At 70.3% G+C, this 55,596-nt stretch carries 52 protein-coding genes and 4 pseudogenes (2 of these 56 cut by a window edge); 27 read left to right on the top strand and 29 right to left on the bottom strand.

The annotated features are described in order from the left end of the window. Nucleotides 1-770: the 3' portion of a DUF5925 domain-containing protein gene (locus ACLZN2_RS22385; protein ID WP_416980758.1), read on the top strand. It extends 325 nt beyond the left edge of the window; 770 of the gene's 1,095 nt are visible here — the last part of the coding sequence; its start codon lies beyond the left edge, outside the window; its stop codon occupies nt 768-770. Nucleotides 771-799: 29 nt separating this feature from the next. Continuing rightward, nucleotides 800-1,576 (top strand): DUF72 domain-containing protein, encoded by a 777-nt coding sequence (locus tag ACLZN2_RS22380; protein WP_416980757.1) that lies wholly within the window; start codon nt 800-802, stop codon nt 1,574-1,576. 53 nt (nt 1,577-1,629) lie between these two features. Here the strand turns inward: ACLZN2_RS22380 and ACLZN2_RS22375 are convergent, their stop codons facing one another. Continuing rightward, nucleotides 1,630-1,998, bottom strand: coding sequence for a GntR family transcriptional regulator (locus ACLZN2_RS22375; protein ID WP_416980756.1), 369 nt, complete (start codon nt 1,996-1,998; stop codon nt 1,630-1,632). A gap of 71 nt (nt 1,999-2,069) precedes the next feature. On the opposite strand from ACLZN2_RS22375, the gene ACLZN2_RS22370 reads away from it, so the two are divergent. Continuing rightward, a complete protein-coding gene (locus tag ACLZN2_RS22370; protein WP_416980755.1) occupies nt 2,070-2,999 on the top strand; it encodes a GNAT family N-acetyltransferase in 930 nt (309 codons plus the stop codon). After that, on the top strand, nt 2,980-3,489 hold the full coding sequence (locus ACLZN2_RS22365) for a DUF402 domain-containing protein (RefSeq protein WP_416980754.1): 510 nt from the start codon (nt 2,980-2,982) through the stop codon (nt 3,487-3,489). The genes ACLZN2_RS22370 and ACLZN2_RS22365 overlap by 20 nt, the downstream gene beginning before the upstream one ends. Nucleotides 3,490-3,495: 6 nt before the next feature. Here ACLZN2_RS22365 and ACLZN2_RS22360 read toward each other — a convergent pair whose 3' ends face one another. Further along, nucleotides 3,496-4,089, bottom strand: coding sequence for a class I SAM-dependent methyltransferase (locus ACLZN2_RS22360; protein ID WP_416980753.1), 594 nt, complete (start codon nt 4,087-4,089; stop codon nt 3,496-3,498). 169 nt (nt 4,090-4,258) lie between these two features. Between ACLZN2_RS22360 and ACLZN2_RS22355 the strand changes: the two genes are divergently transcribed. Next, nucleotides 4,259-4,393, top strand: a complete 135-nt coding sequence (locus tag ACLZN2_RS22355; RefSeq protein WP_416980752.1) for a hypothetical protein — start codon at nt 4,259-4,261, stop codon at nt 4,391-4,393. Nucleotides 4,394-4,411: 18 nt separating this feature from the next. Here ACLZN2_RS22355 and ACLZN2_RS22350 read toward each other — a convergent pair whose 3' ends face one another. From ACLZN2_RS22350 to ACLZN2_RS22340, 3 genes are all read right to left on the bottom strand, one after another. After that, the gene (locus ACLZN2_RS22350; RefSeq protein ID WP_416980751.1) at nt 4,412-4,861 is read right to left on the bottom strand and encodes a GNAT family N-acetyltransferase; all 450 of its coding nucleotides are present in this window, start codon (nt 4,859-4,861) and stop codon (nt 4,412-4,414) included. A gap of 174 nt (nt 4,862-5,035) precedes the next feature. Continuing rightward, the gene (locus tag ACLZN2_RS22345) at nt 5,036-5,893 is read right to left on the bottom strand and encodes an esterase/lipase family protein (protein WP_416980750.1); all 858 of its coding nucleotides are present in this window, start codon (nt 5,891-5,893) and stop codon (nt 5,036-5,038) included. A gap of 171 nt (nt 5,894-6,064) precedes the next feature. Then, a complete protein-coding gene (locus ACLZN2_RS22340; RefSeq protein WP_416980749.1) occupies nt 6,065-6,511 on the bottom strand; it encodes a MarR family winged helix-turn-helix transcriptional regulator in 447 nt (148 codons plus the stop codon). A gap of 107 nt (nt 6,512-6,618) precedes the next feature. Here ACLZN2_RS22340 and ACLZN2_RS22335 point away from each other — a divergent pair, with 107 nt between their 5' ends. Beyond that, nucleotides 6,619-6,993, top strand: a complete 375-nt coding sequence (locus ACLZN2_RS22335) for a cupin domain-containing protein (RefSeq protein WP_416980748.1) — start codon at nt 6,619-6,621, stop codon at nt 6,991-6,993. 61 nt (nt 6,994-7,054) lie between these two features. Here the strand turns inward: ACLZN2_RS22335 and ACLZN2_RS22330 are convergent. Both ACLZN2_RS22330 and ACLZN2_RS22325 read right to left on the bottom strand, forming a co-directional pair. Continuing rightward, nucleotides 7,055-7,930: pseudogene (locus ACLZN2_RS22330) on the bottom strand (DNA polymerase Y family protein); the annotation flags it as partial. A 209-nt stretch (nt 7,931-8,139) separates the two neighbouring features. Further along, complete coding sequence (locus ACLZN2_RS22325) at nt 8,140-8,625, bottom strand: Lrp/AsnC family transcriptional regulator (RefSeq protein ID WP_416980747.1); 486 nt, start codon at nt 8,623-8,625, stop codon at nt 8,140-8,142. 81 nt (nt 8,626-8,706) lie between these two features. On the opposite strand from ACLZN2_RS22325, the gene ACLZN2_RS22320 reads away from it, so the two are divergent. The 3 genes from ACLZN2_RS22320 (at nt 8,707) to ACLZN2_RS22310 (ending at nt 12,302) form a co-directional block, all read left to right on the top strand. Beyond that, a complete protein-coding gene (locus ACLZN2_RS22320) occupies nt 8,707-9,957 on the top strand; it encodes a MalY/PatB family protein (RefSeq protein ID WP_416980746.1) in 1,251 nt (416 codons plus the stop codon). A gap of 42 nt (nt 9,958-9,999) precedes the next feature. After that, nucleotides 10,000-10,464 carry a RidA family protein gene (locus ACLZN2_RS22315; RefSeq protein WP_416980745.1) on the top strand — a complete coding sequence of 155 codons (465 nt, stop codon included), beginning with the start codon at nt 10,000-10,002 and terminating at the stop codon, nt 10,462-10,464. A 407-nt stretch (nt 10,465-10,871) separates the two neighbouring features. After that, nucleotides 10,872-12,302, top strand: a complete 1,431-nt coding sequence (locus ACLZN2_RS22310) for an amino acid permease (protein ID WP_416980744.1) — start codon at nt 10,872-10,874, stop codon at nt 12,300-12,302. 62 nt (nt 12,303-12,364) lie between these two features. Here the strand turns inward: ACLZN2_RS22310 and ACLZN2_RS22305 are convergent, their stop codons facing one another. The 5 genes from ACLZN2_RS22305 to ACLZN2_RS22285 all read right to left on the bottom strand — a co-directional run bounded on the left by ACLZN2_RS22305 (nt 12,365) and on the right by ACLZN2_RS22285 (nt 16,776). After that, complete coding sequence (locus ACLZN2_RS22305) at nt 12,365-12,664, bottom strand: sulfurtransferase TusA family protein (protein WP_416980743.1); 300 nt, start codon at nt 12,662-12,664, stop codon at nt 12,365-12,367. Then, the gene (locus ACLZN2_RS22300; RefSeq protein ID WP_416980742.1) at nt 12,661-13,905 is read right to left on the bottom strand and encodes an MFS transporter; all 1,245 of its coding nucleotides are present in this window, start codon (nt 13,903-13,905) and stop codon (nt 12,661-12,663) included. The genes ACLZN2_RS22305 and ACLZN2_RS22300 overlap by 4 nt, the downstream gene beginning before the upstream one ends. A gap of 109 nt (nt 13,906-14,014) precedes the next feature. Continuing rightward, nucleotides 14,015-14,566, bottom strand: a complete 552-nt coding sequence (locus tag ACLZN2_RS22295; protein WP_416980741.1) for a DinB family protein — start codon at nt 14,564-14,566, stop codon at nt 14,015-14,017. A 32-nt stretch (nt 14,567-14,598) separates the two neighbouring features. After that, nucleotides 14,599-15,681: a flavin monoamine oxidase family protein gene (locus ACLZN2_RS22290; RefSeq protein ID WP_416980739.1), complete on the bottom strand. Its 1,083-nt coding sequence runs from the start codon at nt 15,679-15,681 to the stop codon at nt 14,599-14,601. A 60-nt stretch (nt 15,682-15,741) separates the two neighbouring features. Next, entirely contained in the window at nt 15,742-16,776 is a 1,035-nt protein-coding gene (locus ACLZN2_RS22285) for an alcohol dehydrogenase catalytic domain-containing protein (RefSeq protein WP_416980737.1), read from the bottom strand. A 302-nt stretch (nt 16,777-17,078) separates the two neighbouring features. On the opposite strand from ACLZN2_RS22285, the gene ACLZN2_RS22280 reads away from it, so the two are divergent. Together ACLZN2_RS22280 and ACLZN2_RS22275 are read left to right on the top strand one after the other, a co-directional pair. After that, nucleotides 17,079-17,969, top strand: a complete 891-nt coding sequence (locus tag ACLZN2_RS22280) for a LysR family transcriptional regulator (RefSeq protein WP_416980735.1) — start codon at nt 17,079-17,081, stop codon at nt 17,967-17,969. Between the two features lie 130 nt (nt 17,970-18,099). Further along, the gene (locus tag ACLZN2_RS22275; RefSeq protein ID WP_416980733.1) at nt 18,100-18,381 is read left to right on the top strand and encodes a hypothetical protein; all 282 of its coding nucleotides are present in this window, start codon (nt 18,100-18,102) and stop codon (nt 18,379-18,381) included. A 524-nt stretch (nt 18,382-18,905) separates the two neighbouring features. Here the strand turns inward: ACLZN2_RS22275 and ACLZN2_RS22270 are convergent. Beyond that, entirely contained in the window at nt 18,906-19,598 is a 693-nt protein-coding gene (locus ACLZN2_RS22270) for a TetR/AcrR family transcriptional regulator (RefSeq protein ID WP_416980731.1), read from the bottom strand. A 132-nt stretch (nt 19,599-19,730) separates the two neighbouring features. On the opposite strand from ACLZN2_RS22270, the gene ACLZN2_RS22265 reads away from it, so the two are divergent. Continuing rightward, the gene (locus ACLZN2_RS22265) at nt 19,731-20,501 is read left to right on the top strand and encodes an SDR family NAD(P)-dependent oxidoreductase (RefSeq protein ID WP_416980729.1); all 771 of its coding nucleotides are present in this window, start codon (nt 19,731-19,733) and stop codon (nt 20,499-20,501) included. A gap of 246 nt (nt 20,502-20,747) precedes the next feature. Then, nucleotides 20,748-21,685: pseudogene (locus ACLZN2_RS22260) on the top strand (aldo/keto reductase). A 15-nt stretch (nt 21,686-21,700) separates the two neighbouring features. Here ACLZN2_RS22260 and ACLZN2_RS22255 read toward each other — a convergent pair. Together ACLZN2_RS22255 and ACLZN2_RS22250 are read right to left on the bottom strand one after the other, a co-directional pair. Further along, a complete protein-coding gene (locus ACLZN2_RS22255; protein ID WP_416980727.1) occupies nt 21,701-22,444 on the bottom strand; it encodes a response regulator in 744 nt (247 codons plus the stop codon). Next, nucleotides 22,441-23,658 (bottom strand): sensor histidine kinase, encoded by a 1,218-nt coding sequence (locus tag ACLZN2_RS22250; protein WP_416980725.1) that lies wholly within the window; start codon nt 23,656-23,658, stop codon nt 22,441-22,443. The genes ACLZN2_RS22255 and ACLZN2_RS22250 overlap by 4 nt, the downstream gene beginning before the upstream one ends. 196 nt (nt 23,659-23,854) lie before the next feature. Here ACLZN2_RS22250 and ACLZN2_RS22245 point away from each other — a divergent pair, with 196 nt between their 5' ends. From ACLZN2_RS22245 to ACLZN2_RS22230, 4 genes are read left to right on the top strand one after another with little or no spacing between them, the layout of a single operon-like run. Next, nucleotides 23,855-25,507 carry a hypothetical protein gene (locus tag ACLZN2_RS22245; protein ID WP_416980723.1) on the top strand — a complete coding sequence of 551 codons (1,653 nt, stop codon included), beginning with the start codon at nt 23,855-23,857 and terminating at the stop codon, nt 25,505-25,507. Next, the gene (locus ACLZN2_RS22240; protein ID WP_416980721.1) at nt 25,507-25,947 is read left to right on the top strand and encodes a hypothetical protein; all 441 of its coding nucleotides are present in this window, start codon (nt 25,507-25,509) and stop codon (nt 25,945-25,947) included. Before ACLZN2_RS22245 ends, ACLZN2_RS22240 begins: the two co-directional genes overlap by 1 nt. 60 nt (nt 25,948-26,007) lie before the next feature. Next, entirely contained in the window at nt 26,008-27,210 is a 1,203-nt protein-coding gene (locus ACLZN2_RS22235; RefSeq protein WP_416980719.1) for a hypothetical protein, read from the top strand. 4 nt (nt 27,211-27,214) lie between these two features. Continuing rightward, the gene (locus ACLZN2_RS22230) at nt 27,215-27,796 is read left to right on the top strand and encodes a hypothetical protein (protein WP_416980717.1); all 582 of its coding nucleotides are present in this window, start codon (nt 27,215-27,217) and stop codon (nt 27,794-27,796) included. A gap of 7 nt (nt 27,797-27,803) precedes the next feature. On the opposite strand, the gene ACLZN2_RS22225 is transcribed toward ACLZN2_RS22230, so the two are convergent. Together ACLZN2_RS22225 and ACLZN2_RS22220 are read right to left on the bottom strand one after the other, a co-directional pair. After that, nucleotides 27,804-29,921 (bottom strand): GDSL-type esterase/lipase family protein, encoded by a 2,118-nt coding sequence (locus tag ACLZN2_RS22225; protein WP_416980715.1) that lies wholly within the window; start codon nt 29,919-29,921, stop codon nt 27,804-27,806. Between the two features lie 456 nt (nt 29,922-30,377). Then, complete coding sequence (locus tag ACLZN2_RS22220; RefSeq protein WP_416980713.1) at nt 30,378-30,776, bottom strand: winged helix-turn-helix transcriptional regulator; 399 nt, start codon at nt 30,774-30,776, stop codon at nt 30,378-30,380. Nucleotides 30,777-30,895: 119 nt separating this feature from the next. On the opposite strand from ACLZN2_RS22220, the gene ACLZN2_RS22215 reads away from it, so the two are divergent. The 5 genes and pseudogenes from ACLZN2_RS22215 to ACLZN2_RS22195 form a co-directional block, all read left to right on the top strand. After that, entirely contained in the window at nt 30,896-31,609 is a 714-nt protein-coding gene (locus tag ACLZN2_RS22215) for a DsbA family oxidoreductase (protein WP_416980711.1), read from the top strand. Nucleotides 31,610-31,668: 59 nt separating this feature from the next. Beyond that, on the top strand, nt 31,669-32,310 hold the full coding sequence (locus ACLZN2_RS22210; RefSeq protein ID WP_416980709.1) for an FMN-dependent NADH-azoreductase: 642 nt from the start codon (nt 31,669-31,671) through the stop codon (nt 32,308-32,310). Nucleotides 32,311-32,385: 75 nt separating this feature from the next. After that, entirely contained in the window at nt 32,386-33,048 is a 663-nt protein-coding gene (locus ACLZN2_RS22205) for an NAD(P)-dependent oxidoreductase (RefSeq protein ID WP_416980707.1), read from the top strand. Nucleotides 33,049-33,124: 76 nt separating this feature from the next. Next, entirely contained in the window at nt 33,125-34,054 is a 930-nt protein-coding gene (locus ACLZN2_RS22200) for a VOC family protein (protein WP_416980705.1), read from the top strand. Nucleotides 34,055-34,058: 4 nt separating this feature from the next. Further along, a pseudogene (locus ACLZN2_RS22195) lies at nt 34,059-34,274 on the top strand (RICIN domain-containing protein); the annotation flags it as partial. A gap of 299 nt (nt 34,275-34,573) precedes the next feature. Here ACLZN2_RS22195 and ACLZN2_RS22190 read toward each other — a convergent pair. Next, nucleotides 34,574-36,784, bottom strand: a complete 2,211-nt coding sequence (locus ACLZN2_RS22190; protein ID WP_416980703.1) for an MMPL family transporter — start codon at nt 36,782-36,784, stop codon at nt 34,574-34,576. Nucleotides 36,785-36,852: 68 nt separating this feature from the next. After that, on the bottom strand, nt 36,853-37,818 hold the full coding sequence (locus ACLZN2_RS22185) for an aldo/keto reductase (RefSeq protein WP_416980701.1): 966 nt from the start codon (nt 37,816-37,818) through the stop codon (nt 36,853-36,855). Nucleotides 37,819-37,900: 82 nt separating this feature from the next. Between ACLZN2_RS22185 and ACLZN2_RS22180 the strand changes: the two genes are divergently transcribed. Next, nucleotides 37,901-38,449, top strand: a complete 549-nt coding sequence (locus tag ACLZN2_RS22180) for a TetR/AcrR family transcriptional regulator (protein WP_416980699.1) — start codon at nt 37,901-37,903, stop codon at nt 38,447-38,449. On the opposite strand, the gene ACLZN2_RS22175 is transcribed toward ACLZN2_RS22180, so the two are convergent. The 7 genes and pseudogenes from ACLZN2_RS22175 to ACLZN2_RS22145 form a co-directional block, all read right to left on the bottom strand. After that, a complete protein-coding gene (locus ACLZN2_RS22175; protein WP_416980697.1) occupies nt 38,412-39,551 on the bottom strand; it encodes a DNA polymerase Y family protein in 1,140 nt (379 codons plus the stop codon). The two genes, ACLZN2_RS22180 and ACLZN2_RS22175, sit on opposite strands and share 38 nt — an antisense overlap. Further along, nucleotides 39,548-43,000 carry a DNA polymerase III subunit alpha gene (locus ACLZN2_RS22170; protein WP_416980695.1) on the bottom strand — a complete coding sequence of 1,151 codons (3,453 nt, stop codon included), beginning with the start codon at nt 42,998-43,000 and terminating at the stop codon, nt 39,548-39,550. Before ACLZN2_RS22170 ends, ACLZN2_RS22175 begins: the two co-directional genes overlap by 4 nt. A 390-nt stretch (nt 43,001-43,390) precedes the next feature. Further along, nucleotides 43,391-44,287 carry a slipin family protein gene (locus ACLZN2_RS22165; RefSeq protein WP_416980693.1) on the bottom strand — a complete coding sequence of 299 codons (897 nt, stop codon included), beginning with the start codon at nt 44,285-44,287 and terminating at the stop codon, nt 43,391-43,393. A 131-nt stretch (nt 44,288-44,418) separates the two neighbouring features. Next, a complete protein-coding gene (locus ACLZN2_RS22160; protein WP_416980691.1) occupies nt 44,419-45,324 on the bottom strand; it encodes a S1 family peptidase in 906 nt (301 codons plus the stop codon). A 226-nt stretch (nt 45,325-45,550) separates the two neighbouring features. Further along, nucleotides 45,551-46,227: pseudogene (locus tag ACLZN2_RS22155) on the bottom strand (DUF1684 domain-containing protein). 36 nt (nt 46,228-46,263) lie between these two features. Continuing rightward, a complete protein-coding gene (locus tag ACLZN2_RS22150; RefSeq protein WP_416980689.1) occupies nt 46,264-46,860 on the bottom strand; it encodes a GTP-binding protein in 597 nt (198 codons plus the stop codon). Between the two features lie 112 nt (nt 46,861-46,972). Continuing rightward, on the bottom strand, nt 46,973-48,139 hold the full coding sequence (locus ACLZN2_RS22145; protein ID WP_416980687.1) for a DUF5685 family protein: 1,167 nt from the start codon (nt 48,137-48,139) through the stop codon (nt 46,973-46,975). Between the two features lie 347 nt (nt 48,140-48,486). Here ACLZN2_RS22145 and ACLZN2_RS22140 point away from each other — a divergent pair, with 347 nt between their 5' ends. Next, on the top strand, nt 48,487-48,924 hold the full coding sequence (locus tag ACLZN2_RS22140) for a cell division protein SepF (RefSeq protein ID WP_133913590.1): 438 nt from the start codon (nt 48,487-48,489) through the stop codon (nt 48,922-48,924). 44 nt (nt 48,925-48,968) lie between these two features. Here ACLZN2_RS22140 and ACLZN2_RS22135 read toward each other — a convergent pair whose 3' ends face one another. Together ACLZN2_RS22135 and ACLZN2_RS22130 are read right to left on the bottom strand one after the other, a co-directional pair. Then, a complete protein-coding gene (locus ACLZN2_RS22135) occupies nt 48,969-50,159 on the bottom strand; it encodes an acyl-CoA dehydrogenase family protein (protein WP_416980685.1) in 1,191 nt (396 codons plus the stop codon). Nucleotides 50,160-50,283: 124 nt separating this feature from the next. After that, entirely contained in the window at nt 50,284-51,897 is a 1,614-nt protein-coding gene (locus ACLZN2_RS22130) for an MFS transporter (protein ID WP_416980683.1), read from the bottom strand. Nucleotides 51,898-52,146: 249 nt separating this feature from the next. On the opposite strand from ACLZN2_RS22130, the gene ACLZN2_RS22125 reads away from it, so the two are divergent. Together ACLZN2_RS22125 and ACLZN2_RS22120 are read left to right on the top strand one after the other, a co-directional pair. Next, on the top strand, nt 52,147-53,421 hold the full coding sequence (locus ACLZN2_RS22125) for a mannosyltransferase family protein (RefSeq protein ID WP_416980681.1): 1,275 nt from the start codon (nt 52,147-52,149) through the stop codon (nt 53,419-53,421). Nucleotides 53,422-53,616: 195 nt separating this feature from the next. After that, nucleotides 53,617-54,645 carry a phosphatase PAP2 family protein gene (locus ACLZN2_RS22120; protein ID WP_416980679.1) on the top strand — a complete coding sequence of 343 codons (1,029 nt, stop codon included), beginning with the start codon at nt 53,617-53,619 and terminating at the stop codon, nt 54,643-54,645. Between the two features lie 110 nt (nt 54,646-54,755). On the opposite strand, the gene ACLZN2_RS22115 is transcribed toward ACLZN2_RS22120, so the two are convergent. After that, a complete protein-coding gene (locus ACLZN2_RS22115; RefSeq protein ID WP_416980677.1) occupies nt 54,756-54,956 on the bottom strand; it encodes an I78 family peptidase inhibitor in 201 nt (66 codons plus the stop codon). Between the two features lie 379 nt (nt 54,957-55,335). Between ACLZN2_RS22115 and ctaD the strand changes: the two genes are divergently transcribed. After that, a protein-coding gene (gene ctaD, locus ACLZN2_RS22110) for a cytochrome c oxidase subunit I (RefSeq protein WP_416980675.1) crosses the window boundary here: on the top strand, nt 55,336-55,596 show its 5' end (the start). Its footprint extends 1,404 nt past the window's final position; 261 of the gene's 1,665 nt are visible here — the first part of the coding sequence; its start codon is at nt 55,336-55,338; its stop codon lies off the right edge, out of view.

Raw genomic sequence — 55,596 nt, 5'->3', positions numbered from 1 at the left:
ACGAGGCGACGGAGGGCGCGGCCGACGAGCCCGAACCCCAGCCGGAGAACGTGACGATGGGCTTCTGGTACGTCTCCCCGAGGCGCGGCCCGCACCGCACCACCCGCCAGATCTCCGCCGGTACGTGGGACGAGATCCGCCCCAACTACACGGCCCCCGTGGCCGAGGCGATGGACCGGCTGATGGCGACCACCCCGGAGGACATCGCCGGTCGGCTGCTCCTGCTGCACGGCCCGCCCGGCACCGGCAAGACCTCGGCGCTGCGCACGCTGGCCCGGTCCTGGCGGGACTGGTGCCAGGTGGACTGCGTCCTGGACCCCGAGCGGCTCTTCTCCGACGTGGGCTATCTGATGGACATCGCGATCGGCGAGGAGGACGCCGCGGGCAAGGGCCGCTGGCGGCTGCTGCTCCTGGAGGACTGCGACGAACTGATCCGCGGCGAGGCCAAGCACACGGCGGGCCAGGCGCTGTCCCGTCTGCTCAACCTGACCGACGGCCTGCTCGGCCAGGGGCGCAACGTCCTGGTCGGCGTCACGACGAACGAGGACCTGGAGCGCCTCCACCCGGCGGTGGTCCGCCCGGGCCGCTGTCTCGCCCGCATCGAGGTCGGCCCGCTGACCCGCGCGGAGGCGGTCGGCTGGCTGGGCACCGAGGAGGGCGTCGGCCGCGAGGGTGCGACCCTGGCGGAGCTGTACGCGCTGCGGCGGGGCACGTCCCCGACGTCACTGCCGGAGCCGAGGGGCCGCTCGGACGCGGGGCTGTATCTGTAGAGGCGCGTCCCAGGTGCTTTGATGGAGGTATGACCCTGTACGTCGGCACCTCCGGCTGGCAGTACAAGGACTGGCGTGAGGTCCTGTACCCGCCCGACGTGCCCGTGCGGCGCTGGCTGGAGGAGTACGCCGAGCATTTCGCCACCGTCGAGATCAACAACGCCTTCTACCGGCTGCCGTCCCGGGACACCTTCGAGTCCTGGGCCGAGCGCGTCCCGTCGGACTTCGTGGTCGCGGTCAAGGCGAGCCGCTATCTGACCCACATCAAGCGGCTGCGCGACCCCGCGGAGCCGGTGCACCGTCTGATGGACCACGCGGCAGGCCTCGGCGCCCGGCTGGGCCCCGTCCTGCTCCAGCTCCCGCCGACCCTGCGCGCCGACCCCGAACTGCTGGACACCTGCCTGTCCCGCTTCCCCTCCTCCACCCGGGTCGCGGTCGAACCACGCCACCCGTCCTGGTGGATCCCGCCGGTCCGCGAAGTCCTGCGGGCCCGGGGCGCGGCCCTGTGCTGGGCCGACGTCGAGTCCCGCCCGGCGACCCCGCTGTGGCGGACCGCCGACTGGGGCTACGTCCGCTTCCACGAGGGCCGCGCCAGCCCCTGGCCGCGCTACGGCCAGCGCGCCCTGGAGACCTGGATCGACCGCATCGCGACGACCTGGTCCGCCGGCGACGACGTGTACGCCTACTTCAACAACGACCCCGGCGGCGCGGCCGTGGGCGACGCGGCGCTGTTCGGCAGAACGGCCCGGCGAGCGGGCCTGACGGTGACCCGCACCCCACGGGCGTTGGCGACGCGTTCCCGATGACGCTCCCGCGAGAGGCCTCCTGGTCTCCCGGCGCCGCGCTGATCAGGCCTCTCCTATCCCTCATAAGCCGCCCGCAGGGCATCCCGCACCGCAGCCGACGCCTGCTCCTCGCTCAACCCGAGCCGCACCACCCTCTCGGCATAAGCCTGCGCGGCAACCGCGGCCTCGCGCTCCGCCGCCGACCCCGCCGCCGCCACGAACGTCCCGTTGCGCCCCCGGGTCTCGATCACCCCGTCCGTCTCCAGCGCCCGGTACGCCTTGGCCACGGTGTTCGCCGCGAGCCCCAGCGACTCGGCGAGCCCCCGCACTGTCGGCAGCCGGTACCCCACGGGCAGCGCCCCGGACCGGGCCTGTTCGGCGATCTGCGCCCGCACCTGCTCGTACGGCGCGGCCCCGTCATCGATATGGATCTTCAAAGTCACGGCCCGATTGTCCCCCACCCAGTGGAAAATGAGAGGCACGAGCGCGCCACCCGCCCGTAGCGTGCGGTGACATGACCGTCATCGTGCGCGATCTGCGCCCCGACGCAACCCCCGAGATCGAGGGCTTCATCCGGGTCCGGCACGCGGCTCTGCCGTACATCTTCTTCAGCCCGGAGTCCGTACGTCACGCCCTCTCGCTGCCCCACCTCCGCGACCATCTGCGCATGCTGGTCGCCGAGGAGGACGGCGAGATCATCGGTACGGCCCAGGTGTCCCTCGCCCAGGACAGCCCGGAGCCCGGCCAGGGCCACCTCAACGTCTACGTGCACCCGACGCGCACCGGCCGGGGCGCGGGCGCACTGCTGGTGCGCGCCGCCGAGGAGCACCTGGCAGCGCACGGGGCGACACACCTGTACGCCTGGGTCCCGGACGAGCCCGGCAACCGCGCCTTCGCCGAACGCCACGGCTACCGCCCCAGCCGCTCCGCGCACTTCCTCGTACTGGACCTGGCGCGCGCCGAACTGCCGCCGCTCCAGGCTCCCCCGCCGGGTGTCGAGCTGCGCACGGCCGCCGACTTCGCGGACGACCCGCGGCCGCTGTTCGCCCTGGACGCGGAGGCGGGCTCCGACGAACCCAGCGACATCGAGACCGAGTTCACGGACTACGACGCGTGGGTCGCGGAGTACTGGACCCACCCCCACCTGGACCTGGAGCTGACCTCGGTCGCCGTGGCCGACGGCCGCCCCGTCGCCTTCAGCGTCGCCCACACGAACGGCGCCGGCCGCTACGGCACCGGCATGACCGGCACCGCCCGGGCCTACCGCGGCCGGGGCCTGGCCAAGCTCGTCAAGAACGACTCCCTGCACCGCGCCCACGCCGCGGGGTACACGGAGGCGTACACCGGCAACGACTCGGACAACGGGCCGATGCTGGCGATCAACAAGTGGTTCGGCTACGAGATCCGCGCGACGGAGGTGCGCCATGTCCGCGTCCTCGGCTGACCCGGCCCGCCCGGTGGACGTCGTCCTGGTCAAGGGCGGCCGTACGAAGATCCGTTACACGGCGGAGCTGCTGTCGGACGACGGCACGCGCATCGCCGTACGCGCCCCGTGGGCCGGTGACGGTGTGCGCGACTTCGGCTTCGTACGGTTCGAGACGGGTGATGTCTTCACCGAGTACTACTGGCGGGACCGGTGGTACGCCGTGAAGGAGGTCAGGTCCGCGACGGGCGTGCTGAAGGGCTGGTACTGCGACGTCACCCGCCCGGCCGTGTTCTCCGGAGGCGAGGGGGGCGAGCTGGTGGTGGAGGATCTCGACCTGGACCTGTGGCGCTCCGCCGACGGCACGGACGTACGGCGGCTGGACGAGGACGAGTTCGCGCAGAGCGGTCTGGCCGGGACCGACCCCGAGGCCGCGGCGGCGGCCGTGGCCGCCCTCGACGAGCTGGAGGCACTGGCACACGAGGGCGACTTCACGGCACTGCTGAGCTGAGGGCCCTCAGACCGTCGCCACCACCGCGTACCGTTCGTCGTCCACCGGTCCGCCCCACAGGCGTGGGTCGTCCGAGAGCCGCTCCAGGCGGGTGTGGCCGGCGAGCGGGGTGAGGAGGGTGGTGAGACGGTCCGCCGGTATGCCGACCGGGGTGACCGTGCCCCAGACCCCCTCCACCAGGACGATCCGCCCCCCGGGTCGCAGCAGGCCCGCCCAGTGCCGCAGGACGCGGGCGGGGTCGGGCAGGGTCCACAGCACATGCCGGACGAGCACGGCGTCGAAGCGCTGTTCGCCGACCGGGGGCGCCGCCGCGTCACCGAGGAGGAACACCGCGTCACGCCCGGCGAGTTTGGCGCGGGCCAGCTCGATCATGGGCGGGGACAGATCCACCCCGGTGACGCGGTGCCCCTGTTCGGCGGCGAGGAGCGAGAGGCTGCCGGTGCCGCAGCCGAGGTCGAGGACGTCACAGGGGCGCTCCGGGAGCCAGCTCAGCAGCCGCTCCGCCCAGGCGGCCCGGACCTCGGGGTCGCGCAGTCCGTGATCCGGTTCCTCGTCGAAGCCCTCCGCCTCCGCGTCCCAGTCGACACGCACCGAAGTCATTTCGTCACCTTTCATCGCCTTACGCCCCAGAGTGACACCTGCCACTGACACTCGAATCGTGACACCCGCCACTGACAACGCGAGGTTCGATGAGGAACCCTCCCGGAAAGGGTCTACCTGCGTGGGATCACCAAACCCGCGGAGCTCGGTAACCCTGAAGGAGGCAGTCATGCGCCGCACTACTGTGCAGAAGCCCCTGAAGAAGACGGACTCCCGCCGGATCCGCGAAGAGGCGGACGAGCGCCCCTCCGGGCGCCCCGAGGTGCGAAAGGACATCGCGCGCACCTGGTGGCCGGACGGGTGAGATGCCCCGCTGCCCCGGTCAGTCGAGCCGCTTGCGGTAGTGGAGACGGTCGTAGCCGCCGTCGTCACGCCGCCCCACCAGCTCGTAGCCGTACCGAGGGTAGATCTTCTGGTTCTCGGACATCAGCACGTTCGTGCAGAGCCTGACCTCGGGCAGGCCGAGCGCGCGCGCGTGGGCGTCCACGAAGTGCAGCAGCCGCCGCCCCACGCCCGTGCCGTGGGCGTCGGGGTGGACGGCGATGCTGTCGAGGAACAGATGGTCGGGGAACTCCTCGACCACGACCAGGCCCACGACGGGATCCCCGGTCACGAACACCTTCCCCGCGGCCACGTCCGCCGCGTGGTCCGCGCGCATGGGCAGCGGCGCGGCCCCGATGCGCTCGACGTAGGGCGTGTACGCCGCGTCGGTGACCGCCTTCACGGCCGCCACGTCTGCCGCCGTGGCGGGCCGGATCTCCTCGCTCGTCATACGGGACACGGTAGCTACCTGAGCTGCGGCTCAGCGCTGCCTTAAGGCAGCCCTAAAGATCGTTCCGACCCTCGCTCAGCAGGCGCTTTCCAGGGTTTCCTGGTTCCGGCCCCCATCGACACGGGGCCTGACCGGCGGCTCAGGCCGGACAGGCCCCGACGGCGGACCTCGGGGTCAGCTCAGCGCGGACGCGCAGGTGGTGGGGGTGGCGCGGGCCGGGTCGAGCGCGTTGGCCACCTCGTGGAAGGCGATCCGGTCGAACAGGCCGATCGCCACGTGCTCGGAGAGGTCGAGCGGGCACAGGTCCTGCAGCAGGATGTTGTCGACGTCGGATCCGCTGAGGTACTGGCTGCGCCAGGGGGTCGCCACCTCGTCGTACTTGGTGGCGATGACCGTGTAGTGGACACCGGGGACGGTGTCGCCGCCGGCGTTGAGCTTGGTGAGGAAGGCCGATCCGGGGATCTGGTCGGCGAGGCCGGGGGTGGCGGCCGAGATGAGGTCCTCGGCGCCCGGGAAGAAGGGCAGCAGGTTGGTGAGGCCGCTCAGTGTGGCGCCGTGGTTGTCGGGGGCGAGACCGACGAGGGCGTTCACCTTGGCGGCTCCGCCGAGGAACCTCAGGTAGTAGCGGGGCATCATGCCGCCCTGCGAGTGGCCGACGAGGTCGGCCTTGGCGGCGCCGGTCGCGGTGAGCACCTTGTCGACGAAGGCGGAGAGTTGTTCGGCCGACCTGTCGATGGGGCCGAGGCCGTAGAACAGCGGGACGCCCGGCAGTTGGCCGTAGTCGAGGGAGTAGACGCAGTAGCCCCGGTCCTCGAGGTAGGGGGCGAGGGACAGCCAGTTGTCGATCGAGTTCCCGAGGGTGCCGTGGACCAGGACGACGGGGCGGGGGTGGGCGGCGGAGGGCTTGCAGCTGTAGTCGTTCCAGCCGCTCGACGGGGCGGCGGCCTGGGCGGCGGAGGCGGGGACGGTGGCGGCCGCGGCCGCCAGCAGCAGTGCGGTGAGGGGTCTGAGCAGGCGCTTCCAGGGCAGCATCGGGTGATCTCCTTGCGGCTCAAGGGAGGTGCGATGGCCTTACGCCCTGTGATCCGGATCACCAGGATGCTGTTCACTCATCAAGTTACGAACGAGTAGCACAAGTGTGAAGTTACGCGTCAGTAAAAACTTCCAGTGGTAGTAAGCGGCGGCCGGGCGGCCGACAATCCGTCACCAGGCGGGCCTGATGGGGCCGTAGGGCGCGATGCGCCGCAACTGATCACCCAGCACGCGCACTTCCCGCTCCCCCAGCACGCCCAGCCACCCCCGCACGACCTCGGCGGCCGCCTCCTCCGCCGCCCGGGTGCACTCCCACCCCCGCTCGGTGAGCACGACCAGCCGGGCCCGGGCGTCACCGGGATGCGCCCGCCGCTCGACGTACCCCTTCCGCACGAGTTCGTCGACGAGTTGACTGGCCGCCTGCTTGGTGACCCCGAGATGGACGGCGAGGTCGGTGACCGTGGCGCCCGCCGGGGCCAGCCGGGTGAAGGCGAAGCCATGGGCGGGCCGCACCCCCTCGAAGCCGCGCGCGACGACCCCCTCGTTTATGCGCCGGGTCAGCTCACCGGCTGCGGCGAGAAGGGCTGCGGACAGGGCCATGGCCTCGGAGTTCTGCACGGAGGCATTGAAACACCCTTGACCGAACGGTCAAGCAGCTTGACCATATACAAAGCAGTAGTCAAGCAGCTTGACCATATTGAAGGACCTCGTCGAAGGAGGCACCCATGCCCGTCGTCCGCCCGTCCGACGCCGTGACCCACGAGATCCACGGCGTCCGTTTCATCTCGTACGCCTCTCCCCTGACCGGCAGCAAGGAGCTCTGCGCCTGGCGCGGTGAGATCCCGGCGGGGACGAAGGCTCCCGCGCACACCGTCAACCGGGAGGAGATCTTCCATCTGCTCATCGGCGAGCTGCTCATCACGCTCGACGGGCACACCGAGCGGATCACGGCCGGGGACACGGTGATCATCAACCCGGGGACGACCCTGGCGGTCGAGAACCCGACCGCCCACACGGCACTCTCGTGGGTCACCACGTCCATCGGTCTGGAGGCGGAACTGGCCGACGGTACGCGGATCACTCCGCCGTGGGCCAACTGACCCGCTCGGCGCGGATGTCACCTCACGCCACGAGCGCCCCCGCAATGCGCGCCGCCAGCGGGGTGAGCTGGTAGGAGGCCTGGTCGGCGGGGCCGAGGGCCTCGGCGCGCAGGACGATCGCCCGGACCCGGGCGCGCTGCAGCCCGAGCGCCTCGTACAGGGAGTACGCCGTCCTCGTCAGGGCCGCCGAGTGCGCGGTCGGCTCCTTGAGGGTGCGGCTGCGGGTGGTGGTGGAGCGGTCGGCGTAGCGCACGGTGAGGGTCAGGGTGCGGCAGACCTTCTCCAGGGCGCGCAGCCGGGCGCCCAGCTCCCCGGCGGCGGACAGCAGTGCCCTGCGGTGCCGGTCGGGATCCAACTCGTCGCGGTCGAAGGGCCGTTCGGCGGCCAGGGAACGGGAGACGGCGTTCGGGACGACCCGGCCGCGGTCGATCCCGTTCGCCTTCTCCCGCAGTTCGCGGCCCGCCCTCGGGCCGACCAGGCGCTGAAGGGTGGACAGGGGCGCGGCGGCGACCCGGCCGAGGGTGTCGAGGCCCTCCTCGCACAGCGTGCGGGCGGTGGCCGTACCGACGCCGGGCAGCGCGGCGACCGGCTTCCCGGCGAGGAACTCCCGCACCCGGTCCGTGTCCTCCGGGACCGTACGGGTCAGCCCCGGCCGGGCGTCCCGCAACGCCACCCGGGCCAGCATCGGGCCGGGACCGGCGCCGATGACGCAGTCGACGCCGTACAGCGCGAGGGCGCGGACCCGGATCACCGACGCCAGCTCCACCGCGCTGCGCCCGAAGTACCGTTCGGCGCCCCGCAGATCGGCCAGCGCCCCGTCGGGCGGCAGCGCCTCGACGACCGGCGTGAACTCCTCGAGCAGCCCGAGCAGCCCCGGCAGGGCCGCCTCGGCCTCGTACCGCGCAGGCAGCTGAAAACGTACGCAGAGGATGGTCATGCCGCACTCCCCGGACTCTGGTGCCACAACTTCCGTACCGTCGAAGGCCCTTGAGAGGCCTCTTGTCCCGCGGGCCGCAGATCGGCCCACGGATGGAGTTCGTATCCGGTGGGCAGATGGATTCGCCTGCCCCCTGTCGAATCGCCGGCCAGGAGGGACGGCGCAGGCGCAGCGCCAGGTCCGCATCGGATGCGATCCGGAAGCCGTCGTCACACGGCGGTGCCCTTGGGCGAGCGCTCACGCGGCGGTCGGCCGGGGAACGGGCGAGGGCTGACCACGTTCTTCATGACGATGGTCGAGTTGAGACCGCGCACGCCGGGGAGGCGGATGAGCACGGTCTCGTAGAGGTGCTGGTAGGACGGCAGGTCGGCGCTGACCACGCGGATCAGGTAGTCCGGTTCGCCGAACAGCCGCTGTGCCTCGATGACCTCGGGAACCTCCGCCAGCGCGGCGTCGAATTCGTCCACCGCGTCGGGGCGGCTGAGCGTGGCGAAGAGCAGGACCTCGAAGCCGTACCCAAGGGTCGCGCCGTCGATGAGCGCGCTGTATCCGCGGATGACGCCGTCCGCCTCCAGCTCCCTGACACGGCGCTGGCACCTGGAGACGCTGAGCCGGACCCGGTCGGCCAGATCTGTGAGTGTGATGCGCCCCTCCGCCTGGAGGATGGCAACAATCTGGCGGTCTACGGCATCCATAGCTCAGATCTTAGCTTCGCAAGTCCGATTTCAGGCAAAGTTCGCGAACTTTTTGCCACACATTGTGGCTAGCATCCCGCCATGGCATGCGAAATCACCCTTCTCAACACGAATCAAGCGGACCCCGCCGACAGCGGCCCGCAGGGTTCGGTCTTCGACGAGGCCGTCGACCGGACGGGCTCGAACTCCATGAAGTGGTCCTTCGCCAAGGACTTCCTCACCCCGGACGAGATCGCGGCCGATCCGCTGCCGATGTGGGTCGCCGACACCGACTTCAAGGCGCCCCAGGCCGTGCTCGACGCCCTCCACGAAGCCGTGGACCACGGTGTCTTCGGATATCCCGGGGGCGCGACCGACAGCTATCTCGACGCCGTGACCGGCTGGCAGGCACGCCGGTTCGGCTGGGAGATACCGCGGGAGTGGGTGCTGCAGACCGCCGGCATCATCACCTCGCTCAAGACCGCGGTCCAGGCGTTCTCCGCGCCCGGTGACTCGGTCCTGATCCAGCCGCCCGTGTACGCGCACTTCCACAACGACGTCCTGCTCAACGGGCGCCATCTCGCCTTCGCTCCCCTGGAGCGCACCGAGGACGGCTACCGGTTCGACGCCCGGACCTTCGAGGCCGCCATCCGGCCGGACACCAGGCTGTTCATCCTGAGCCACCCCCACAACCCGACCGGGAACGTCTGGTCCGAGGACGAGCTGAGGACGATGGGCGAGATCTGCGCCCGGCACGGCGTCCTGGTGATCTCCGACGAGATCCACCAGGACCTGATCATCAACCCGGGCAAGAAGCATGTCCCGTTCGCCTCCCTCGGCGAGGAGTTCGCGCGGAACAGCATCACCTGCACGGCCCCCAGCAAGACGTTCAACCTCCCGGGACTGCAGAGCGCGAATCTCTTCGTCCCCGATCCCAGGCTGCGGGCGGAACTGGCCCGCCAGTACGAGCGCAATCTGTTCCCCCTGGTCAACGTGCTGGGGATGGTCGCGGCCGAGGCCGCCTACACCCACGGTGAGCCGTGGCTCGAAGAGCAACTCGCCTACCTGCGCGGCAACCACACGCACTTCGCGCAGGCGGTCAACAGCGCCACGTCGAAGGTGCGGGTGCTGCCGGCCGACTCCCTCTACCTGACGTGGCTGGACTGCCGGGGCCTCGGGATGGACGCGGAGCGCCTGGACAAGTTCATGCTCACCAAGGCGCGTCTGTGGCTGGACAAGGGCCAGAAGTTCGGGATCGAAGGGCACGGCTACATGCGTGTGAACCTGGGCTGCCCGCGCTCCACGGTCGACGAGGCGATCCGGCGGCTGGTCACGGCCGTCGAGGGTCTGTGAACGAGTGAAGAGCCGAGTCAAGAGCTGAGTGGAGACACCGTCATGACATCCGCCGTTGAAGCACGCCTGCTGGACCTGGGCGTGCCGCTCCCCGAACCTGCCGTGCCCGTGGCCAACTATGTGCCGTGCGTGCAGTCGGGCAACCTGCTCCACACCTCGGGGCAGCTGCCCCTGCGCGATGGAGCGCTCGTCGCCAACGGGCTGCTCGGCCGCGACCTGGACGTCGCGGCCGGGCAACTCGCCGCGCGGTGGTGTGCGGTCAACGTACTCGCGCAGGTGGGGACTTTCCTCGGTGATCTGGACCGGATCGAGCGACTGCTCAAGATCACCGTGTTCGTGGCCGGCGCATCCGGTTTCACCGAGCACCACCTCGTGGCCAACGGGGCCTCGGACCTGTTCGTGGACGCTCTCGGCGACGCGGGCAAGCACAGCCGCTCGGCCGTCGGTGTCGCCGCGCTGCCCATGAACGCACCGGTCGAAGTCGAGGCCGTCCTCGAAATCCGCTGAGGCGGATTTCCCCTCCTGTTCCCCGCCGGAGAAGGGCCTCGGTGATCAGTCACCGACGGTGGTTCAGTCACCGACGAGTCCGCCAAGGCTCTTCTCCCCCTCGCAGGTCACGCCGAGGCCCACTGGCCGCGCCACACCTGCACACGCCCACACGCACCTGCGCTGCCCGGCCCGAAGCCCGAAATGGCCCGGCAGCCGGTCGAACCGGCCCGCCACCCCGCTCAGCGGCCGGTCTCCCCTGGCAGCCCCCACCTGCCGTCCATGCGCCGCAGCCGCCATCCGCGTACCCGGCGCGCCCTCCCCTCCCCAGCCGTGATCCGGCTCGGCCACGCCCTCTTCACCTGGTCGACGAGCTCCGACGGCCAGTCATCAGCGATCGAACTGATCCGTCTCCAGGAGGCAATGCGATGGCAAGCGTCAACCCCGAGGCGTACGAGAAGGAAAACCTCAAACGCGACCTCAAGAGCCGGCACATCCAGATGATCGCCATCGGCGGCGCGATCGGAACCGGCCTGTTCTACGGCTCCGGCTGGGCCGTCAGGACGGCCGGCCCGGCGATCATCCTGACCTACGTCGTCGCGTCCGTGGCGATCTACTTCATCATGCGCGCGCTGGGCGAGATGTCGGTGGAGGAGCCCGTCTCGGGCGCCTACATCTCCTACTCCAACCGCTACATCCACCGCTTCGCCGGCTTCCTCAACGGCTGGAACGCCTTCGTCTTCCTCCTCGCCACCAGCGCGGCCGAACTCAACGCCCTGGGCCACTACGCCCAGTACTGGTTCCCCCAGCTGCCGATCTGGGTGACCGCGGCGGTCGCCGTCACCGTGATGTTCGTCGTCAACATCATCGGCGTGAAGGTCTACGGCGAGGCCGAGTTCTGGTTCGCGGTGATCAAGGTCGTGGCGATCGTCGCGATGATCCTCTTCGGTGTCGCCATGATCGTCTTCGGTGTCGGCAACCACGGCCACCCGGTCGGCTTCGGCAACCTCATGGACCACGGCGGGTTCTTCCCCCACGGCCTGAGCGGAGTCGTCCTGGCCATGGTGATGGTCGCCTTCTCCTTCGGCGGCGTGGAGAACCTCGGGCTCGCGGCCGGTGAGGCGAAGGACATCGCCAAGACCATGCCCAAGGCGGTCAACGCGACCTTCTGGCGGCTGCTGATCTTCTACGTCGGCGCCATCACCGTTCTCGTCACCCTCTTCCCGTGGACCGATCTGACCGGGGAGGGCAGCCCCTTCGTGACGGTCTTCACCAAGATCGGCATCCCGGCGGCCGCGACCATCATGAACCTGGTCGTGATCACTGCCGTGCTGTCGGCGGTGAACGCGAGTGTGTTCACCAACAGCCGCACGTTCTACAACCTGTCGCTGCAGGGCAACGCGCCGGCGTTCCTCGGAACCGTCAACCAGCGCAACGTTCCGTCCAAGGCGATCACCCTCGTGTTCGTCACGGTGTTCGGGAGCGTCCTGCTCAACGCCCTGATGCCCGAGCAGGTCTTCTCGATCTTCTCCTCGGTCACCGTCTACGGCCTGGCCTGCGCGTGGGCGTCCATCGCGATCAGCCACCTGCGATTCCGCAGGATCAGGATCCAGAACGGGCAGGAGAACCAGATCCGCTACCGGGCGCCGTTCTACCCCTACGCGAACTACCTCTCCCTGGTGTTCGTGGCCGCGGTCATGGTCTGCATCGCCATCCTGCCGGACATGCGCACCTCCTTGTACGTCTCCGGGAGCTGGGTGCTGGTGGTCTTCATCGCCTACAAGATCCACACAAGAGGCGGTGAGAACCAGAAGACCCAGCCGGAACCGGCCCGGGTCGAGAGCGCGCCTGTCGAGTGATCGAAGCAGGCAGGTGCCAGGGGGCCGGACACCTTCTCCGGCCCCTGGCACAGCGCCGGATCTCAGTGTTCGGCCCGCCGCCACGGGGCCTCAGGGTGGGTGGGGGACGCGTCGGCGGCGAGCCGCAGCGCGTACACCGCCCGGTCGGTGCCCGGGACCGGGCCGAGGTACGTGTGTCCGGTCATGTGGCACCAGGCCGGCAGGTCGAGCGGTGCGGCCGGATCGGTGGCGACGACGTGGACGACGGTGCCCGGCGCCGCTCCGTCGATGGCCTGGCAAAGACGCAGCAGGAGGGTGACGCACAGCAGGCCGGTGCCGTCCACGGTGAGGTCGGCATCGGCAGGTGGGACGGACCTGCTCATCGGCGACTCGCGCTGACGGCGATCGCCGGGAGGACGGCGAGGGCGAGAACGCCACCGGTCAGGGCGAGGACCGGGTAGCCAGCGGCCGCGACGACGAGACCGGAACTCAGGCCGCCGGTGGCGCCGGCGATGGCGATCGAGACGTCGACCAGGCCCTGGGTCCTGGCGCGGGTCGCCAGCGGCACGGCCTCGGTGATCATCGCCGTTCCGGAGACGAGTCCGAGGTTCCAGCCCAGCCCGAGCAGGGCGAGCGCCAGGGCGAGCAGGGCGACGGAGTCCGCGGGCGCCGCGGCGGCGGTGAGGCCGGCGGCCAGAAGGGTGAGTCCGGAGGCGGCTGCGACGACCGTGGGGCCGTATCTGTCGACGAGCCAGCCGGTCAGCGGTGAGGGCAGATACATCGCGCCGACGTGGATGGCGATGACGAGGCCGGAGGCGGCGGTGCCGTGGCCATGGTCATGCATGTGTACGGGCGTCATCGTCATGACGGCGGTCATCACGAGCTGCGTGAGGATCATCGTCAACGCACCCGGCATCAGCCCCGGACCACGGGTGCGCGCCGCTGTCGCGACAGCGGCCGGCGTCGGCTGCTGGAGGTCGAAGCTGCGGGCGAGCAGCAGCGGGTCGGGGCGCAGCCACACGGCGAGGACGAGGGCGGCCAGCGCGTAGGCGGTGCCGGAGAGCAGGAACGGTCCGGCCAGGGTGGGGATGCCGAGGCTGTCGGCGAGGTGGCCGGTGGGTGCGGCGAGGTTGGGGCCGACGACGCCGCCCAGCGTGGTGGCGACCAGCACGGTGGAGACGGCGCGGGCGCGGTGGGCGGGCGCGGCGAGGTCGGCTCCGGCATACCGGGCCTGGAGGTTGGTGGCCGTGCCGGCGCCGTAGACGAACAGGGCGATGAACAGCAGCACGGGACTGTCGGCGACGGCGGCGGCGATGACGCCCGCGCTGCCCATGGCGCCGGTCAGGTATCCCGTTGCGAGACCCGGTCGGCGGCCCCGGGCCTGGGAGATGCGGCCGATGGTGACGGCGGCGAGTGCGGAGCCGGCGGTGAACAGGGCGCTCGGCAGACCCGCGAGGTCGCTGGAGCCGAGCATGTCCTGCGCGAGCAGGGCACCGACGGTGATACCGGCGGCGAGGCCGGCCCCGCTCAGGACCTGGCTGCAGACCAGGACGGTGAGGACTCGACGTTGTGCCTCGGACCGGGGGGATATACCAGCCTGGGAGTCTGAGGCGGTACTCGTCACGATGACTTCTTCTTTCCGGTGGGGCGGCCGAGGCCGACGGGGGACGAAATCGCCCGGCGCTGCGCGAACGGCGGCAGCGCCGGGCTGGTGGTGACGCGCCAGAAGCCGACTACGATCCCTCGACAGCCGTCTGGAACCCGTCGACGACGAGGTAGCCGTCGATGCGCCGGACGTGTGCGCAGTCGGGATCCGGCGGCAGTGCGTGCCCGAGATCGTTGCCGCGCACCTCGCTGATCCACTGGTCGTGCTGGTACTCATGGTTGATGAGCGCCGTGAGCAAGTGAGTTGCGACGATGGTGAGTTGTGCGGGGGCGCTGACCCGGCCGGCGGCGATGTCGCCCATGCGGGCGTGCACGCGTTCGGCGACGGTGGTGCGGAAGTCGGTGAGTCGCCGGACGGTGGGCAGGGCTCCCCGGAACTGTTCGGGGTTCGCGGAGTCCATGAGTCCGTCGAGCTCCGGGTCGGGGCTGGGTTCGGCCGCGGTGAGGTTGCGGATCATGAAGTGGGCGACATGGGCCTGGTGGCCCAGGTGCCAGCCGATGGCACTGGAGTTCTCGTGCGGACGCCAGGTCACCTCGTCCGGGGTGAGGTCCCGCCACAGGTCGTCGGTGTAGGCACGGGCGCGGTCGTACTCGCGCAGCAGTGCTTCGATCTCGTGCATGGTTTCGCCTCTTCTGTGTTCAGGGGCCCTTGTCACGGAGCGGGGGCGGCCGTGCGGGCAGGGGGTGTGGACAGAACGGTGTACGCCGCTCGCTCGGCGGCGGCGAGAGCGCCCTCGATGTGCCCGGCGTACTGGGCGGCCGTCTCAGTCGTGGCCCAGTGCAGCCTGCCGCCCAGCGCGGGCCGCTGGTAGAGGGGGTGCCCGAACAGGGAGTAGTCGGCCAGGCGATGCACGGCGGGCGGCGCGGTCCACGGCTCGCTGCTCCAGTCCCGGACGTGGAGCGACTCGGGTTCCGCGGCGGCGGCGCCGAAGAGCTGGGCCAGCTGAGCGGTCACCGCCTGCTCGAAGTCGGGGCCGACGGCCTGGGCCGGGGCGAAGCCGAACAGTGCGGCGGGCCGTCCGTCGGGACCGGACATGTCGTGCAGCTCCTGCAGGGGGCCGGTTCTGCTGACCGCCGCCCCGGCGAGCCCCGCCTCCCGCCAGAAGGCCGTGGAGTAGCGGGCGACGACCTTGGCAACGGCCCCCATCCACACCGGAGTCGCCCGGGCCAGGCGGGCCAGGTCCGGGGACAGTTCCGGGTCGAATTCGATGTGCGAGAGGGCGAGCGCGGGCGGTACGGCGAGCACGACGTGCTCGGCATGAAGCACCATGTCCGGCGTACGGACGTCGAGACCGCCGTTGGCGTGCCGGTGGATCGCGGTGACCGGGGTGTCGAGCCGAAGGGCGTCCGCCGGTAGTTCGGCGGCGAGAGCGCCTGCGAGCGTTCCGGCTCCTGACGCGAAGCGACGCGCGGGGACGTCGATCAGGTTGCCGGCCAGCCGCCGTACGCCGGTGGCGTCCTGCACGAGCGTGTCGCCTGCGAGATGCTGCTCGAAGGTGTCGATGCCGAGCCGCGCGGCGAGGTCCGCGACCCGCTGTTCCCCGTCCCAGAACCAGGTGGCCCCCAGGTCGAGGGCTCCGGGCGGAGCGGCTGCGCTGAGCAGCCGTCCGCCGACGCGCTCACGCGCCTCCAGGCAGACGGTGTCGCGCCCGGCAGCCACCAGAGTGGCGGCCGAGGTCAGTCCGGATATCCCGGCGCCGATGACGACGACGTCGTGACCGTCGCGCTGGAGCATGTCGGCTCCCCTTCTTGCTTTACGGGTTCTTGCTCTACGAGTTCTTGCTCTACGAGGCGGTCAGGCGCCGGGAATGAGGACCATCCGGAAGCGGGCCTTGCCCTCTTGCTGGATGTCGAGTGCCTGCTGCGCCTCCTCCAGCGGGACGGTCTGCACTCGGGGGCGGACGCCGGTCGCGACCGCGAAGCGCATGGCCTGCTCGGTGTCGGCGGGGCTGCCGGTCAGATGGCCGGTGACGCTGCGCGCGCCCATCACGAGCTTGGCCAGGGGCAGTTGGAGGGGAGATCCGTCGAAGCCGACGACAGTGAGTTTCCCGTGCGGGGCGAGTCCGTCCACCAGGTCCGCGAGCGGCTTGCTGCTGGAGGCCGTGGACAGGATCAGCCGCGCCCCGCCCAACTTCGCCAGGGCCGCTCCGGGTTCCTGCCGCTGGGTGTCGATGTAGTGCCGCGCGCCCAGTTCCTCGGCGAGCTTTTGCTTCTCCGCGCCCCGGCCGATCGCCACGGTCTCGAACCCCATGGCCGCGGCGAACTGCACCGCCAGATGCCCCAGGCCACCGATCCCGAGGACGGCGACCAGGTCCCCCGGCCCGGCGCCGGAGTGCCGCAGGGCGTTGAAGACGGTGACGGCGGCGCAGCCGAAGGGTGCGGCCTCCTCCGGGGACAGGCCCTCGGGGATCCGGGCGAGAGTGGTGGCGGGAACCGTGATGGTGCTCGCCCAGCCACCGGGATACGCCATGCCCGGAACCTTCCGCTCCGGGCAGTGGACGACATCCCCGGTGCGGCAGGCGGTGCAGTGCCCGCAGCTGCCGCCGAACCAGCCGACGGCCACCCGCTCCCCCACCTGCCACCCCTCCACCTGGGGGCCCAGCTCCGCGATCACACCGGCGACCTCGTGCCCCGGAGTGACGGGGAAGCCGGTCGCCGGAGCGGGATTGCGGACCGTACCGATGTCCGCGCCGCAGATACCGGTCGCCTCCACGTCGACACGCACCTCGCCGACACCGGGTGGCCGCGCCTCAACCGGGACGACCTGTACGGCAGCCCCGGGCCCGGCGACTTGTGCGGCCCTGTGAACGTGGTTGACGTTATGCGACACGAGAATCTCTCCTTGGTTTGAAAGAGACGCGCACGCCAGCGGAAATACCGCAGCATCGTCCCTCCGGCACCGTAAGAGCGTCCGGACACCCCCGGTAGACGATCAATGCGAATGGGGGCATACACAGCGGCTATGGCCCGTCTGCTTGGGCGGTGTACTGGAGGCGGTGGATACGGTGTGTGCCGCTCGTCCGCCGCCTACACCGCTGCGCATAGACGCTGGTTATGCTGAATCGGCAAGCCCCCACCGTAGGCAGCGAAAGCAAGCCGGGCGGGGGAGACAAGCGAACGGAGCAATGAGCCATGGCCGGCAGCGAGCGTTTGAACCTGGAAGGGCTCAGGTACGCGCAGGCCGTCGCTGAGACCCAGTCGTTCAGCGCCGCCGCCCGCGCGTACGGCGTCACTCAGCCCGCCCTGTCCAACGGGATCGCCAAACTGGAGGAGCGCCTCGGCGACAAGCTCTTCGACCGGTCGCCTCGCGGGGTGACCCGGACGGCGTTCGGCGCGCGCATCCTGCCGCTCATCGAGCGGGCGCTGGGCGCGCTCGACGCGGTCACGGCAGAGGCCAGGCGACTGACCGAACCGGGCGAGCAGAAGATCCGCATGGGAGTCTCCCCCCTGATCGGCTCCCTGCTGATCGCCCGGGCCTTCAGCGGCGTCTGCGAGCTGCCCTCCCCGCGCGACCTCGTACTGCGCGAGGCGAACATGCAGGACCTCCGCGAAGGCCTGCTCGCAGGGGAACTCGACATCATCCTGATCCCGGCCGTCGCCGCGATGCCGCGCTTCGAGCACCGGGTCATCGACGTCGAATCGATCGTCGTCGTCACTCCCGACTCCATGGATGACGCTCCGCTCGAACTCGAAGAAGCCGGCAAGGAGCAGTTCATCCTCGTGCCGGACACCTGCGGCCTGACCACCTTCACCACACAGCTCTTCCAGGCACACCAGGTGCCCCTGCGCGCGTATCCCGGGGAGGCCGCCAGCTACCAGGTCCTGGAGGACTGGACGAAGCTGGGCCTCGGCTCGGCCATGGTCCCCCGATCCAAGCTCACCTCACCCGACGTCCCGCACCGGCCGTTGATGAACGAGGGCCGCGAGGTGCAGATCTCCTTCGAAGCGGTCTGGAACGCCGACTCCCCGCTCGGCTCGGACCTGCTCCGCCTCGCTGACGGCCTTGCCGCTGCCCGCCGCTAGCCATACGCATCACTTATATCCTGATTCAACGAGATCCCCTACCGGACCTCGCGGGGGATGCCTAACTTGGCAGGCACATCGCGGAACCTACCGCGCCAGTGAATCACCGCCGACCGAGTGAGGTATAGCCATGGCGTATCTTGAGATCACCCTGCAGGTGGACCCGGCCAACCGCGTCGCCGCCGCGGGCGTGTACGAGAAGTACAAGCAGCCGTTCCTGACGACCGTCACGGGCGCCATCAGCAAAGAGCTCCTCGTCCGCGACGAGGACGTCCAGGTTCTCCACGGCTTCCAGACCGCGGCCGACGCGAAGGCATACCTGGAGAGCGACCTCTTCACCCGCGACGTGGTCGGTGGCCTGTCCCCGCTGCTGAAAGCCGCGCCCGAGGTGCGGCTGTACGACACGGTCTGATTTCCTCAGAAGCGAGGCGCGCACCCGCGGCGCGCTGCCCACCGTCGAACGCGGCTTACCGGCGTTCGCGACAATTCGCCCCGCTCATCAACGGCTTGCGTGCTCGTCGGTGCGTGCCACTGAATCCACCTGTGCCCCACCGTCCGCTCACGCATTGCCCGTTGAATGACCAGCAGCTTCCCCGGTGTACTGGGTCACCCCACGCCACCTTGCCGGTGATGACGGTGAGGGGTCTGGTGCACGATCGGGCGACATCTGAACCGGCTTGCCCTGTGGGGCGGGTCGGAAGGATGTCGCTGTGCCCAAGCCTTATCCGGCGGGGCTCCGCCAGGACGTTGCGCGGGCCGCGCGGGACCGCGGTCTGGGTGCCGGTGGAGCAGGTGGCCACCGATACATCTGGACCTCAACGCTTCCGCACCGTAGACGCGTTCTCCGGAACCGGCCCGATCGACGCCGACGAGACCGAAGCGACAGCGATCAGAGACCCTTCGCGATCCCAAGTCCACGCAAGATCACCTCGTGAATCATGACCGCTCCTGAGGGCCCCCCGGACCAGGTGCTACCGGCGCGGGCGGCGTGCAGGCGGCGGCTGACAGGGCGAGCAGGAGCGGCTTGGTCAGGATGGTCATCTCGAGCGGCGTTCGCGGGCACCCGCGCTGCAGCCAGTCGACGGCCACGCCCAGGAGCGCACCGGCCGCGAACGCCGCAGGGACGTCGTGCGCGATGTCGGACAGGCCGGTCGCGTCCGGCGGGACGTCGCCCGTCGCGCCAAGGTATGCGGAGAAGTGCGCGGACACCGTGGTGCGCACGCGTACGTGCTCGATGACGCGGGCGCTCCCCGTCGGTCCCAGCAGGCCGCGGTACAGGCCCGCGTGCTCGGCGAAATGCGTGAAGAAGGCCGTCAGCACGGGGTCCGGGTCGACCGGATCCTCCGGGCGATCCGACGGGTTCACCCGTGCGGGGTCGAGGGCTGTGAGCAACCCGATCATGTCGTCGATCATCGAGGTGCAGGCGGCCTCGACCAGCTCGTTCACATCCTGGTAGTGGGCGTAGAACGTCGAGCGGTTCACGTCGGCCCGGTCGACGACGTCGGCGACGCTGATCTGGGAAACGTCCCGTTCCTCGACGAGACCGATCACGGCGCAATGCAGAGCCGCCCTGGTACGTCGCACGCGCCGATCGCCCGGCACGGCGCCGCTGCTCTTGATCATGGCCATGCTCCTCAGCGTACCTTCTCCCCCGCCAGGATAGGCAACATCGCAGCGGTTTTCCAACACGATGTTGGAAAACCGCCAGACTGTTGTCTATGGTTGGTCCTTCCACCGTCGCCGCCGGAGAGGAAGAGGGAGATGCGAGGACTGCAGGGCAAGAGGATCGTCATCGCCGGGGGTGCCGCCGGGATCGGCGCGGCCACGGCCGAGCGGCTCACGAAGGAAGGCGCCTCCGTCGTCATCGGTGACCGCAACCTTGATGCCGCACAGGCCACGGCCAAGCACCTGGGCGAGGCCGGCGGCACGGCTCTCGCCGTCGAGTTCGACCTCGCCGACGAGAGCTCGATCCAGGCGCTCGTCGACACGGCCGCCACCGAACTGGGCGGGATAGACGGGCTGTTCAACGTCGGCGCCGACCTGTCCCCCCAGAACCTGGGCCGGGACACGAACCTGCTCGACATGGACCTGGGCGTATGGCGCCGCACCTTCGAGGTGAACCTGTTCGGCTACGCCCTCACCTGCCGCGCGGTCATCCCCCACCTGCTGGCCCAGGGCGGCGGCGCCATCGTCAACACCTCGTCGGGTTCGGCCTGGATAGGCGAGCCCGAGCGCCCCGCCTACGGTGCGTCCAAGGCCGCCATCAACGCGCTGACCCGGCACATCGCCTCCGCCTGGGGCAAGCAGGGCGTTCGCTGCAACACCGTCGCCCCTGGCGTGACCATGACCGAGCAGGCGCAGCAGCAGGTCGGCGAGGAACTCAAGACCATGGTCCTCGGGATGGTCCGCAGCCCACGCCTGGGCCTGCCCAACGACCCGGCCGCCGCCGCCACCTTCCTGCTCTCCGACGACGCCGCCTGGGTCAACGGACAAGCCTGGTCGATCGACGGTGGCATGACCATCCGCGACTGAAGTGCCCTAGCCAGCATCGGAACCACTGCTTCCGGTGAACCGGGACTCGATGCCATCAACACGATCGTCCCGCCCGGTACTGACATCAACCCGGCCGACGGGTGCCACACCACGCCGCCGTCGATCACCGATCCCCGCGAACGCCGGCGCGCATAGCGCTCGGACCGGCGCGCTCAATGCGCCATTGCCGTCGCCGCGCCGGTGCCGTTCAGCCCGAACAGTTTGATTTCATCAAGGGAGTACCTCATGCAGATCAGGACACTGGGCACCCAGGGCCTGACCGCCTCGGCCATCGGCTACGGCGCGATGGGCACCGCCTTCGCCTACGGCCCCTCGGACGACACCGAGTCGATCGCCGCGATCCGCCGCGCCCACGAACTCGGCGTCACCCACTTCGACACCGCCGAGCTGTACGGCTGGGGCGCGGGCGAGCAACTGCTCGGCCACGCGCTCGCGCCGATCCGCGACGAGGTGACGATCGCGACCAAGTTCGGTTTCACCGAGACCTGGGGGACGGACTCCCGGCCGGAACACATCCGCGAAGTGGTCGACAACAGCCTGCGCAACCTCAACACCGACACGATCGACCTGCTCTACCAGCACATGCCCGACCCGAACGTCCCCATCGAGGACGTGGTCGGCACCATGAAGGAGTTCGTCGACGCCGGCAAGGTCAAATACCTCGGCCTGTCCAACGCCGACGAGGACACCATCCGCAAGGCCCACGCCGTGCACCCGATCTCCGCGCTGCAGAACCAGTACTCGATCTTCGCCCTCGACACCGAGCCCCTGTTCCCGGTCCTGGAGGAACTCGGCATCGGGTTCGTCGCCTACTCGCCTATCGCACGCGGTTTCCTCAGCGGCGACGTCAAGTCCATCGACCACTACGACGCCGGCGACTTCCGCCGACAGCTGGCCTGGTGGAAGCCGGAGAACTTCGACGCCAACGTCGCCATCGTCGCCGAGCTGACCAAGCTCGCCGAGACCAGGGCGCCACCCTGTCGCAGCTGGCCCTGGCGTGGCTGCTCGCGAAGAAGGACTACATCCTCCCCATCCCCGGCTCACGCAACCTCGGCCGCGTCGCGGAGAACGTCGCCGCGGCCGACCTCACGCTGACCGCCGAGGACCTCGCCCGCATCGCCGAGATCGCCCCCGCAGGCGGCATCGGCGGCAGCCGGGACTGACATCCGCCCACCTCCTCAATGCCCTCGGCCGTGGTCCCCGAGGCGATGCCTACGCCCTTCGTGCGAGGCGCTTGCCGGCCCGGGGAACGCGTCGAACGGCGCGGAGGATTTCTTGACGAGGCCGTGCAGGTGGGCGTACGCGACGGCGTGCACCCGATCGCGCAGGTTCAGCTTGGCCAGGATCCGGGAGACGTGGGTCTTGACCGTCTCATCGCCGATGCCGAGGCGGTCGGCGATCTCGGCGTTGGTGTACGCCTCCGCGAGCAGGAGCAGCACCTCGTGTTCCCGCGCGGTGAGGTGCTCCAGGGCCGCCGGGGTGGGCGGCGGGGCGATGCCGTCGGCCAGGCGGGCGATGAGCCGGCGGGTCACCGAGGGGTCGATGAGTGCGTCGCCGCGGGCGGCCACGCGGACGGCTGCGATCAGTTCCTCCGGCGGGAGGCTCTTGAGGAGGAAGCCGCTGGCCCCCGCCTGCAGCGCTCGGTGGACGTAGGCGTCGTGGTCGTAGGTGGTCAGCAGGACGACCTTGGTGGTGTTCGCCGGCTCGGCCAGGATCGTCTCGGTGGCGCGCAGGCCGTCCAGCAGAGGCATGCGGATGTCGAGGATGGCGACGTCGGGGCGCAGTCGCCGTACCTCGTTCACGGCGGTCCGGCCGTCCGAGGCCTCCGCCACGCACTCGAGATCGGGCTGGGTGGCCAGGGCGGCGCACAGGCCGGAGCCCAACATGGCGTGGTCGTCGGCGACCAGGAAGCGCACCGTCATGAGGGCTCCAGCGAGTCCGGACGGTCCAGGAGGTCCGGACGGTCCAGGGGGAAGGTCACGGTCGTCGTCCAGGTGCTGCCGTCGGGGGCGGGACCGTGGGCGACGGAGCCCGCGAACATGGCGGCGCGGCTCCGGATTCCCTGCAGTCCCCGTTGCGGGGAGTCCGGCCGGGCGCGCGTTCCGGCGGGGACAGGGTTGGTCGTGGTCACGGTGAGGGTGCTGGGACCGTAGCGCAGTTCTACGTCCGCGGTGTCGCCCGCCCCGTGGCGCAGGGCGTTGGTGAGCATCTCCTGGACCACGCGGTACGCGGCGATGTCCAGCGACTCCGGAAGCCGCGGTGGAATGCCGTGGACGGTCACGCGCGCCTTCAGCCCCACGGCACGGACGGTGTCCAGGAGTTCGGTCAGGTTGTCCAGGCCCGGCTGGCTGTCCTCCTCACCGGGAGCGCCGTGCAGGAAGTCCAGCAGACGGCGCAGGTCGGCCATTGCGGCCCGGCTGGACGTTTCGACCGCGGTCAGGGAGTCCGCCAGGTCGACGCCGTCGGGCGTGGCGGCGGCCCGCAGGCGGGCGACACCCGCGTGCACCCCGATCGCGCTCACATGGTGGGAGATCACGTCATGCAGATCGCGGGCCATGCTGCTGCGCTCCTGCGCGATCGCCTCGGCCATGGCCTGCCGTGCCTCCAGCCGCTCGCGTTCGGCGCGCTGCTCCAGGTCGGCGATGTAGGCGCGCCGGGCGGTGGTGTAGCGCCCGACGAGCCAGGGAAGCAGGGCGTTACCCAGTACTCCGAGCAGCGTTCCCCCGGACCTGTGGTCCCCCGCACGGAGAATCTGTCCGCCGGCGATCCCGGCCGCCAGACAGGCCAGCGACGCCAGGGCGGGCGCAAGGTCCAGCCAGGCGCCCGCCCGGTACGCCGAGACCAGCATGCCCGCACTGTTGAGCTGGAGCAGCGGCTCGTGGCCGGGCAGCAGGGCGGCACCGGCCAGCGCGACGACAGCCTGGGCGACGGCCACCACTCCGGACAGCCGTGGGGCGGTGGCCAGTCCCGCGTCGACGACCACGACGCCCGCGAAAACGATCCAGTGCCACGCCGTCAGCGGGTGGGACGCGTCGGAGAGGAAGAAGCCGAGGGAGTCCACCGCCAGGGTGGTCGCGGCGACCAGAAGGGACTGACGGGTCAGCGATCCGTTGACGTCCCGGGCACGGATGGACACGGTCCGACGCCGTACGTCGTGCGCGTCTTGTCCCTCGCCGGCAGACAAACCCTGTGACCTTCCCTCTCCGCTTCGGGCGGCTTTCCTGGCCATGATGCCTGGTCACGATCCGGCCCGGGTCCCCCGTCCGGGGGATGGAAGCCTCCCCTGTCACCGTGACGACAGCGGCATGCGGCGCTCGTAGCGTGGCCGCACCATGAACGACTCGCCCCCTCGTACGACGGGACACCCCGGCTGCCCGCGTACGGCCCACCCCCATCGACACCAGCTCTGGGCCGTGCTCTCCGTCCTGGTGTGCGCCGTGGCCCTGCTGTTCACCTCGGGCTCGGCGGCCATGGCGGACTCCGCCTCCTCCGGCAACGACGTCCAGGTCGCCCAGACGCTCGGCGACCGGGAGCTGACCGTCATCCTGCGCAGGGTCACCGGCGTGCCGGGCCCGCTGCACGTGGACGTGATCACGCACAAGGGCACGGCAGCAGGACGGATCAAGCTGGCGGTGACCCCGACCGGCGTCTCGACGTCCGCGGCCAAGGCCGAGGAGTCCGGTACGACCGTCGACACGGCCGTCGTCAGACTCGGCAGCCGCCTCGGCTCCTACTCCGCGCAACTGGAGGTCGACCAGGTCGGCCCCTGGGAGCTGACGCTCGACGACGGCGCCGGGAACACCGCGAAGATCCCCTTCGTCGTGTCGAAGACGACCACCTCACCGCCGGAGAAGGCGGTGTACGCCGGCTTCATCGGCGCCGGTGTCCTCATCCTGGTCACTGTGATCGTGGCCGTGCGCGTGCGGCGCGGCTGGTGGACGCTGCTGCCGTCCGGCGGGGTCGTCGCCTGCCTCGCCGTGGCGGTCACCGGGGCGGTCCTCTCCTCCAGCCTGCCGTTGCCGGCCTCGCAGGGTGGCCAGGTCGACGCCACGATCGACAGCGTCGGAAGCCCGTACACCTCGGTCGCCCAGCAGTCGAGCGACTACTCGCGCCCGCCCGCCACGCTGTTGCTGAAGTCGTCCACGACCCGCGCCGGCGCGACCGACACCCTGACTCTGACGCTGACCGACGCATCCACCGGCCTGCCCGTCGACGACCTCGTCGTCCACGACGGGGCCCTGCTGCACCTGCTGGTCGTCGGCCCCTCCGGGCAGCTCTACCACCTGCACCCGGTCATGACCGACTACGGCACCTTCGAGGTCCGGCTGCCCCTGCCGGAGGCCGGGCACTACGCGGTCGCGGCCGAGTTCGCCCGTCGGGGCGGAGGGGTCCAGCAGATCCGCTCCGCGACCGGCATCGACGCGACCGGCTCCGCCAAGGCCGCCGCCAGTGATGTGCCGGTCAAGGAAGGCACCGGCACCCGCACCGTCGACGGGGTCCCCGTACGGCTGACGGCGTCGTCGCTCGTCGCGGGCAAGGCGGCCGTCCTCACCGCCCGGGTGGGCAGCTCGGCGACCCTCCAGCCCTGGCTCGGCATGCTCGGGCACATGATCGCCGTCGGCCCGCTGAAGTCGACGACGGCCGCGGTGGGCGAGGAGGCGCAGGACGCCGAGGTGTGGGGGCACTCCCATTCCATGGGAGCGGTGTCGGACGACAGCTCGGACGACATGTCGGGCATGGAGGGGATGGAGGGAATGGACCACTCCTCGTCCTCCTCATCGGACATGGACATGGACTCGATGAGCGGCCTGAACTCCGTCAACGGTGACAGCACCGCCGACGAGACGGTCGCCGCGTACGGCCCGGACGTGTCCTTCGTCTACACCTTCCCCAAGGCCGGCGACTACCGGATCTGGATCCAGGCCGAGCGCGACAACACGATCCTGACGGCCTCGTACGTCCTGCACGTGACGGAGGCGAAGTGATGACTCGGCGCGTGCGTCGCCGCTACCTGATGGGCGCGGCCCTTCTGGCCACCGTCCTGTTCACGATGCTGGCCCTCCGCACGGTGGTCTCGGCCGGTACGACGGACTCCGCGTCCGGCGGTACGACGCTCACCGGCGGCACGGCCCGGGACGTCGTGACCGTGACGGTCGCCTCACCGGAGACCGGCATGACGGCGGTGGACGTACGCCTCACCCCGCGCGGGACAGCCGCCTCCGCGGCCAGGACCGTCACCGTCTCCGCGGTCCTGCCCACGGCGGGCCACGCCGTGCCCGAGTACACCGCCGAACGCACTGCGACGAACCGCTACCACGTCCCCTCCCTCCCGCTGATGATGCCTGGCCGCTGGGAGGTCCTGGTCGAGATCGACGGCGGCGGCCACCACGACCGGCTGGTCTTCCCGCTCACGCTCACCCGTTGAACTCCCCCTCGAACTCCCCAATGGACTCCCGTTGGACTTCCCTTTCCGAAAGGCATGTTGATGGACGCTGTCCCCTTGCCGGCGCCGATCGCCGCCGGCCCGGCCACCCGGACGCGGGCCGCCTCGACCGTGGCCGGACCCGCCGGCGCCTACACCGTCCTGGCCGGCACGCTGACGTCGCTCGTCGGCATCAGCTGGGACGTGCAGTGGCACATCGAGGTCGGCCCGGACACCTTCTTCACGCTCTCCCACCTGATGCTGTACTCCGGCAGCGCCATCGCCGGCGTCGCCAGCCTGGTAATGGTCCTGCGCGCCACCTTCGCCCAGCGGGCCGGACGCCCGTGCGACCCCGCCGTCGGCGGCAGCCCGGTGCGGTTGTTCGGCGGCACGTTCACCGCGCCGCTGGGCTACCTGGTGGCCGGCACCGGTGCCGCGCTGTTCCTGCTGTACGGCCTGATGGACCTGTGGTGGCACTCGCTGTACGGCTTCGACGCCGTGCTCAACTCCCCGCCGCACGTGGCCCTGTTCATCTCCATCAGCCTGACCATGCTGGGCAGCATCATCGTCTTCTCCGCCGCCCGCGACCAGCGCTGGGGGCGGATCGGGTTCATCGTCAGCATCCCGGTCCTGATGACGTTCTGCCCGCTGACGACGTACGCCTTCGAGGGCCTGTCCCAGACCGTCGACCCGCAGCTCGCGGGCAACGTGTTCTTCGCCGTCTGCCTGGTGCTGATGGGCGCGATGACCCTGCGCCGCCCGGGCACCGCGTTGTGGATCGCGGCGGTCCTCGGAGCCATGCAGGCCTTCCTGTGGTGGTTCTCGTCGTGGGCAGCCGAATGGTACGCGGGCTACGTCGGGCTGCCGATGCGCGACAACCTGATGAACACGACTCCCGAACTCCCTTCTGGTATCCCCATGTTCATGGGCGTCGTGGCCCTGGTCTTCGAGGCGCTGCTGTGGCTCGGGCGGCGCAACGGCTGGTCGGCGCGCTGGCTGCCGCAGGTCGTGGGAGCCGTCGGCGGCGTCGTGGTCAGCCTCTCGATGCTGCTCCAGGAGAACCTGCTGCGCGGCGGCAGCGGCGGAGGTGGCGGCGGCGGCGGGCCGATGGGGCCGGGCGGCAGCTCCTCCACCGTGAGCACATATCTGACCGACACCGTCCTCGGCCTGGTGTGCGGAGTCCTGGCCGGCTTCCTCGCGGCCCGCTTCTCCGTCCTGCTGCGCCTGGGCAACCCCTCCGTCGAGCTCGATCAGGAAGGCTGCTGAGCTGATGTACTCCCGAACGCACCGGATCCGAGCCCTGTTCCTCGCGCTCGGCACCATCGCGGCCACGCTCTTCGTCTCGGCCCCGGCCGCCCAGGCGTACGAGCCGGTCGACATCGTCCACACCGAGAAGGTGAAGGTCGGCCCGTACAACCTGACGGTCGGCTTCTCCAAGTGGCCCCTGCGCGCCGAGCAGTCGCTGGACTTCACCTTCGCCCCCGACGGCGGAATCACGGGCAAGTCCGGCACCCTGACCATGACCGCCCCCGGTCAGAAGGCCGGAGGGGGCGGCGGCTTCGGCGGCATGGGGAGCCAGCTGGCGCGCCACCCGCGCAAGCTGTCGGTGTGGGGCCTGGACGTCCAGTCCCTGTCCACCGAGGGCAAGTGGAGCTTCACCTTCACCATCAGCGGCTCCCAGGGCCAGGGCACCGGCACCCTCAGCGGCATCACCGTCCTCGCCCAGCCCGGCCCGCCGAAGGCCCTGAGCTGGAGCGTCTGCGCCCTGCCCGTCGTAGGGCTGATCGCCTTCCTGACCGTGCCCTGGCGCCGCCACCGCCCGGCCCGCAGCCTCGCGGCGTTGAGCTACTGACGGACGGTCAGCATGGACGCCGTGTGCCCGCAGCCGCTAACCCGCGCCAAGGCTGTTCGATGCCGGTGAGATCGGTGATGGCGTCAACCAGGCGTGTCGCGGCCTTGCGATGCCCCTTGGCGTTGGGGTGCAGGGTGTCGGTGAAGTCCGCGGCATCGAGCCAGCCGCGGGTGGAGACGTAGGAGGTCCGAGAGTCGCCCGGTTCAGCGACGGCGGACCGTGTGGCCGGGGCCGTGGCGATCGCGACCCCGGCCACACCGAAGGGTTCGAGGGCGACGATCACCGCGTGCGGATAGCGAGTGCGGACCTCGCGCAGCAGTTGGAGGTACCCCTCCCGTACATGGTCGCTCGGAGCCTTCATGTCGTTCGTGGTCTGGTTGATGACGACGACCGCCGCGTCGAACGCGGCGGCGGACGATCCGGCGTGGTTGAGGCCGATCGCGTCCTGGGCGCGCGGGACGCCATCATTTCCCCCCTTCGTGACCCCCTGGCCCCCGAAGCCGACCTGTTCCAGCCCGGCGCCGAACGCCTTCGCGACCAGCCACGGATAGGCGAGCGTCCCGTCGGCGCACTCGGACGTGACGGACGCACAGTGGAGGTTGACGCCTTGTGTGATGGAGTCGCCGAGAAAGGTGAACCGGTGCGCCGGGGCCGGGGGCAGCTCCTCCAGCACCGTCCCGTCGGCCAGGTCCAAGCCGGCGAACCGCACGCCCGAGGCGAGCGGCGGCTGCCAGCGGTTGGCGTTCTCATAGACGTCTTTGACCGCCAGCACCAGGGTGTGCGTCCGCGCCGGCAGGTCGTCGCGGGTGAGGCGGATGACGTCGCGGTCCACCACGATACGGTCGGTCTTCTCGCCGTCGACGTAGGCGTAGATCTCGGGCGGCGCGGTGATCCTGTCGCGGTCGAAGCGCGCGTCCACGGCTGTCCCGGTGAAGCGAAGGGTGATGCGGGAGCCGCTGTTGACGGTCGTCGCCAGCCCGGGTCGGATGTTCCAGCGGCCCTCGTAACGCAGGAGGGGATGGCCCGGGTCGATGTGCCCGGTCGGGCCGTGGCCCTGGCACCGCCCGGACTCGGACCGCAGGAAGGCCAGGTCCAAGGCCTCGCCCATCGCTTCGTACCCGGTCGGCGTCGGGTGCAGGGTGTCGCCGGAGTCGTAGCCGGCACGCAACGCGTCCGGGTGTCCGGTCCGGCCGAGGATCCGTTCCAGGTCGAATACGTCGTCGAACAGTGGGCTGGTGCGGATGAACCGGTTGACCGCGGCCTTGTCGGCATGTGCGTACGCACCCCGTGGCGGGAGAGTCGCGCCGGTGACCCGCAACCCGCCCTCCCGCAGCCGGGTCGCGATCTCGGTGAGGTTGCCGATGACCTGCTGGGCGGACCGGCCGATGGTGAGGTCGTTCGTCCCGATCTCCACCACCACGTCGGTGACCCCGGCCAGATCGAGTACGTCACGGTCCAGCCGGGCGAGGACTCCGGTGGTGATGTCCCCGTTGACGCCCTGGTTGACGATCCCGGCGCGCGCGAGGTCAGGGTCCGCGGCGATCCGGCGCGCCACCACGTCGGTCCACCGCTCGTAGGTGTCCATCATCGCGTCGTCGTTGAAGGGTGGGAACGCCTGGTCGCCGTCGGTGATCGAGTCGCCGATCGCCACGATCGACCGCGGTGCCTCGGTCAGCACCTCTACGGCATCCAGCCACGGCACCGGCTCCTGCAAGGACGTGAACGCCGCGCCCTCGGACTCGGAGGTTCGGTCGCCCGCGCCCGCGGCCGTCACGTACTGCGTGACGTAAGTCTGCGCGTGCACGGACTGCGGTGTCGGCGTCGGGACGTAGAGACTGACCACGAGGTCGCGCAACGCGCGCACCGGCAGGTCGACCGGGTCGCTGAGCAGGCCGGCTCCGGGTCCGACCGACGCGCCGGCCCTGCCGCCGAAACGCAGCGGCCGCAGCGTGGACGCGTTGACGGCCGCGCCGGCCCGGCCGCGCCGCTCCGCGACGGTCGCCGCCGCCACGCGCAGGGGAACCCCGGCGCTGTTGGTGAGCCGGATGCGGGCACCGCAACCCTCCAGCGTCGGCCGGACCACCAGACGGTAGGTGGCCTCCGGCGGCGACGGGGCGTCGGCCACGGTCGGATGCTCCGACCACTGCGACACCCGAACGCCGCCGCGGCTCTGCGCGTTCGCCCACGCGGCCCGCCAAGAGGCCGCCGTGGGTGCCGCGTCGGTCTCCACGACGGACTGGACTCCGCCCAGTGGCTCCGCGGAGACACACCCCTGCCCGTCTGGCCGGCCTGGTCGGTGTGCGGATACCAGCGCGCGTGATGGCGTTCCGCCAGTGCGCACGTCAGAGCCGGTCATGGGCATGGCCTCCACCCTCGATCACTTGGCCCAGGGAGCTCGGGCGCCGTGAAGGGAGCGCATCACGCTATGAGACCAGCGTGCAGGGATGGAAAGTCCAGGCTTCGGGCTACGCGTTGGAGGTTCGCCACATGCCGCTGCCGAGGATTCCTCTCGGCACTCGCCCTGACTCTGTCGCGGAACTCGGAGCGGACCCGCTCTTCACCACCTGGATGCGTGCGGTCGTCACCGTGCGGCGGCGCGGGCCCGGTGTTCGCGGATCTCGTCGTGGTGGTCGGCGGCCCAGCCGAGCAGGGAGGACGCGATCTCGTGGAGGCCGCGGCCCAGCGGGGTGAGGGCGTACTCGACGCGCGGCGGAACCTCCGCGTACGCGGTGCGGGTGATCAGACCGTCCTCCTGGAGCTGGCGCAGTGTGAGGGTGAGCATCCGCTGGGAGATTCCGGGGATCTGGCGCTGCAGGTCGGTGTAGCGCAGTGGGCCGGGCTCCACGACCGCGATGACCAGCAGGCTCCACTTGTCGCCGACGCGGTCGAGGACCGTCCGGATGAAGGCCATGTGCTCGGCGGGGATGGCGGCGCAGGGCCCCACCGCTGCCGCGCCACCTGAACTGCTCGTGACCTCCATGGCTCACATTCCTCTCCGGCACACACATCGATGTGCCTTTTGTATCGACTTCCATACTGGCCCATCATGGCGCTACGCACAAAACGTAGGAATCAAAGCGCAGGCATGGGAGGCGCGTCATGAAGATCGAGATCTGGGCCGAGGTCACCTGCCCGTGGTGCGGACTGGGCAGCCACCGTCTGGACCGGGCCGTAGAACGGTTCGAGCACGGCGACGAGGTGGAGGTCATCCACCACTCGTTCCCACTGAGCGGTTCGTTCCCCGTGGACGAGACCTTCGGCGTCCGTGACGCGCTGCTGCGCCGGCATGGGATGGGCGGCTCCCAGGCGGAGGTGTCCACCCGCCGGATCGAGGCGCTGGCCGAGTCCGAGGGGCTCAGCCCCTACAAGGTGCTGGACAACCTGGTCGGCAACACCGACCTGGCGCACGAGTTCCTCGCCCACGCCTCCGCCGAGGGCAAGAACCGCGAAGCCTGGGACGCGATCTTCCGCGCCTACTTCGGTCAGGCCCGTCCGGTCTTCAGCCTCGACGATCTGCTCGACCTGGGTCGGGAGATCGGTCTGGACCGGGAGGACACTCGCCAGGCGCTCACGGAGCACCGCTACCAGCGGCAGGTCCTCGACGACGTCGCCCGAGCCCGGCGCCTGGGTGCCACCGGCGCACCCTTCATCGTCGTCGACGGCAAGTACGGCATCCCCGGGGCGCAGGACAGTGACGGCCTTCTCAACGTGCTGCGCACGGCCTGGGACGAGTCCCACCCGCTCAACCTGGGCACCGACGGAGACGCTCCGGTCTGCGGACCCGACGGCTGTGCCGTACCGGCCCCCAGCTGACCTCCATCCACCGTCCACCCCCGACACACCCTTGATCATTTTGAAAGGCTGATCCCCTCATGTCCTACCTGCTGCACATCGACGCCTCCTCGGTCGGCGAGGCCTCCGTCTCCCGTCAGGTCGCCCAGTCCTTCCGCGGCGAGTGGAACGGCGCGGTCGTCCACCGTGACCTGGCCGTCTCGCCCGCGCCGCACCTCAGCGCGGCGGGCATCAGCGCCCGCGTCACCGACCCTGCCGAGCACACCCCCGAGCAGGCGAAGGCCATGGCGGTCCAGGACGAGCTGATCGAGGAATTCCTCGGCGCCGACGCATACCTGTTCACCGTGCCGATGTACAACCTCACGATGCCCTCCGTGTTCAAGGCATGGCTGGACCAGATCATGGTCAACGGCCGCACCCTGAGCTTCGACGGACCCCCTCCCACCGCGGGCCGCCCGGCCGTGCTGATCTCCGCGCGCGGCGGCGGCTACGGCCCCGGCGCACCCAAGCACGGCATGGACCACCTGGTGCCGGCACTGGAAACCGTTCTGGGCCACCCGACCAACCTCGGCCTCGGCCTGACGACGGTCACGCCCGAGCTGACCATGGCCCCGCACGTGCCGGCGCTGGCCCCTCTCCTCCCCCTCCACGAGGCGTCGCTGACCGGCGCCCACGCCCAGGCACGCGGCTTGGCCACCGCCATCGGCGGCCAAGCCGCCTGACCGTGGCCTCGACCGTCTCCCACCTACCGCCGGGCCGTCGGCCCGGCGGTAGGTCCCGAAAGGCAATCGATCATCATGTCTGACCTGCTCATCCTCGGCGGCACCGGCCGCACCGGCATCCACGTCCTCAAAGAGGCCGCCGAGCGAGGCCACCGCGTCCGGGCCCTCGTACGCCACCCCGACGCCGTCCAGGCCCCGGCCGGCGTCGAACTGATCCAGGGCACGCCCGCCAACATCGACGACCTCCGCAAGGCCGCCAGCGGCACGAATGCGGTCATCAGCACGCTCAACAACTCCCGGGCCTCCGACAACCCCTGGGCCAAACCCGTCAGCCCGCCCATGTTCATGACCGACGCCACCCGCAACACCCTCACGGTGATGCAGGAGGAGGGCATCCATCGGATCGTCGTGACCTCCACGATGGGTGCCGGAGACGACTGGGCCCGGATCAACCCGGTGTTCAGGGCCCTGATCAAGATCTCCAACCTCAAGGCCGGCTTCGACGACCACCACGGCGTCGACAGGCTCCTGCGCGCCTCCGACGTCGACTGGACCCTCGCCCGAGCCGTCGCCCTCAGCGACAAGCCGATGAGCGGCGCTCTGCACGCCGCCGAGGCCGGCACCGAGAAGCCTGGAGCGCGGATCAACCGCGGCGATCTCGCCCGCTTCCTCCTCAACACGCTGGAGCAGGACACCTGGATCCGCAAGGCCCCCCTCGTCTGGAACGCGCAGGGATGACACGCCGCACGCTCCTCACCCCTGTCCTCCGTAGCGCTGAACCTCCATCCCCTATCCCCCTCCAAGGAGACATGACGTGAAGATCCACGCACTGGGTTACCTCGGATTCGAATCGCCGCGCCACGAAGAGTGGTTAACCTTCGGCCCCGAAATATTCGGCCTGCAGATCGGCGACCGCGACCCGGACGGCACCATCCACCTGCGCATGGACGACCGCCACCGCCGCCTCTCCATCCACCCCGGTGAAGAGGACCGCCTCGCCTACGCCGGCTGGGAGCTGGCGGGCAAGGCCGCTTTCGAGGAGGCTGTCGCCGAACTGAGCCACAAGGGATACGCCCCGCACCTGGGCACCGCCGAGGAATGCAAGCAGCGGGAGGTACTGGGGCTGGCCCGCTTCCAGGACCCGTACGGCTTCACCCACGAGGTCTACTACGGGCCCACCGCCACCGTGGGCTCGTTCCTGCCGGGCAAGCCCATGGCCGGCTCCTTCGTCGGCGGGGTGGACGGAGTCGGGCACGTGGTGTTCGTCGTCCCGGAGATCACGCCCGAGCTTGAGAAGTTCGTCACCGGCCTACTGGGCATGGAGCTGGACATCACCCTGCCCGCGGGCAAGAGCCGCCCTGGCGGGCAGTTCTACCGCTGCAACCCCCGCACCCACTGCCTGGCCTATATTGCCCTGCCCGGCCACAAGGGCGTCCACCACCTGGAGATCGAGAGCACCCACATGGACGATGTCGGGCGCGCCTGGGACCTGGTGCAGGAACGCGAACTGCCCATCACCGTCACCCTCGGACGGCACATGCCCGACACGCTCATCTCCTTCTACTTGCGCACCCCTGGCGGCTTCGACATCGAATTCGGAGCCGGCGGCGAACTACGCGACCCCGACTACATACAGACCACCCCCTCCGCCCCCGAGGCTTGGGGCCACAAGTTCGTCGGCGACGGCTGGCCCACCACCGTCCGCCTCCTCACTCCTGAGCAGCACCCGACCGGCAAGGAGTGATTCCGCCGACAACAACGGCACCACCAACGGCACCAAGGTGATCATCTGGGACTGCAACAACGGCACCAACCAGAAGTGGACCGTGAACTCCGACGGCACCATCACCAACAACCTCTCCGGCCTCTGCCTGGACGCCTCAGGTGCGGCGACCGCCAACGGCACCAAGCTGATCCTGTGGACCTGCAGCGGCCAGAGCAACCAGCAGTGGACCCTCAACTGACACCAGTCCCAGGAGCGCGAAGGAACAACCGGCGAGGGTGCGGCAGCACCCTCGCCGGTCGGCGTACACGTCCCTTGAGCACCGCCCGCCGCAAGGCCGCGGGCAGCGACGCGCTCGACGGGGCCGCTCGTCAGTAGCTCAGCGCCGTGAGCTGACGGCCCGGGCAGTGGCGGCGCCAGGGCGGTGAATCCTGCGTAAAGCCGCCTGTCCTCAGCTGTTCCCGGGAAGGGCGGCTGGAGGACGGGGCTCGGTCATCGGGTGAGGCTGTCAGGGCTGTCGCAGACGCGCAGAACGTTCACTCAGCGGTGCGCGGACGGCTCCGGTTGCGGAGCCTGGCCGTCCGGCGACGGGGCCGGAAGGGGTTCGTCCGGCGGTTCCACGGAGAGGTGGGGCATGGTGCGCTCCAGCCAGGCCGGCAGCCACCAGTTGGCCTTGCCGAACAGGTGCATGGCCGCGGGGACCAGGACGGTGCGCAGGATGAAGGCGTCCAGGGCGACCGCGGCGGCCAGGCCGATGCCGAACTCGGCGATCACGCGCTGGCCGCCGAAGACGAAGGCGACGAAGACGCAGACCATGATGGCGGCGGCCGCGGTGATGACCCGCGCGGTCTCCACCTGGCCGACGCGCACGGACCGGGCGTTGTCCTTGGTGTGCACCCACTCCTCGTGCATCCGGCTGACCAGGAACACCTGGTAGTCCATGGACAGGCCGAACAGGATGGAGATCATGATCACGGGGATGAAGGCGTCCACGGGACCTGATTTGCCGAGCCCGAGGGCCTCCGAACCCCAGCCCCACTGGAACATCGCGATCAGGATGCCGAAGGAGGCTCCGGCGGCCAGCAGGTTCATCACCGCCCCGGTGGCCGGGATGAGCAGACTGCGGAAGGCGAGCATGAGCAGCAGCCCGCCGAGGACGACGATGACCGCGATGAACTCCGGCAGCTTGCTGGTGAGCACGGCCGCGAAGTCGTCGAATATCGCGGTCTGGCCGCCGATGTGGACCCTCAGGGTGGTGCCCTTCTCGGCCGCGGGGATCACCTCGTCGCGCAGGTGGTCGATCAGATCGGAGGTCTGCTTCGCCTGGGGGGAGGTGGTGGGGACGACCTGGACGATGCCCACCGTGGCGCCCTGCCGCATGGGCAGCGCGGCGACGCTCGCGACGCCGTCGACGCTCCCCAGCTGGGTGGACAGTTTCGTCAGGGCGGCCTTGTCCGCGGCCGTGGGGGCCTGGGCGACCAGTCGCAGCGGCCCGTTGAAGCCGGGGCCGAACCCGTCGGCCAGCAGGTCGTACGCCTGGCGGCTGGTGCTGGAGGACGGGTTGTTGCCCGCGTCGGACGATCCCAGGCGCAGGGACAACACCGGGATGCTGAGGGCCGCCATCACCACCAGGGCGACCAGGGACAGTGCCCGGGGGCGCCGCTGCACCAGAGCGGCCCAGCGGGCCCAAGGGCCGGATGCGGTGTTCTCGGCCATGGGCTCGCCCGCGGCCAGCCGTCGCCGGGTGCGTCGGCCGAGCACCCTGGTGCCGAGCAGGCCGAGCATGGCCGGCAGCAGGGTCACGGCGGCCAGCACGGTCATGGCCACGGTCAGCGACGCGGCCACGGCGACGCCGTTGAGGAAGTTGACCCGCAGGACGAACATGCCCAGCAGGGCGATACAGACGGTGCCGCCGGCGAACAGAACGGCACGTCCCGAGGTGTTCACCGCCCTGGTGAGGGATTCGGGGACGTCGAGCCCTGTCAGCAGGCCCTTGCGGTGCCGGGTGACGATGAACAGGGCGTAGTCGATGCCCACGCCGAGGCCGATCAGGGCGGACAGGGTCGGGGCGACGTCACCCATGCTCATGGCATGGCTGAGCAGGCCGGTGGCGAGGACCGCGGTGCCTACTCCGGCGATCGCGGTCAGGATGGGCAACGCCATGGCGAACAGCGAGCCGAAGGCGAAGAACAGCACCACGGCGGCGGCGAGCACGCCGACCAGTTCACTGGTGGCCGGTGGCGCCTGTTCGGTGTTCTGGATCGCCTGGCCGCCCAGTTCCACCCGCAGGCCGTCGGTCCTGGCCGCCTTGGCAGTGTCGATCACGCGGCTGACGTCCGCCTTGTCGAGTTCCTGCGCGGCCTTGGCGAAGGTGATCTGGGCGTAGGCGGTACGGCCGTCCTTGCTGATCTGGGCCGCGCCCAGCTTGCCGTAGGGGCTGGTGACGGCGCTGACCTCGGGCAGCTTGGAGATCTTGTCCAGGGTGCCGGTCATCCGCGTCTTTGTCGCGCTGTCACGGACGGAGCCGGTCTCGACATGCCAGACCACGGTGTCCGTATCGCCCGCCTGGGTGGGGAAGGCCGACTTGAGCAGGTTCAGGGCGCGGGTGGATTCGGTGTTCGGCAGCGAGAAACTGTTGTTGTAGGCACTTCCGGCGCTCTGCGACGCAACGCCGAGTCCGACGAGCATGCCCAGCCAGAGCAGGACGACGACGAGCCGGTGGCGGTAACACCAGCGGGCGAGAGTGGACATGGGAAGGGGCTCCACGTTCAGGGATGGGGCGAGGTCGGGCCCGGTCACCACGCGCGCGAGAAGCGTGATCAGCGGGAGACTTCGGTCGACAGCTCGGCGAGACGCCGGGTCTCCTCGTCACTCAGGGTGATCTTCATCGCGCCGGCGGCCTCCTCGGCGTGGTACGGCTTGGAGGCTCCTGGTGTGGCGACGACGGTGTCGCCGTAGTAGGTGATCAGCCACGCGAGCGCCACCTGGCCGACGGTCGCCCCGTGCGCGTCGGCGATCGCGCGGAGTTCCTCGATCAACGGGGTGGTCCGGTCCAGGCTCTTGTCGGAGATGCCGGTCAACAGGCGGCGCTGGCGAGGAAGTTGGGCGACCAGCGCACGGTCGGCATGGAGTTTCCCGGTCAGCATGCCGCTGCGCAGGGGAACGTACGCGATCAGCGTGACGCCGAGCCGTCGCGCGGTCTCCAGGACCCCGTTGGTCTCGATCTTGCGGTGCAGCAGGCTGATCTGAACCTGGTTGGAGGCCAACGGGATTCCGTGTCTGGCCAGTTCCTGGTGGGCGGTCTCCATCTGCCGGGCGGAGAAGTTGCTGACGCCGACAGAGCGGATCTTTCCCGCTTCGACCAGGTGCGCCATGGCCCGCACCTGGGTTCGGATTGACGACAGGCTGCCGTAGGGGGCGTGGATCTGGTGCAGGTCGACGGGGAAAGGCGCCAGGTTCGCGATGCGTTCACCGATGGTGCGTTCGACACTGCGTGCGGTCCGGCCGAACGGACTCCACTTGGTGGAGACGGTGACGCCGCCGGGTTCCGTCCCCGCGCGGGTCAGCGCGGCGCTCAGACTGCGCTCCGATGCGCCCTTGCCGTACATCTCGGCCGAGTCGAACCAGGTGATGCCGCCGTCCAGGGCCGCCTTGACGATGGCGTCGACCTGGGACTGCGGCAGCGCCGGCCAGAACGTGCCGGCGCCTCCGCCGGAGAACTGCGCGGAGCCAAGACCTATCGGGGAGATGCGGACGCCGGTGCGCCCGAGCTCTCGGGTAGTCATGAGCGGAGCGTACCCCATAACGAGACACATACGTCTCACTATGGGGCGTTAACATAACGGGGTGGTCAAATCAGATGGTGGAGTGCAGCGGACCCGGGCGGCGATCCTCGACGCCGCCGCCCGGGTACTGGGCCGGCGGACGGACGCGGGGATGACAGAGATCGCGGAGGAGGCCGGCGTGGGGCGCGCGACGCTCTACCGGCATTTCCCGACGCGGGAGTCACTGCTGCGAGCCGTGGCGCAGACCGGGATCACCGAGCTCATGGAAGCGTTCGACGCCGCCCACCTCGACGATCTTCCCGCCGACCGGGCCATCGCCCGGATCATCGCCATCTTCCTACGGGAAGGCGCCAAGTACGCGGCGGTGATCAGACAGGCCGACGAGTACTGCGACCCCGCCGACATGGAGCGCACCGTCAAGCCCGTTCGCGGGGCCATCGACCGCGGCATCCGCGATCAGGTGCTGCGCGACGACCTGCGCGGTGACGCCGTGTTCGCGATGTTCTCCGCGATGGTGGAACGCGCGCTCTGGCTGACGGTCGACGGCGCGATGCCCCCCGAGGAAGCCACCGAGGCCGCCGTGGCGATCTTCCTCAACGGTGCACGGAGGCCCGAGCAGCCCGCTCACTGATCACAGCGCCGGTCTGCATGCGCCCCGGAAAGAGACACCCTTCCGTCCCGGAGGAATCCTCGTCGATGCACCGCCGTCCGACCGTGACTCCGATCCGGTCCCAGCCGGCGGCACTCGACCCCCGATCAGCCAGAGCGGCCGGGCGGACAGCCTCCGGTCCGAAGCGGCGGCGAGCGCGGTCGGCGGCGGCTTCGGCGGCGCGAATGCGGGCGTCGTTGGGGTCCAGGGAGAGCTGGCGGTAGACGCTGTCGGCCGGCAGGAGGTCGTCGGCGCGGATCACGAAGGCGCGTACTCTCGCTCGCTGCAGTCCGAGACCGGTCAACAGACTCAGCGAGGCTGTAGCGAGGGCGGGCGAATGGTTGGTGGGTTCCGGCATGGCCCGCGTCCGCGTGGTGGAGCTGCCGTCGGCGTACCGCACGGTGAGAGTGAGCCGTCCCGCGACCTGGCTCTCACCGCGCAGACGCCCGCCGATCTGTTCGGCGAGTCCCAGTACCGCACGGTGGTGCTGAGCCGGGTCGAGGCAGTCCCGCTCCAGCACGAGATCGGCGGTCAGCTGCGCTGCCGGTTCTGCGGGGACGACCGGACGGGGATCGTGGCCGCGGGCGCGTTCGGCCAGCAGCCGTGCCTGGCCTGCGCCGAGGAGCCGTTGCAGGGTTGCCGGGGGCAGGTCGGCGATCTGGCCGATGGTGTGCAGGCCATATCGGTGAAGCGTGTCCGCCATGGCACGCCCGACGCCGGGCAGCGCGGTGACCGGGCGCGGATACAGCCAGTCGGCGACCCGCTCGGCGGGGACCCAGGTGGTCTCGCCGGGCGCGGACGCGTCGGCCGCCATCGTCGCCAGCATCCGGTTGCCCGCGAGCCCGGCGCTGGTGTCGAGACTGTGGAAGAGCTTCAGTCTGATCATCGCCGTCTGGACCAGGTCGTACGGGGACAGGTCGAAGTACCGGAGCGCCGAAGTCAGGTCCAGTTGAACGGCGTTGGGAGGCACTGCCTGGACATGAGGCGTGACGTCAGACATCAGTTCGATTACGTCGCCGTACTGGGCCTCACTCCATACGTCATGCAGGTGGAGGTGGGCGATGTGCCGCTGGCGTGTAGTCATCCCGCGCTCCCGGGACTGCGGTGGCCGAACTTCTTCAGGTCGGCCGAGCGGGTGCCTGCGGGCTGGAGGTCGGCGTAGGGGTGCAGACGGGCGCCGGTGGTGCCGTTGGCCAGGGTGCGCTGCGGCTGGGCGGGGGTCGGGCGCGGGCGGCCGACACCGAGGAGGGCGAGGGCGGCCTCGGGCCCGTTGTCGCGGCGGGCGGCGGCGATCTCGTCCAGGTCCCAGGCCATGGCGCCGACGACGGTACGACGGGTACCACGCACCTGGACGGTGCCGCGCACCAGCAGCAGCCCACTGTGGAAGACGGTGTGCGCGCAGGCCGGATGGGAGTCCTCGAAGAAGGCCAGATCCACCAGGCCGGAGCCGTCCTCCAGGGTGACGAAGATGATGCGTCGGCCGCTCGCGATCGGCGGGGTCTGGGTGGAGGCCCGTACACCTGCGACGAGGACCTGCTGACCGGCGCGCATGCCGGCCAGGTGCGCCGCGTCGGTCGCGCCGATCTCGCGCAGCAGCCGGTGGTGGTGCTCCATCAGGTGCCTGGAGACGTCGATACCGAGCGTGCTCAACTCGGCACTCAGGGCCTCGCGTCCGGTCATCTCCGGCAGGCCGCTCGGCTCCGCGCCGCCAACTGTGCCTGCTTCGATGGACAGTTGACCCTCGTGCGCGGAACGGATGCGGGACTGCCGGTGCAACTCCGCTAGCTGAAGCAGGAGATCACGCCGGGTGAGACGGCCGTCATGGAGGCAGTCCAGAGCGCCGATCTCGGCGAGGCGTTCCGCGACCGGCCTGCTGGGACGACCCCGCTGCCAGAAGTCCGACAGCGATCCGTACGGTTGGCCCTCCTCGATCCGGGCGCACTCCTCCTCGCTGATCCCGTGCACCCCGGAGAGCGCGAGGCGTACACCCCACTGGTCCCCGTCGGCCTTCTCCACGGTGTGCTTCACCTGGGAGCGGTTGACGTCGACGGGCAGCACCTGCACGCCGCCCCGGCGGGCGTCGGCGACCAGGACGCGCTTGGGCCACATGCCGGGGTCGTGTTCGAGCAGGCCGGCCAGCAGGAACGCCGGGTAGTGCGCCTTGAGCCAAGCGCTCTGCAGCGCCGGTACGGCGAAGGCGACCGCGTGGGCGCGGCAGAAGCCGTAGGCGCCGAAGGCCTCGATGGTCTTCCAGACCTCGTCCCGCACGGCCGCGCTGTAGCCGCGCGCGCCCGTCCGTTCGTGGAACCACTCCTTGATCCTGGGCAGTTGGTCCTTGTCGCCGAGGGCCCGTCGGGTGATCTCTCCGAAGGCCCGGTCGCAGCCGGTCATCACCCGCAGGGTCTCGATGATCTGCTCGTGCCAGATGGTCACGCCGTAGGTGTCGGCGAGCACCGGCTCCAGATCCGGGTGCGCGTACGACGGTGTGCCGCCGTGGCGGGCGGCGATGTACCGCTCAGGCATGCCCCCGGCGACCGGCCCGGGGCGGAAGAGGCTGATGTCGGCGATGACGTCCTGCACATCGCGCGGCTGCAGCCGGGACAGCAGGTCCTGCTGGCCGGGCGACTCCAGCTGGAACAGGCCCAGGGTCTGGCTGTCCTGGATGAGCTTGAACGCGAAGGTGTCGTCGAGCGGCACCTGTTGGGGGTCGTCGAGGGTGATGTGCCTGCCGGTGGTGCGTTCGATCTCGGCGACGGCGTGGGCCATCGCGGACTGCATCCGCACGCCCAGGACGTCGAGTTTGATGTTGCCCAGCGCTTCGATCTCCTCCTTCGCGGCCATGGCCATGGGGTAGTCGCCCTGCGGGGTGGGCTGCACCGGCAGCCGGTCCAGAAGAGTCGCGTCGCTGATGACCACGCCGCAGGGGTGCATGGCCATGCCGTGGACCAGGGAGTCGAGGCCTTCGGCGAGCTCCCACAGCGGCCCGTACCGGTGCGCCTCGGCGGCCAGTTGGCGTAGCTCGGGCAGTTCGGCGAGGGCGCCGGTGATGTCGGCGGCTCTCAGGTGCGGGAAGCTCTTGGCGATCCGGTCGACGTCCGCGGGCGCGACGCCGAGGGCGAGGCCGGTGTCGCGCAGGGCACGGCGGGCGCGGTAGGTCTCGGGCATCGCGGTGACCGCCACCCGTTCCTTGCCGAACCGTTCGAAGATCGCGTCGTAGCACTCCAGCCGCCGGGCGGATTCCACGTCGATGTCGATGTCCGGCAGCGAGGCCCGGCGCACGCTGAGGAAGCGTTCGAACAGCAGGCGGTGGTCGAGCGGGTTGGCGGTGGCGATGTCCAGCGCGTGGCAGACCATCGAGCCGGCGCCCGAGCCGCGGGCGGCGACCCGGATGCCCCTGGCCCGGATGTCGGCGACGACCTGGCCGACGGCGAGGAAGTACGAGTCGTAGTCCAGCGCGGAAATCACCTTGAGCTCTTCGTCCAGCCGGTCGAGCGCCGCTCGGTCGCGGTCGAGGCCACGTCGAGCCATGCCCGCCTCGCACTGTCGGCGCAGCAGCTGTGCGGCTCCGCCCGCTCCGGGTTCGGCACCGAAGAGCGACGGTTCCGGAAAGTGCCGGGCACCGAGCCCGAGGTCCGACACCGGGTCGACGATGCACGCGGCCGCCGTGTCCGCGGTGTCCGCGATCAGGCGGCGGGCCCTCCAGACGTCCGCTCCAGCGCACTCGGCGACCATCCGCGCGACGGTCTCCATTCCTCGCTCGTCCTTGAGCCAGCGCTGTCCGTTGTCCAGATGGCGCCGGTCGATGGGCCGCAGCAGCCGTGCGGCGTCCAGGACGTCCGCGAGGCGGTGCTGGTCGGGGTCGGCGTAGCGGACGGCGTTGGAGAGTACGGCGGTGATGCGGGCGCGATCGGCCAGGGCGAGGGTGCGGGCGGCCAGGCGCAGGGATCCCGGACCCGTGCCGAAACGTTTCTGCGCAACGACTTCCAAGCGGATCCCCCTTCCGAAGATCTCCTGCCAGGGCGCCAGCAGCTTCATCGCGACGTCCTCGCGGCCCACCGACAGTGCCCGCACCGGTTCCGAGAGCGGCCCGAGCAGCACGGTCAGGCCGGGACCGCCGTACTCGCGCAGCGCTTCCCACGGCACTACCGGCGGCACACCGGACACGGCACCAGCATGGGCGGCCGACGTGATGCGACACAGCCGCGCCCATCCCGCCCGGTTCTGCGCGAGCAGCGCGAACCGCACGGGCGGCTCGACCACGTGTGCGCCACCGCGCACCGGGGTACGGCGCCGCTGGGCGGGGGGCGGAGACGCCAGGGCCTCCACCGCCAGGTCGACCCCGAAGATCGGCCGGACCCCGTCCTTCGCGCAGGCCTGTGCGAACCGCACGGCCCCGGTGACCGTGTCCCGGTCGGTGAGCGCGAGCGTCGTCATGCCTCGCTCGGCCGCCCGCAGGACAAGCTGCTCGGGATGGGATGCGCCGTAGCGGGCGGAGTAACCGGACGCGACGTGCACGTGGGCGAAGCCCGCCATGCCGCACCTCCATCACTCCACCCCTTTTCAGTCATAAGCCCGATATGTTCATCGTACTCCCGTTCGATTACTCTAACCCCATCAGCCCCGGTCAGCGACTAGATTCGAACATGTCAGCGATTCTTTGGCGAGGTGAGAGCGAACCACGCTCCAAGAGGCGAGGGACACCGCCAACCGGCCGAGCACGGGGATCAGAGCCTCGGGAACGAGCCCACACTCACGCGCCGGAGGGCGCCAAACAGCCCGCTGTCGAGGATCCGGGCGGTCATCCCGCCGTTCTCCGACTCCGGGTGGCTGGTGTTCTACGGAGGCATCGCGCCTGCAGTCGGGCCGCAGCTCCGGTGTGGCTCGGCAGGGCTGCGGCCGAGTAGCTGTAAACGCCCCGCAGCGCTACTCCTGCCCGGTTTCCTTCTCCGACGGGCCGGTGCCGCTCCCCGACGGGCCGGTGCCGCTCTCCGACGGGCCGGTGCCGCTCCCCGACGGGCCGGGCTCCTTCTCCGGCACGGGCGCCGGCGTCGCGGGCAGTTGCTGCTGTGCTCTCTCCAGGAACCTCAGCAGCTCCACCGGGAACGGCAGCACCAGCGTGGAGTTCTTCTCGGCGGCGACCGCCACCACCGTCTGCAGCAGTCGCAGCTGGAGCGCGGCAGGCTGCTCGGACATCTCGCGGGCCGCCTCCGCGAGCTTCTTGGAGGCCTGGAGTTCGGCGTCGGCGTTGATGACCCTGGCCCGCCGCTCCCGGTCGGCCTCGGCCTGGCGGGCCATGGACCGCTTCATCGTCTCGGGCAGGGAGACGTCCTTGATCTCGACCCGGTCGATGGTGACGCCCCACTCCACGGCCGGGCTGTCGATCATCAACTCCAGCCCCTGGTTGAGCTTTTCGCGGTCGGAGAGCAGATCGTCCAGCTCGCTCTTGCCGATGATGGACCTCAGCGAGGTCTGCGCCATCTGCGAAACGGCGAACCGGTAGTCCTCCACCCGGACCACCGCCTCCGCCGGCGAGGTCACCTTGAAGTACACGACGGCGTCGACCCGGACCGTCACGTTGTCCCGGGTGATGCCCTCCTGACCCGGCACCGGCATGGTGACGATCTGCATGTTGACCTTCCTGAGCCGGTCGACGCCCGGCACGATCAGGGTCAGCCCGGGTCCGCGCACCTGGGGCCGGAGTTTCCCGAGCCGGAAGACCACACCCCGCTCGTACTGCTTGACGACCCGCGCCGCCGCCATCACGTACACCGCTCCGGCGGACACGAGCCCGGCTCCCGCCGCCACCAGCTCCTCGACCATGCCGGCCCCCAGGGGTCCGAAGCACTTCCCGTCCTACGACGGTAACCCCGCCCCCGCCCAAGAGGGAGCCCCCGCACGGCGGTTCACGTGCGGGGGCTCAACGGCCTGTCGGGCCGGTCCTGCCGGGCGAACTAGAAGACGCTGACGCCGTACGCGCTCAGTGCCTCCGCCACCGGCTGGAAGAAGGTCGTGCCGCCGGAGGTGCAGTTGCCGCTGCCGCCGGAGGTCAGACCGTAGGCGATACCGCTGGAGGAGTACAGCGGACCGCCGGAGTCGCCGCCCTCGGCGCAGACGTTGGTCTGGATCATGCCGTACACGACGTCGCCGCTGCCGTAGTTGACGGTGGCGTTCAGCGCGGTGACCCGGCCGCTGTGGATGCCGGTGGTCGAGCCGTCACGGTAGACCGTGGTGCCGACGCTGGGCGTGCCCGAGCTGGTGATGTCCGTGTTGCCCGCGGTGCCGGACTTGGTGACCGAGCTGTTGGTGTAGCGGACCAGCGCGTAGTCGTTGGTCGGGAAGCTGTAGCTGACGTTCGTGCCCAGCGTGGTCGTCTGCCCGGAGTTGGAGTACCAGGTCGACGCGACCTCGCCGCAGTGACCGGCGGTCAGGAAGTAGTAGGTGCTGCCGCTGACCACGTTGAAGCCGAGCGAGCAGCGGTAGCCGCCGCCGTAGATGGCGTCGCCGCCCGCGATGAGCTTGTTGAACTTGCCGGGGGTGTGCTTGATCGTGAGGGCGCCGGCGTTGCTGCCCGCGGCCTCCTTGATCTGCGCGATCTCGGCGTCGGACACGGTGCTGTCGACGGTGACGAGAAGGCGGTTGGTCTTGCTGTCGACGGCCCAGGCGGTGCCCGGGACGTCGGCCTGGAGCACGGAGTTGCCCGCGCTCTTCAGCTGGGCGGAGCTGAAGGTGGCGGTGTCCGCCGCACTCGCGTTGGGGATCGCGACGGCGGCCGCGGCCACGAGTCCGGTGGTGACGGCGATCAGCCGGCTCCGTCTCGAGATACCGCGGGTGGTGGGGGTGGTGCGCTTGATCCTCACGTTTCGTTCCCTCCCAGGGGAAGTCGGGGGCCCGTCGTGTGGGGTCGGGGCCCGTGAGGCGCAGCCAGGACCGACGTTCGCCCGGATTCCGGACACGCCGTGACCCTGACAAGCGCTGAGGGGGAGTATTCGGCCGAACGGCCGGTCGGCGCAAGGGCGCCTTTCGGCCGTCAGACCTTGAACGAACTGCGTGAGTTGAGCCCTCTTGAAGGCCTCTTGCCCCAGCTCAGACCAGGTTGCGCTCCCTTGCCTCGATCTCCACGCCGAGAGTGTTCCCCGGCGGCGGGAAGGGGCAGATGAAAGCATCGGCGAATGCACACGGAGGCAGTACGGCACGGTTGAAGTCCACCGTGGTGCGCCCCTGCTCGTCGGGGGCACCCGAATGCAGGAACCGGAACCGGTAACTGCTCACTCCACTGGTGGAGTCGGCGAACACCCGCCCACAGCGAGCCGTCGCCCTGCGCAGCCGCCCGGAACGTGTGGTCCCGCCCGTCGAGAGCGAACGTTACTCGCCGTACGGCGTGAACGGCCCCGGCACCGACCAGCGCGCGTCGTACGGGGTGGCCTCGACGCTCCGGGACAGGCGCCGGGCCTCAGCCCGGGGTCGAAGTCGTGTACTCCCCAGACCCCTCGCGCACCAGCACGACCAGTCGCCGCTGCCCGTGTGCGACACGGGCCGTGTCCACCGCCCCCGGGGTCTGCGCCGAGCCGTACCGTTCCGCCGAACGGCCGTCCGTCCAGGGTCAGCCCGTCGGCCTCGGCCGCCGTCAGCACCACCCCGTCCTCCTCGGCCACCCAGACCCCGGGGATGTCCGGAAGTCGACCGTCCGGAAAGTCCTCCAAGGGGCGCGGGGCTGTGTCATTTTGCGGCTCCGCCGCGCGGGCGCGAACAACCACGCACAACTCGCACCCGCCGTACAACCGCACCCGTACGGCGATTCAGCGCACCCCCACCACCCGCGCCCGGGAACGGGCCCGCACCCCGATCACCCGATCCATCAGCACCCCCAGAACGTCCCGCACGGACCCCCGCTCCCGAGCATCGCAATCCAGCACGGGAACATCGGGGTCCAGCCCCAGCACCCCCCGCACCTCGTCGAGTGCACACGGCTCCGCCCCGTCGAACCGATTCACCGCCAGCACGAACGGCGCCTCCTGAGCCTCGAAGTAGTCGACGGCCGGAAAGCACTCCTCGATCCGCCGTGTGTCCGCGAGGACGACCGTCCCCAGCGCGCCTTCCACGAGGTCGTCCCAGAGGAACGAGAACCGGCTCTGCCCGGGTGTCCCGAACAGATACAGCGCGATGGCCGGATCGAGGGTGATCCGCCCGAAGTCGAGCGCGACGGTGGTCCTGGTCTTGGTCTCCACTCCGGCCAAGGAGTCGACTCCCACCGACACCTGGGTGATCGCCGCCTCGGTGTCGAGGGGCTCGATCTCGGAGACGGCTTTGATGAAGGTCGTCTTGCCGACCCCGAGCCCCCCGCTCACCACGATCTTCACGGCAAGCGGCACGGTTTTCTCTGAGCGCCCGGGCATGATCCCTGATCCTTTCGAGCTTCCGTGTCTCGACAGGAGATACGTCCCGAAGGCGCCCGGCACTCACCATGCCCCCTCATGGAGCCCCGGGTGCACGGTGGGTGACTGTACGTCAGCAGGAACAGTCGCAGCCGCAGCAGTCGCATCCGTCGCAGCAGCCGCAGTCGGAACAACCGCAGTCGCAGCTCCCGCAGTCACAGTTGCCGCAGCATCCCTCGCGCTTCTTCCGTGACCACGGCCCCTCGAACTCGCCGGCGCAGCACACCTGGCAGGTGCAGAACAGCCCGAGCGCGACGGCACACCCGGCGAGCAGCCCCCGCGGCTGCTTGGGCGGCGCGGGCATCTGCGGCGGGGGCCCGAAGGCGGCGCGCCCCTCATGCCCCTGCCCCTGCCCCTGCCCCTGCCCGTGACCATGCCCGCACGAGGACGTCCCGAACGCCCGGTCCACCGACCGCTCCAGCTCGTGCGCGAGCAGCAGATGCGCCAGCCGCCCCTCCTCGAACTCGACGTCCTTCAGCGCGAGCCGTATCCCGTGCAGGGCGTCGTCGGCGAGCCGCCGAGCCTCGGTGAGCGGGGTCCCGGTGGCCGTGAGCGGGTTCCAGGCGCCGGCCTCCGCGTCGGCGGCCCGGTCCTCGACGGCGTCCAGCAGATGGGCCAGCCGCCCGAACAGCCGCCCGGCCTCGGCGAGCGGGACGGCGTTGCCCGGCCGGCCCGCCAGGACGGCGGTGTGCGCGAAGGCGGCGGCCGTGGCGGTCTCGGTCGGCTCGGTGACGGTCAACAGCGAGGTACCGGGCCCGGCCAGCGCCTCCAGCCCGACCTGCCGGTCCACGGCGTCCACCAGGACCGCCGTGTCGAAGCCGACGGCGGCCCCGCCGCGCTCCCCCGCACTCCCCCAGCTCCGGGCGACCCTGCGGGCGGCGACGGCGACCGGACGCCGCGCCAGCAGCCCGTCCCCGTCGGCGACATGGTCGCGTACCTTGGCCGAGGCCAGCACCAACGAGACGGCCGCCGCGAGCCGCGCCCCCTCCCCCTGGGCGACGGAGGCGGTGCGCATCCCGCGCAACGGGCACGGGCCCGCCGTACGGCGTCGGCCGGGCGCCGTCCCGGTCTGAGCCTCCGTCAGAACCGAGATGAGCAGGCCGTCGTAGTTGGTGACGACCCGTGCGAACTGCCCGTGATCGCCGCGCAGCGCGAGGCACAGTCCGCACAGGTGCGCCATCCACTGGGTCTTGAGCCGCTCGCCGAGCCGGTGACGGCATGGTCTGACGATTCCGAACATGACAACCCCCGTAGTCCTCGGTCCGTGTGTTCCCTGCCCTCGAGGCCTGGCCTTTAAGACATTGAGCGGCCGCATGCTATCGGCCGATAATCGACGTTGAACGCCAGGCCCTGTTCACCCGTACGCACCGTGTATCACCCGTACGGCACGAACAGTCATATTTCACTCTCAGTCAGCAGCCGTACACAGCAGGACCCTTGGGGGGCGCGGGCTCTCGACGGATTCGCTGTGCACCAGTACCGTCACAAACCCCCCGCGCGGCGTCTATCCACTTGGCGCGACATCCGCATCATGGACGACCATGGGAATGCGGAAAGGAAGAAAGACCGCTGTGAGAGGAGGCGTCCATGGGATCGGTGCGCAAGGCGAGTGCTTGGCTTGGCCTCGTCGACGACAACGATGACGAGCGTTACTACGACGACGACTACTCCGAGGGGACCGACTCGCAAGACGCCTGGGTCACCGACCCGCGCGTCAAGGTCGCCTCGGACACGGCCGAGGAGAAGGGCCGCCGGATCGGCACCGTCACCCCGGACAGCTTCCGGGACGCGCGGCTGATCGGTGAGCTGTTCCGCGAGGGCGTGCCGGTCATCATGAACCTCACGGCCATGGAGGCCGCCGACGCCAAGCGCGTCGTCGACTTCGCCGCCGGTCTGATCTTCGGGCTGCGCGGTTCGATCGAGCGGGTCTCGACCCGGGTGTTCCTGCTGACCCCGTCCAACACGGAGATCGTGAACGGCGACCCGGCCGGGCACCGCACGGACGGCTTCTTCAACCAGAGCTGAGGCAGGGCCGCTCGCCGGCCCTGCCTCGCCCCCCGGGGGCCGGGTCAGCGGAAGGCGTCGAGTCCGGTGAGCGCCTTGCCCAGCACGAGCTGGTGCATCTCGACGGTGCCCTCGTAGGTGAGCACCGACTCCAGGTTCGTCGCGTGCCGCATGACGGGATACTCCAGCGAGATCCCGTTGGCCCCGAGGACCGTCCGCGCCGTACGGCAGATCTCGATGGCCTCCCGTACGTTGTTGAGCTTGCCGAAGCTGACCTGCTCGGGACGCAGGCGGCCGGCGTCCATGCGCCGCCCCAGATGATGGGCGAGCAGAATCCCCTTGTGCAGCTCGACCGCCATGTCGGCGAGCTTGGCCTGGGTCAGCTGGAACCCTCCGATGGGCCGCCCGAACTGCTCACGGGTGCGCGCGTAGTCGACGGCGGCCTCGAAACAGGTGCGGGCCGCGCCCATCGCGCCCCACACGATCCCGTACCGCGCGTGGGACAGACAGCTCAGCGGCCCCCGCAGTCCGACGGCCTCCGGCAGCACGGCGTCCTCGGGCAGTCGCACCTCGTCCAGCACCAGCTCACTGGTCACGCTGGCGCGCAGCGACCACTTGTGCTTGATCTCCGGCGCGGAGAACCCGGGGCTGTCGGTGGGCACGACGAATCCGCGGATGCCCGCGTCGGTCTGCGCCCAGACGACGGCGACCCCGGCCACGGATCCGTTGGTGATCCACATCTTCCGCCCGCTGAGCACCCAGTCCGAGCCGTCGCGCTTGGCGTACGTCCGCATACCGGCCGGGTCGGAGCCGTGGTCGGGCTCGGTGAGCCCGAAGCAGCCGATGATCTCGCCGGACGCCATCCGGGGCAGCCACGCCTGCTTCTGCTCCTCGGAGCCGAACCGGTGGATCGCGTACATGGCGAGGGAGCCCTGCACGGACACGAGGGACCGGATCCCCGAGTCGGCGGCCTCCAGCTCCAGACAGGCGAGCCCGTACTGCACGGCGCTCGCCCCGGCGCACCCGTACCCGCTGAGCGACATCCCGAGCGCACCGATCGCCCCGAGCTCCCGGGCGAGCTCGCGGATCACCGGCAGCTCCCCCCGCTCGTACCACTCGGCGACGAACGGCTCCACCCGCTCCGCCGCCCAGCTCCGCACGGTGTCACGGATCGCCAGATCCTCCGGCTCGAGCAGATCGTCGATCCCGAGCGGATCGGCGGGATCGAACGGTGGCAACTTCGAGGACACGGACATACGGGATCCTCCGGACCGAGCCGAAAACTAACAGCGCTAGTTAAGATGTCGCTCCGAAGGTACCACCCAAGGCACCGGGGAGAGCCGCCAACGGCGAGCGCACCCCACAGGAAAGGTCAACCCCTCAACGAACAGCCACGGGCGGTGCGTGGGTGGGAGAAGACCCCACGTCACGCGGAGCGGGCAGCGCCACCGCGGCCGACTCGCACTGCATCACCCGGGGCAACCTCAGCGCCATCACCGCCCCCAGCAGCAGCAACCCGGCGCTGACCAGCAGCGTGACATGCAGCCCGTGCACGAAGCAGTCCTTCGCGACCCGCCGCAGCGTCACCCCGGCCGGCCCGCCGAGCTGCCCGGCCACCTCGTAGGCCTCGCCCAGCGAATGCCCCGCCGCAGCCGACGCGGACGCCGGCACCCCGGGTACGGAGGACACCCCGGGCGCGTACGCCGCGTTCATCACGCTGCCGAGCAGGGCGATCCCGATCCCCGCCCCCAGCTGGTAGGAGGTCTCGCCGATCGCCGCCGCGCCGCCCGCCCGCTCGGCCGGAGCCTCGCTCAGCATCGACTCGTACGCCGCGAACAGCGTCGTCTCCAGCCCGAACCCGAGCAGTACGAACCCGGACAGCAGCAGCCCCGCGTTGTCCGCCGCGCCCATCGCGGTCAGCATCAGCACGGCCAGCGCCGTCAGCAGGAACCCCCCGCACACCATCCGCCGCGGTCCGAACCCGCTCAGCAGCCGCGCCCCGGCCAGCCCCGCCGCCATCGCGGCGAAGGTCAGCGGCAGGAGTCGTAGACCCGTTTCCAGAGGGGAGAGGCCGAGCACCAGCTGCAGATACTGCGCGGCGATCAGCTCCAGACCCACCAGCGCCAGCATGGCCAGCACAATGCATCCGACGGACGTGCTGAACGCCGGCCGCGCGAACATCCCGAGGTCCACCAGCGGATGCGCACGCCGCCGCTGACGTCGTACGAAGAGGAAGAGCAGCGCCACGCCGACCAGCAGCGGCACCACGGTGAACACGCCGAACTCCGCGCCGCCCAGCCGCTTGACGGCGAGGACGAGAGCGAACAGCCCGGCCGCCGCCATCAGCGCGCCGACCACGTCCCAGGGTCCCTCGCCCGTGCCCCGGGACTCCGGCAGCAGCAGCCGGCCCACCGGAAGGCTGACCAGCATCAGGGGGATGTTGACGAGGAAGACCGAGCCCCACCAGAAGTGTTCGAGCAGGAAGCCGCCGAGCAGCGGTCCGACGGCCGCGCCGACCGCCGCCACCGCGCTCCAGATGCCGATGGCGAGCGCCCTCTCCCGGCGGTCGGGGAAGACCTGCCGCAGGATCGACAGCGTGGCCGGCATGATCATCGCACCGCCGACGCCGAGCAGCGCCCGCGCCAGGATCAGCACCTCGGCGCTCCCGGCGAAGGCCGCCAGCGCGGAGGCGACGCCGAACAGGGCGTACCCGAGCAGCAGGACCCGCCGGCGGCCCACCCTGTCGCCGAGCGTGCCGAAGAGGATCAGCAACGAGGCGCAGACCAGTGGATAGGTGTCGACGATCCAGAGCAGCTCGATCGCGCCGGGCCTGAGGTCCTCGGTGACCGCCGGCACCGCGACGTGCAGCACGGTCGCGTCGACCGCGACCAGGAGCAGGCTGACGCACAGCACCACGAGCACGACCCAGCGGTTGGCACCGGCCCCGGCCGCCCGACGGCGCAGCCCGACGGCGGCCGTGGTCGTCCCGGACATGTACGTACCTCCCAGGTGTTCCCCTCGGTCCGGCGGGCTCGCGGGGTGGGGACTCCCCGCGACTCGGCCGGAGAGGAGCGGTGGTCTCCGGCCCGCGCAAACGAACACGAGTGAATCGCAGCGTACGCGAGTTCGCGCCAGGGCCACGTGGCGGAACTCTCACACTTCACAGCGAACCCATGTGGCGTACGCCACTTCCCGGGCGACTGTTTTCCCGGCCGCCGCGGCGCCCGGTCGATAATCGGGCCCGTGACCGATCTTGAAACGCGTGTGGCGCCTCCCGGCTCCGCGGCCCTGCGCCGGGCGGCCCCCGCCCTGCTGGGCTACGCGGCCGTACGGGGCCTGGGCCTGCTCGTCCTGGCCCTGTGGAGCGCCGCCCGCGGCAAGAGCGCGCACACCCTGCTGACGGCCCGCTGGGACGCCCTCTGGTACACGAGGGTGGCCGAGCTCGGGTACGGCTACGAGGTCCGGCTGCCGAACGGCGACATCCACTCGAACCTCGCGTTCTTCCCGTTGCTGCCGTGGCTGGAAAGGCTCCTGCACGCTGTGAGCCCGCTGTCCTACGCGGACGCCGGTCTCACGGTCTCGCTGCTCTCCTCGCTCGCCGCGGCCTGGGGGATCTTCGCGGTCGCCGATCACGTGTACGGCCGTCGGGCCGGGGTGTGCGCGGTGCTCGTGTGGGCGCTGCTGCCGGTCGGGATCGTGCAGTCGATGGCTTACAGCGAGTCGCTGTTCACCGCGTCGGCCGCCTGGTCGCTGTACGCGGTGCTGACCGGACGGTGGGTGACCGCGGGTGTGCTCGCGTCGTTGTCCGGGCTGACCCGACCGGTGGGGCTCGCGGTGGTCGCGGCGGTCTGGGCGGCCGGTCTGGCGTCCTTCCTACGGGAGCGGGGCGGGCCCTCGGGGTTCTCGTTCGGGCGGAGCCGCAGCACGGCGCCCGAGCCCGGCGCGCACTCCTCGGAACACGCCCCCGACGTGTCCGCCGACGGCCCTCTCCGGCGCGAACCGGCACCGGAGGGCGCTCATCCCGCCCTACGCGCCCTCGGCATGCTCCTCGCGCCGCTGGGCACCGCCGGATACGTCCTGTGGGTCGGCCACCACACCGGCGGGGGCCCGCTCGGCTATCTCGACGTCCAGGCGGGCTGGCGCAACGGCTTCGACGGCGGCTACGCCTTCGCCCGTTTCATCGCCGACAAGTTCACGTCGTTCCCGTCCGCCCTGGCCGGCCTCGGCCTGATCGCCGGCGTCGCCCTGCTGATCCTGCTGTACGTCGTCTGCGTACGGCAGCGCCAACCGCTTGTGCTGCTGGTCTACGGCGGTGTGGTCCTCGCGCTCGCGCTGTGCGCGTCGAGCTACTTCGGCTCGAAACCACGCCTGCTGCTGCCCGCCTTCCCGCTGCTGTTCCCGCTCGCCCTGGCCCTGGCCCGGCCGCGCACGGCGAGGGCGGCGCTGGTCGTGGGCGGTGTCGCGCTGGCGTCGGCCGTGTACGGGGCGTGGTGGCTGAACGGCTCCGGTCCTCCGTGAGTTCCCGGTGAACTCATTCATAAGTTCCTTAAAACTGTCTCCCGCAATGATCAATGGAATTGAAGGGACCCGTGTTCGAGGATTAGCGAATCCGCAGGAATTAAGCCCTTCCTGAGAGCAATCCCACATCACATGGTCATCACAAACCAGCGGATTCGGTCGGGTGCCGAGCTCACTCGCTGTAACGTCGTTTAGGTGCGTACCGAACGACACCTCACCCGTCTGGACCGGGTGTTCGCCAGGCTCGACCGTGAGCCGGAACGACCGGCCCACATCGATGTGCCGAGGATGAGCAGGCACAGGATCGCGCTGTTCGCGGCGACCCTGGCCTTCTATCTGGCGATCGTGTGGCTCGTGGTGGTCACCTCGTGGCTGGTCCGCCTCGACTGGCAGGTCATGTTCTTCCGGCCGTACCAGCAGTGGCCCGAGATCCACGCGTTCCTGGACTACTACGTCGTCCTCGGCCAGCGCGGCCCGACCGCCGTGATGGTGGCCGCCTGGCTCGGCTGGAGATCCTGGCGGCAGCACACCCTGCGCCCGCTGCTGACCCTCGGCGCCTCCCTGCTGCTGCTGAACATCACCGTCGGCGCCGCCAAGCTCGGCATGGGCCGGCTCGGACCGCACTACGCGACCACGATCGGCTCCAACGAGATGGGTCTGGGCGGCGATATATTCCCCAGCGGTCACACCGCCAACGCGGTCGTGACCTGGGGAATCCTGGCCTATCTGGCCTCGACTCCGAGAGCCCGCCGCTGGCTGTCCGCCGTCTCAGCCGTGGTCTCGCTGGGCGTCGGCCTGACCACCGTCTACCTCGGTACGCACTGGCTGAGCGATGTCGTGCTGGGCTGGGCCGCGGGGCTGCTGATCCTGCTCGCCCTGCCCTGGTGCGAGCCGCTGATCGCCCGTGCCGAGGTCTGGATCCTCGACCTGCGCGACGGCTGGCGCGAGCGCCGCTCCGGCACCGTCCCGGCGCCGGCCGCCCCCATCTCCGTACCCGTGCCGTTCAAGCCGCGGCCCGCGGTCCAGGACGAGGCCGCCGCGGCCCGCGAGACGGTCGCCGCCGCCCGTTCGCCCCGGGCGCCGGTCTATCTGGCCCCGGGCCCGCACACGGCCCGCTCGGAGCGCACCCCGGTCACTCCCGTCGGCAGCCGAAGACCCCCGCACACCGAGCGTCTGCCGCGCGGCGCGACCGCCTCGGCGGCCCGCCCGCTGACCGGCGGCTGACGAGCGGCCGACCCCCTGAGCAGCGGGACCACCGGTACGCACAACCGGTCCCGCGACCGAAGGCCCCGGTTCCCCTCCTGACGGGAACCGGGGCCTTCGCCGTGTCCTGATCAGCCCTTCCAGGCGCGCGCCACGCGGCCGTCGCGCACCTCGAAGTTCAGCCGTCCGAAGCGGTACTCCATGGTGATGATCGTCCCGGGCGCCAGCGAGCGGACGGTCGACCACCCCCGCTCCCGGGCGAGCCGCTCGGCGCGCCCGGCGTCGAGGCCGACGTATCCGTCCGGATTGTCCTGGGGCTCATTCGCTGCCATACCGCCCACGCTAGGCCGCACAGGGCCGCGGGGAAAGCCCTGAAACGGGGATGTGGATCGCTCCGGTCACGCTTTTGTCACAGAATCACGACATGCGTTTCGGCCGCACCGACATCAACTGCCACGCAGTGGGCCGTCACACATACGAGCGGTTCCCGGCCCCTTCCGTACTCATTCGAACGTAATTCCCGCGTGTCGCCCCGGCTCCTCGATAAACCCGGTGGAAAGTTCCCGGAGAATCCTCCCCGAGCTCCTTTTCCCGGCGATTCCGCACGGGTTCGCGGGAGCCGGCACGTCGGCTGACACGTCACCTGACACCTCGGCCGACACCGCATGGAAAATGCACCACTCCGCCACACAACCTCCGCAGGGGCGAGCGATGGGGACGCAGACCGTACCGGCGACGGCAGGACCCGCGCGGAGCAGGCGCAGGGGCCGCGTGGTCGTCGACTGGCTCACCACCACCGACCACAAGAAGATCGGTCACCTGTATCTGATCACGTCGTTCGTGTTCTTCCTGATCGGCGGGTTCATGGCCCTGCTGATGCGGGCCGAACTCGCCCGTCCGGGACTGCAGATCGTGAACAACGGCCAGTACAACCAGCTGTTCACGATGCACGGCACGATCATGCTGCTGCTC

Source organism: Streptomyces sp. T028 (assembly GCF_048159505.1).
In the GTDB taxonomy this organism is placed as follows: domain Bacteria; phylum Actinomycetota; class Actinomycetes; order Streptomycetales; family Streptomycetaceae; genus Streptomyces.
The sequence above is the reverse complement of the archived record's forward strand: the minus strand, read 5'-3'. Positions and strand labels throughout refer to the sequence as shown.

Excerpts from the sequence above, each read along its gene's own strand:
- ACLZN2_RS22210 (WP_416980709.1), top strand. The coding sequence starts at position 31,669 with ATGTCCTACCTGCTGCACATCGACGCCTCCTCGGTCGGCGAGGCCTCC.
- ACLZN2_RS22320 (WP_416980746.1), top strand. The coding sequence starts at position 8,707 with ATGGCATGCGAAATCACCCTTCTCAACACGAATCAAGCGGACCCCGCC.
- ACLZN2_RS22175 (WP_416980697.1), bottom strand. The coding sequence starts at position 39,551 with ATGACTACACGCCAGCGGCACATCGCCCACCTCCACCTGCATGACGTA.
- ACLZN2_RS22370 (WP_416980755.1), top strand. The coding sequence starts at position 2,070 with ATGACCGTCATCGTGCGCGATCTGCGCCCCGACGCAACCCCCGAGATC.
- ACLZN2_RS22345 (WP_416980750.1), bottom strand. The coding sequence starts at position 5,893 with ATGCTGCCCTGGAAGCGCCTGCTCAGACCCCTCACCGCACTGCTGCTG.
- ACLZN2_RS22290 (WP_416980739.1), bottom strand. The coding sequence starts at position 15,681 with ATGCTCCAGCGCGACGGTCACGACGTCGTCGTCATCGGCGCCGGGATA.
- ACLZN2_RS22280 (WP_416980735.1), top strand. The coding sequence starts at position 17,079 with ATGGCCGGCAGCGAGCGTTTGAACCTGGAAGGGCTCAGGTACGCGCAG.
- ACLZN2_RS22215 (WP_416980711.1), top strand. The coding sequence starts at position 30,896 with ATGAAGATCGAGATCTGGGCCGAGGTCACCTGCCCGTGGTGCGGACTG.
- ACLZN2_RS22295 (WP_416980741.1), bottom strand. The coding sequence starts at position 14,566 with ATGCACGAGATCGAAGCACTGCTGCGCGAGTACGACCGCGCCCGTGCC.
- ACLZN2_RS22185 (WP_416980701.1), bottom strand. The coding sequence starts at position 37,818 with ATGACTACCCGAGAGCTCGGGCGCACCGGCGTCCGCATCTCCCCGATA.
- ACLZN2_RS22220 (WP_416980713.1), bottom strand. The coding sequence starts at position 30,776 with ATGGAGGTCACGAGCAGTTCAGGTGGCGCGGCAGCGGTGGGGCCCTGC.
- ACLZN2_RS22240 (WP_416980721.1), top strand. The coding sequence starts at position 25,507 with ATGACTCGGCGCGTGCGTCGCCGCTACCTGATGGGCGCGGCCCTTCTG.
- ACLZN2_RS22315 (WP_416980745.1), top strand. The coding sequence starts at position 10,000 with ATGACATCCGCCGTTGAAGCACGCCTGCTGGACCTGGGCGTGCCGCTC.
- ACLZN2_RS22355 (WP_416980752.1), top strand. The coding sequence starts at position 4,259 with ATGCGCCGCACTACTGTGCAGAAGCCCCTGAAGAAGACGGACTCCCGC.
- ACLZN2_RS22150 (WP_416980689.1), bottom strand. The coding sequence starts at position 46,860 with ATGCCCGGGCGCTCAGAGAAAACCGTGCCGCTTGCCGTGAAGATCGTG.
- ACLZN2_RS22205 (WP_416980707.1), top strand. The coding sequence starts at position 32,386 with ATGTCTGACCTGCTCATCCTCGGCGGCACCGGCCGCACCGGCATCCAC.
- ACLZN2_RS22145 (WP_416980687.1), bottom strand. The coding sequence starts at position 48,139 with ATGTTCGGAATCGTCAGACCATGCCGTCACCGGCTCGGCGAGCGGCTC.
- ACLZN2_RS22130 (WP_416980683.1), bottom strand. The coding sequence starts at position 51,897 with ATGTCCGGGACGACCACGGCCGCCGTCGGGCTGCGCCGTCGGGCGGCC.
- ACLZN2_RS22265 (WP_416980729.1), top strand. The coding sequence starts at position 19,731 with ATGCGAGGACTGCAGGGCAAGAGGATCGTCATCGCCGGGGGTGCCGCC.
- ACLZN2_RS22335 (WP_416980748.1), top strand. The coding sequence starts at position 6,619 with ATGCCCGTCGTCCGCCCGTCCGACGCCGTGACCCACGAGATCCACGGC.
- ACLZN2_RS22230 (WP_416980717.1), top strand. The coding sequence starts at position 27,215 with ATGTACTCCCGAACGCACCGGATCCGAGCCCTGTTCCTCGCGCTCGGC.
- ACLZN2_RS22325 (WP_416980747.1), bottom strand. The coding sequence starts at position 8,625 with ATGGATGCCGTAGACCGCCAGATTGTTGCCATCCTCCAGGCGGAGGGG.
- ACLZN2_RS22235 (WP_416980719.1), top strand. The coding sequence starts at position 26,008 with ATGGACGCTGTCCCCTTGCCGGCGCCGATCGCCGCCGGCCCGGCCACC.
- ACLZN2_RS22270 (WP_416980731.1), bottom strand. The coding sequence starts at position 19,598 with ATGGCCATGATCAAGAGCAGCGGCGCCGTGCCGGGCGATCGGCGCGTG.
- ACLZN2_RS22255 (WP_416980727.1), bottom strand. The coding sequence starts at position 22,444 with ATGACGGTGCGCTTCCTGGTCGCCGACGACCACGCCATGTTGGGCTCC.
- ACLZN2_RS22140 (WP_133913590.1), top strand. The coding sequence starts at position 48,487 with ATGGGATCGGTGCGCAAGGCGAGTGCTTGGCTTGGCCTCGTCGACGAC.
- ACLZN2_RS22115 (WP_416980677.1), bottom strand. The coding sequence starts at position 54,956 with ATGGCAGCGAATGAGCCCCAGGACAATCCGGACGGATACGTCGGCCTC.
- ACLZN2_RS22245 (WP_416980723.1), top strand. The coding sequence starts at position 23,855 with ATGAACGACTCGCCCCCTCGTACGACGGGACACCCCGGCTGCCCGCGT.
- ACLZN2_RS22350 (WP_416980751.1), bottom strand. The coding sequence starts at position 4,861 with ATGACGAGCGAGGAGATCCGGCCCGCCACGGCGGCAGACGTGGCGGCC.
- ACLZN2_RS22360 (WP_416980753.1), bottom strand. The coding sequence starts at position 4,089 with ATGACTTCGGTGCGTGTCGACTGGGACGCGGAGGCGGAGGGCTTCGAC.
- ACLZN2_RS22365 (WP_416980754.1), top strand. The coding sequence starts at position 2,980 with ATGTCCGCGTCCTCGGCTGACCCGGCCCGCCCGGTGGACGTCGTCCTG.
- ACLZN2_RS22310 (WP_416980744.1), top strand. The coding sequence starts at position 10,872 with ATGGCAAGCGTCAACCCCGAGGCGTACGAGAAGGAAAACCTCAAACGC.
- ACLZN2_RS22165 (WP_416980693.1), bottom strand. The coding sequence starts at position 44,287 with ATGGTCGAGGAGCTGGTGGCGGCGGGAGCCGGGCTCGTGTCCGCCGGA.
- ACLZN2_RS22135 (WP_416980685.1), bottom strand. The coding sequence starts at position 50,159 with ATGTCCGTGTCCTCGAAGTTGCCACCGTTCGATCCCGCCGATCCGCTC.
- ACLZN2_RS22305 (WP_416980743.1), bottom strand. The coding sequence starts at position 12,664 with ATGAGCAGGTCCGTCCCACCTGCCGATGCCGACCTCACCGTGGACGGC.
- ACLZN2_RS22275 (WP_416980733.1), top strand. The coding sequence starts at position 18,100 with ATGGCGTATCTTGAGATCACCCTGCAGGTGGACCCGGCCAACCGCGTC.
- ACLZN2_RS22190 (WP_416980703.1), bottom strand. The coding sequence starts at position 36,784 with ATGTCCACTCTCGCCCGCTGGTGTTACCGCCACCGGCTCGTCGTCGTC.
- ACLZN2_RS22170 (WP_416980695.1), bottom strand. The coding sequence starts at position 43,000 with ATGGCGGGCTTCGCCCACGTGCACGTCGCGTCCGGTTACTCCGCCCGC.
- ACLZN2_RS22380 (WP_416980757.1), top strand. The coding sequence starts at position 800 with ATGACCCTGTACGTCGGCACCTCCGGCTGGCAGTACAAGGACTGGCGT.